The sequence below is a fragment of the Paenibacillus tyrphae genome (assembly GCF_024158745.1).
GTDB lineage: Bacteria > Bacillota > Bacilli > Paenibacillales > NBRC-103111 > Paenibacillus_G > Paenibacillus_G tyrfis_A.
Window position 1 is genome coordinate 1 of the sequence record NZ_JAMZAW010000003.1, and the last position, 57,671, is coordinate 57,671.

At 54.4% G+C, this 57,671-nt stretch carries 51 protein-coding genes and 1 pseudogene (1 of these 52 running past the window's edge); 14 read left to right on the forward strand and 38 right to left on the reverse strand.

Annotated features, from left to right (window positions below):
* Window positions 1-2: 2 nt before the first annotated feature.
* Both NI000_RS05195 and NI000_RS05200 read right to left on the reverse strand, forming a co-directional pair.
* The gene (locus NI000_RS05195) at window positions 3-386 is read right to left on the reverse strand and encodes a winged helix-turn-helix domain-containing protein (RefSeq protein ID WP_309247871.1); all 384 of its coding nucleotides are present in this window, start codon (window positions 384-386) and stop codon (window positions 3-5) included.
* A gap of 145 nt (window positions 387-531) precedes the next feature.
* Window positions 532-750 (reverse strand): Spo0E family sporulation regulatory protein-aspartic acid phosphatase, encoded by a 219-nt coding sequence (locus NI000_RS05200; protein WP_253408409.1) that lies wholly within the window; start codon window positions 748-750, stop codon window positions 532-534.
* Between the two features lie 904 nt (window positions 751-1,654).
* Between NI000_RS05200 and NI000_RS05205 the strand changes: the two genes are divergently transcribed.
* On the forward strand, window positions 1,655-2,806 hold the full coding sequence (locus NI000_RS05205; RefSeq protein ID WP_301292350.1) for a phytase: 1,152 nt from the start codon (window positions 1,655-1,657) through the stop codon (window positions 2,804-2,806).
* Window positions 2,807-3,610: 804 nt separating this feature from the next.
* Here NI000_RS05205 and hfq read toward each other — a convergent pair.
* A complete protein-coding gene (hfq, locus tag NI000_RS05210) occupies window positions 3,611-3,835 on the reverse strand; it encodes an RNA chaperone Hfq (RefSeq protein WP_253408412.1) in 225 nt (74 codons plus the stop codon).
* A 236-nt stretch (window positions 3,836-4,071) separates the two neighbouring features.
* Complete coding sequence (locus tag NI000_RS05215; RefSeq protein ID WP_253408414.1) at window positions 4,072-7,914, reverse strand: CBM96 family carbohydrate-binding protein; 3,843 nt, start codon at window positions 7,912-7,914, stop codon at window positions 4,072-4,074.
* Window positions 7,915-8,281: 367 nt separating this feature from the next.
* Here NI000_RS05215 and NI000_RS05220 point away from each other — a divergent pair.
* Window positions 8,282-8,813: pseudogene (locus NI000_RS05220) on the forward strand (aminotransferase class III-fold pyridoxal phosphate-dependent enzyme); the annotation flags it as partial.
* Window positions 8,814-8,916: 103 nt separating this feature from the next.
* Window positions 8,917-9,828 carry an arginase gene (gene rocF, locus NI000_RS05225; protein ID WP_253408416.1) on the forward strand — a complete coding sequence of 304 codons (912 nt, stop codon included), beginning with the start codon at window positions 8,917-8,919 and terminating at the stop codon, window positions 9,826-9,828.
* 152 nt (window positions 9,829-9,980) lie between these two features.
* Here rocF and NI000_RS05230 read toward each other — a convergent pair whose 3' ends face one another.
* The 7 genes from NI000_RS05230 to NI000_RS05260 form a co-directional block, all read right to left on the reverse strand.
* Window positions 9,981-10,310 (reverse strand): SCP2 sterol-binding domain-containing protein, encoded by a 330-nt coding sequence (locus tag NI000_RS05230; protein WP_253408418.1) that lies wholly within the window; start codon window positions 10,308-10,310, stop codon window positions 9,981-9,983.
* Window positions 10,294-10,431 carry a hypothetical protein gene (locus tag NI000_RS05235; RefSeq protein ID WP_253408420.1) on the reverse strand — a complete coding sequence of 46 codons (138 nt, stop codon included), beginning with the start codon at window positions 10,429-10,431 and terminating at the stop codon, window positions 10,294-10,296. The genes NI000_RS05230 and NI000_RS05235 overlap by 17 nt, the downstream gene beginning before the upstream one ends.
* Window positions 10,428-12,119 (reverse strand): long-chain-fatty-acid--CoA ligase, encoded by a 1,692-nt coding sequence (locus NI000_RS05240; RefSeq protein ID WP_253408421.1) that lies wholly within the window; start codon window positions 12,117-12,119, stop codon window positions 10,428-10,430. Before NI000_RS05240 ends, NI000_RS05235 begins: the two co-directional genes overlap by 4 nt.
* A 403-nt stretch (window positions 12,120-12,522) precedes the next feature.
* A complete protein-coding gene (locus NI000_RS05245; RefSeq protein ID WP_253408423.1) occupies window positions 12,523-13,194 on the reverse strand; it encodes an HAD family hydrolase in 672 nt (223 codons plus the stop codon).
* 277 nt (window positions 13,195-13,471) lie between these two features.
* Window positions 13,472-13,912, reverse strand: a complete 441-nt coding sequence (locus NI000_RS05250; RefSeq protein WP_253408425.1) for a flavodoxin — start codon at window positions 13,910-13,912, stop codon at window positions 13,472-13,474.
* Window positions 13,913-14,129: 217 nt separating this feature from the next.
* Window positions 14,130-14,894 carry a DUF429 domain-containing protein gene (locus tag NI000_RS05255; protein WP_253408427.1) on the reverse strand — a complete coding sequence of 255 codons (765 nt, stop codon included), beginning with the start codon at window positions 14,892-14,894 and terminating at the stop codon, window positions 14,130-14,132.
* Window positions 14,891-15,544, reverse strand: coding sequence for an HAD family hydrolase (locus NI000_RS05260; RefSeq protein WP_446030832.1), 654 nt, complete (start codon window positions 15,542-15,544; stop codon window positions 14,891-14,893). The genes NI000_RS05255 and NI000_RS05260 overlap by 4 nt, the downstream gene beginning before the upstream one ends.
* Before the next feature lie 207 nt (window positions 15,545-15,751).
* On the opposite strand from NI000_RS05260, the gene NI000_RS05265 reads away from it, so the two are divergent.
* The 3 genes from NI000_RS05265 (at window position 15,752) to NI000_RS05275 (ending at window position 18,585) form a co-directional block, all read left to right on the forward strand.
* Entirely contained in the window at window positions 15,752-16,645 is an 894-nt protein-coding gene (locus NI000_RS05265) for a hypothetical protein (protein WP_253408431.1), read from the forward strand.
* 217 nt (window positions 16,646-16,862) lie between these two features.
* A complete protein-coding gene (locus NI000_RS05270; RefSeq protein WP_253408432.1) occupies window positions 16,863-18,050 on the forward strand; it encodes an acyltransferase in 1,188 nt (395 codons plus the stop codon).
* A 160-nt stretch (window positions 18,051-18,210) separates the two neighbouring features.
* Window positions 18,211-18,585, forward strand: a complete 375-nt coding sequence (locus NI000_RS05275) for a hypothetical protein (RefSeq protein WP_253408434.1) — start codon at window positions 18,211-18,213, stop codon at window positions 18,583-18,585.
* Here the strand turns inward: NI000_RS05275 and NI000_RS05280 are convergent.
* Complete coding sequence (locus NI000_RS05280; protein WP_253408436.1) at window positions 18,579-19,028, reverse strand: SRPBCC family protein; 450 nt, start codon at window positions 19,026-19,028, stop codon at window positions 18,579-18,581. The genes NI000_RS05275 and NI000_RS05280 overlap by 7 nt on opposite strands.
* 145 nt (window positions 19,029-19,173) lie before the next feature.
* Between NI000_RS05280 and NI000_RS05285 the strand changes: the two genes are divergently transcribed.
* Entirely contained in the window at window positions 19,174-19,983 is an 810-nt protein-coding gene (locus NI000_RS05285) for a helix-turn-helix domain-containing protein (protein ID WP_253408438.1), read from the forward strand.
* 71 nt (window positions 19,984-20,054) lie between these two features.
* Here NI000_RS05285 and NI000_RS05290 read toward each other — a convergent pair whose 3' ends face one another.
* Window positions 20,055-20,846, reverse strand: coding sequence for a GntR family transcriptional regulator (locus NI000_RS05290; RefSeq protein WP_253408440.1), 792 nt, complete (start codon window positions 20,844-20,846; stop codon window positions 20,055-20,057).
* A gap of 229 nt (window positions 20,847-21,075) precedes the next feature.
* Between NI000_RS05290 and NI000_RS05295 the strand changes: the two genes are divergently transcribed.
* Both NI000_RS05295 and NI000_RS05300 read left to right on the forward strand, forming a co-directional pair.
* A complete protein-coding gene (locus tag NI000_RS05295; protein ID WP_253408442.1) occupies window positions 21,076-22,059 on the forward strand; it encodes an N-acetylglucosamine kinase in 984 nt (327 codons plus the stop codon).
* The gene (locus NI000_RS05300; RefSeq protein WP_253408444.1) at window positions 22,056-23,378 is read left to right on the forward strand and encodes a 6-phospho-beta-glucosidase; all 1,323 of its coding nucleotides are present in this window, start codon (window positions 22,056-22,058) and stop codon (window positions 23,376-23,378) included. Before NI000_RS05295 ends, NI000_RS05300 begins: the two co-directional genes overlap by 4 nt.
* A 76-nt stretch (window positions 23,379-23,454) precedes the next feature.
* On the opposite strand, the gene NI000_RS05305 is transcribed toward NI000_RS05300, so the two are convergent.
* From NI000_RS05305 to NI000_RS05345, 9 genes are all read right to left on the reverse strand, one after another.
* A complete protein-coding gene (locus NI000_RS05305) occupies window positions 23,455-24,363 on the reverse strand; it encodes a polysaccharide deacetylase family protein (RefSeq protein ID WP_253408446.1) in 909 nt (302 codons plus the stop codon).
* Window positions 24,364-24,403: 40 nt separating this feature from the next.
* A complete protein-coding gene (locus NI000_RS05310; protein WP_253408447.1) occupies window positions 24,404-24,910 on the reverse strand; it encodes a GNAT family N-acetyltransferase in 507 nt (168 codons plus the stop codon).
* A 193-nt stretch (window positions 24,911-25,103) separates the two neighbouring features.
* Entirely contained in the window at window positions 25,104-26,948 is a 1,845-nt protein-coding gene (locus NI000_RS05315) for a hypothetical protein (protein WP_253408449.1), read from the reverse strand.
* Window positions 26,945-28,099, reverse strand: a complete 1,155-nt coding sequence (locus tag NI000_RS05320) for an ABC transporter permease (RefSeq protein WP_253408451.1) — start codon at window positions 28,097-28,099, stop codon at window positions 26,945-26,947. The genes NI000_RS05315 and NI000_RS05320 overlap by 4 nt, the downstream gene beginning before the upstream one ends.
* Window positions 28,080-29,285, reverse strand: coding sequence for an HlyD family secretion protein (locus NI000_RS05325; RefSeq protein WP_253408453.1), 1,206 nt, complete (start codon window positions 29,283-29,285; stop codon window positions 28,080-28,082). The genes NI000_RS05320 and NI000_RS05325 overlap by 20 nt, the downstream gene beginning before the upstream one ends.
* A gap of 34 nt (window positions 29,286-29,319) precedes the next feature.
* A complete protein-coding gene (locus NI000_RS05330; protein ID WP_253408455.1) occupies window positions 29,320-29,934 on the reverse strand; it encodes a TetR/AcrR family transcriptional regulator in 615 nt (204 codons plus the stop codon).
* A 317-nt stretch (window positions 29,935-30,251) separates the two neighbouring features.
* Entirely contained in the window at window positions 30,252-31,079 is an 828-nt protein-coding gene (locus tag NI000_RS05335) for a carbohydrate ABC transporter permease (RefSeq protein WP_054976296.1), read from the reverse strand.
* Between the two features lies 1 nt (window position 31,080).
* Window positions 31,081-31,965: a carbohydrate ABC transporter permease gene (locus NI000_RS05340; protein ID WP_216796292.1), complete on the reverse strand. Its 885-nt coding sequence runs from the start codon at window positions 31,963-31,965 to the stop codon at window positions 31,081-31,083.
* A 61-nt stretch (window positions 31,966-32,026) separates the two neighbouring features.
* Entirely contained in the window at window positions 32,027-33,403 is a 1,377-nt protein-coding gene (locus NI000_RS05345; protein WP_253408457.1) for an extracellular solute-binding protein, read from the reverse strand.
* Between the two features lie 266 nt (window positions 33,404-33,669).
* On the opposite strand from NI000_RS05345, the gene NI000_RS05350 reads away from it, so the two are divergent.
* Window positions 33,670-33,921: a YkgJ family cysteine cluster protein gene (locus NI000_RS05350; RefSeq protein ID WP_253408460.1), complete on the forward strand. Its 252-nt coding sequence runs from the start codon at window positions 33,670-33,672 to the stop codon at window positions 33,919-33,921.
* A 924-nt stretch (window positions 33,922-34,845) separates the two neighbouring features.
* Here NI000_RS05350 and lpdA read toward each other — a convergent pair.
* The 4 genes from lpdA to pdhA are packed head-to-tail and all read right to left on the reverse strand — an operon-like array spanning window position 34,846 to window position 39,735.
* Window positions 34,846-36,264: a dihydrolipoyl dehydrogenase gene (lpdA, locus tag NI000_RS05355; RefSeq protein WP_253408462.1), complete on the reverse strand. Its 1,419-nt coding sequence runs from the start codon at window positions 36,262-36,264 to the stop codon at window positions 34,846-34,848.
* A 6-nt stretch (window positions 36,265-36,270) separates the two neighbouring features.
* Window positions 36,271-37,629 (reverse strand): dihydrolipoamide acetyltransferase family protein, encoded by a 1,359-nt coding sequence (locus NI000_RS05360; protein ID WP_253408464.1) that lies wholly within the window; start codon window positions 37,627-37,629, stop codon window positions 36,271-36,273.
* 34 nt (window positions 37,630-37,663) lie between these two features.
* Window positions 37,664-38,644: an alpha-ketoacid dehydrogenase subunit beta gene (locus NI000_RS05365; RefSeq protein WP_253408466.1), complete on the reverse strand. Its 981-nt coding sequence runs from the start codon at window positions 38,642-38,644 to the stop codon at window positions 37,664-37,666.
* Window positions 38,645-38,664: 20 nt separating this feature from the next.
* A complete protein-coding gene (pdhA, locus tag NI000_RS05370) occupies window positions 38,665-39,735 on the reverse strand; it encodes a pyruvate dehydrogenase (acetyl-transferring) E1 component subunit alpha (protein WP_253408468.1) in 1,071 nt (356 codons plus the stop codon).
* 216 nt (window positions 39,736-39,951) lie between these two features.
* Here pdhA and NI000_RS05375 point away from each other — a divergent pair, with 216 nt between their 5' ends.
* Window positions 39,952-40,680 carry an alpha/beta hydrolase gene (locus NI000_RS05375; RefSeq protein ID WP_253408470.1) on the forward strand — a complete coding sequence of 243 codons (729 nt, stop codon included), beginning with the start codon at window positions 39,952-39,954 and terminating at the stop codon, window positions 40,678-40,680.
* 17 nt (window positions 40,681-40,697) lie between these two features.
* Here the strand turns inward: NI000_RS05375 and NI000_RS05380 are convergent, their stop codons facing one another.
* The gene (locus tag NI000_RS05380; RefSeq protein WP_253408472.1) at window positions 40,698-41,570 is read right to left on the reverse strand and encodes a lipoate--protein ligase family protein; all 873 of its coding nucleotides are present in this window, start codon (window positions 41,568-41,570) and stop codon (window positions 40,698-40,700) included.
* A gap of 271 nt (window positions 41,571-41,841) precedes the next feature.
* Here NI000_RS05380 and NI000_RS05385 point away from each other — a divergent pair, with 271 nt between their 5' ends.
* Window positions 41,842-42,726, forward strand: a complete 885-nt coding sequence (locus tag NI000_RS05385) for an RNA polymerase sigma-70 factor (RefSeq protein ID WP_253408474.1) — start codon at window positions 41,842-41,844, stop codon at window positions 42,724-42,726.
* A gap of 90 nt (window positions 42,727-42,816) precedes the next feature.
* On the opposite strand, the gene NI000_RS05390 is transcribed toward NI000_RS05385, so the two are convergent.
* From NI000_RS05390 to NI000_RS05400, 3 genes are all read right to left on the reverse strand, one after another.
* Entirely contained in the window at window positions 42,817-43,356 is a 540-nt protein-coding gene (locus NI000_RS05390) for a GDYXXLXY domain-containing protein (RefSeq protein WP_253408476.1), read from the reverse strand.
* A complete protein-coding gene (locus NI000_RS05395) occupies window positions 43,349-44,578 on the reverse strand; it encodes a DUF2157 domain-containing protein (protein ID WP_253408478.1) in 1,230 nt (409 codons plus the stop codon). Before NI000_RS05395 ends, NI000_RS05390 begins: the two co-directional genes overlap by 8 nt.
* Window positions 44,579-44,800: 222 nt before the next feature.
* Window positions 44,801-46,213 (reverse strand): HEAT repeat domain-containing protein, encoded by a 1,413-nt coding sequence (locus tag NI000_RS05400; RefSeq protein WP_253408480.1) that lies wholly within the window; start codon window positions 46,211-46,213, stop codon window positions 44,801-44,803.
* Between the two features lie 217 nt (window positions 46,214-46,430).
* Between NI000_RS05400 and NI000_RS05405 the strand changes: the two genes are divergently transcribed.
* Window positions 46,431-47,477 (forward strand): metallophosphoesterase family protein, encoded by a 1,047-nt coding sequence (locus NI000_RS05405; protein WP_375540948.1) that lies wholly within the window; start codon window positions 46,431-46,433, stop codon window positions 47,475-47,477.
* A 159-nt stretch (window positions 47,478-47,636) separates the two neighbouring features.
* Window positions 47,637-48,890: an ATP-binding protein gene (locus NI000_RS05410; protein WP_253408484.1), complete on the forward strand. Its 1,254-nt coding sequence runs from the start codon at window positions 47,637-47,639 to the stop codon at window positions 48,888-48,890.
* Between the two features lie 79 nt (window positions 48,891-48,969).
* On the opposite strand, the gene NI000_RS05415 is transcribed toward NI000_RS05410, so the two are convergent.
* The 8 genes from NI000_RS05415 to ruvX all read right to left on the reverse strand — a co-directional run.
* Window positions 48,970-50,781, reverse strand: a complete 1,812-nt coding sequence (locus tag NI000_RS05415) for a peptidoglycan D,D-transpeptidase FtsI family protein (RefSeq protein ID WP_253408485.1) — start codon at window positions 50,779-50,781, stop codon at window positions 48,970-48,972.
* Between the two features lie 118 nt (window positions 50,782-50,899).
* Window positions 50,900-53,077, reverse strand: a complete 2,178-nt coding sequence (locus NI000_RS05420) for a methyl-accepting chemotaxis protein (protein ID WP_253408487.1) — start codon at window positions 53,075-53,077, stop codon at window positions 50,900-50,902.
* Between the two features lie 385 nt (window positions 53,078-53,462).
* The gene (locus NI000_RS05425) at window positions 53,463-54,752 is read right to left on the reverse strand and encodes a peptidase U32 family protein (protein ID WP_253408489.1); all 1,290 of its coding nucleotides are present in this window, start codon (window positions 54,750-54,752) and stop codon (window positions 53,463-53,465) included.
* A 33-nt stretch (window positions 54,753-54,785) separates the two neighbouring features.
* Window positions 54,786-55,727, reverse strand: a complete 942-nt coding sequence (locus tag NI000_RS05430) for a peptidase U32 family protein (protein WP_253408491.1) — start codon at window positions 55,725-55,727, stop codon at window positions 54,786-54,788.
* Between the two features lie 33 nt (window positions 55,728-55,760).
* Window positions 55,761-56,819 (reverse strand): endolytic transglycosylase MltG, encoded by a 1,059-nt coding sequence (gene mltG / locus NI000_RS05435; protein WP_253408493.1) that lies wholly within the window; start codon window positions 56,817-56,819, stop codon window positions 55,761-55,763.
* An 85-nt stretch (window positions 56,820-56,904) separates the two neighbouring features.
* A complete protein-coding gene (locus NI000_RS05440) occupies window positions 56,905-57,201 on the reverse strand; it encodes a DUF1292 domain-containing protein (protein WP_036689997.1) in 297 nt (98 codons plus the stop codon).
* A 69-nt stretch (window positions 57,202-57,270) separates the two neighbouring features.
* On the reverse strand, window positions 57,271-57,597 hold the full coding sequence (locus NI000_RS05445) for a DUF1292 domain-containing protein (protein WP_010497099.1): 327 nt from the start codon (window positions 57,595-57,597) through the stop codon (window positions 57,271-57,273).
* A 6-nt stretch (window positions 57,598-57,603) separates the two neighbouring features.
* Window positions 57,604-57,671 carry the final stretch of a Holliday junction resolvase RuvX gene (gene ruvX, locus NI000_RS05450; protein ID WP_216796255.1) on the reverse strand. It continues 355 nt past the right edge of the window, so the window shows 68 of its 423 coding nt (coding positions 356-423); its start codon lies off the right edge, out of view; it ends in the stop codon at window positions 57,604-57,606.

The window sequence follows — 57,671 nt, forward strand, 5'->3', positions numbered from 1 at the left end:
ATCTACATATTCCTAAGCAACTTACTAACCCACGCCTCTGAAAATCCTAACATTTTAGCTAGCTCTTTTTGTGAGGCTTCAGGGTTTTCCTTAATCGCTTTATGCAGGCGATCCAATGCTTCTTTCCTTCTTGAAGTAGTTTTTTTCTTTTTTGGAAGTGTTCTTTTTACCTCCTCAACTCGTTCACGTTCTACCCGCGCCAAGAAAACTTGAAGCGCCGGAAGGCTTTGGATACAGGACTTACAAATATAAAATTTTTTGAAGTAAATGGTTTTTTCCTTACTTAAGCAAAACAAACATTCTTTGCTATTATATCTATAAACTATAATCGCCTTTCTCTCGTCATCGCAAAAATACTCCGTCTTAACATTGGTATCAAGATTCAATGCACGCCTAACCTCCGTGGGGATCGTAATTCTCCCAAAGTTGTCTACCACTCTAATAATTCCGGTTCTTATGTCTTCGTGCATCAAAACACCTCAAAATAAAAATGTCCATTAATAAAATGAATTAATTGTCATAAAAACGGCTCTAATTTAAACACTTCATCTTCCTTGTTTGAGCGATTAAAATATAATTATCTAACTCTTGACTTAAACGAACGATATGTTCACAAGTCAAACTCTCTCCTTGTTGTACAGCTTCTTCCATTTGTCTAAGAATGGTCATCATTTCTTTTTGCAATTCTTCATCGTTCATATTGAGTATTGAAGAATCCGACACCTCCCTTCTAGTAACTAATAATTTCATGCATTATCCTCCACTCAAGAGCCTCCATTAAACCTTAAGAAAAGTATATTGGTTTTCCCTTTAAAATGGATTTTTTAGAATTTAAAGAAAAAAAAACATAAAACAAATAAAAAAACAGGCGAATATGCCTGTTTCAATAAATTGGTATATGTTTACGTTAAAGATAATATCCAAAAATTTTCGAGAAAAATAATCTTTACAATTCGGAGTCAAGTGTTTTAATAAGTGACATCCTCCAAATGGAAAATTTTTTTTATTTTTTTGATCATAGTTTTGAACGAGTCATCCTTGGTTCCGACTATAGATAATATTGATAATAGAACGTTAATGCATTCATCTCTCTTTTGAAAAGCACCAACTTTCTCAAACGCCTGAAGGCTATTAACAAAACTTTGTAGTTTTTTATTTTCTAAATTTTACCGCTCGCAAGCTTCGATTGAATCTAAGTTTAAACATTTCCCGCTTCGGCCAAATAAAAAAGAGGCTCACTGGCCTCTGAATCATGTTAAGGGTACTTCCGGTTCATCCACAAAGGTTTTTGTGTGGTATGCACCCCTTTTTTCTACACAAAAAAAGAAGCACTTATGTTACATTATTATTCCGATGACATGTCATCCTTCCTTTCCAATAAGGATCCTATAACCAATCAGATTTTTATCGTTATGATCCGGATAACGACATTTGTGGAAGGAAAATTGTTAACTTTCTTTCCAGATTCAAGGTTGGCTAACGATCAGTATTCATCATTTACAACTCTGGTGCCTTAAAGACGATGTTATGTCGCTAAAAAGAGAGTCTAAGAGCCCATTGTCACAAGATCTTCAAATTCACTCAGCCTACCTTTAACCTTTTATTGATATCCTAAATATTGGAAGATAATAAAGAATAGGATGGAGTGAAGTTGATGAGAAAAACAAAGTCCATAGTCGTTGCCGTTCTTGCCCTTGCCCTTCCGGCCGCAGTCCCGACATCATTATACGGAAGCTATGCCTATGCAGCTGGCGAACTCCGGGCCAACGTGCTTGCTGCAGCGGAGACCGATGCCGTAAGCAGCGGCAGCGATGCAGCCGATGACCCTTCGATTTGGGTACACCCCTCCGACCCGTCGAAGAGCGAGATTATCGCAACGAATAAAGACGGCGGAATTCTGGTTTATGACCTTAACGGCAAACAAAAATATTCTTATCCGCTGGGCAAAATGAACAACATCGACGTACGCTACGGTGTGCCTCTGGCTGGGAAAAAGGTAGACATTGCAGCAGTGACGAACCGTACGACGAATACGATCGATATTTTTGCCATTGACTCCTCTAGCGGAGCGCTCAAGCAGATTAACGGTACGCCGATCGAATCCAAGATGAGCGAAGTTTACGGCTTTAGCCTGTATCACAGCCTGAAAACGGGAAAATTCTACGCGCTTGTTCTCGGTAAAGCAGGCGAATTTGAACAGTACGAATTGTATGATAATGGACAAGGCGCCCTAAACGCCAAGAAGGTGAGAGCCTTTCAACTCGCATCCCAATCGGAGGGAATGGTAGCGGACGACGAATACGGCCGATTGTACATCGCGGAAGAAGAGGTGGGCATTTGGAAATATAGCGCTGAACCGTACTGCGATGAGTCCCGTAAGCTGGTCGCAGCGGTTGATAGTAAGCGGCTGACGGCCGACGTTGAAGGACTAACCTTGTATTACGGCAAGGATGGGGATGGATACCTCATCGCCTCGAGTCAGGGCAGCAGCAGCTACGCCGTGTTCGATCGCAAAGACGGGGACTATAGGGGAAGCTTCGTTATTGCAGACGGTCCTAAGATCGACGGTACAAGCGAAACCGACGGCATTGATGTTTTGAGTTTCGGACTCGGCAGCGCTTACCCTAAAGGAATTTTTATTGCTCAGGACGATCAAAATCTGCAGGACGGAGCGGTGATCAATCAGAATTTCAAGATTGTGAAATGGGATGCTATCTCCAAAGCGTTCAAGAAAACATTCGGAGACGATCTTGATATCGATAACGATGTGAATCCAAGGAAACTGAAAGACCGACAGGACGATTAAAGAAAGCCCGGAGCGGATAAAGCGAACAATCAAGCCTAGCTAGTAATAATTATACCATGCGGTCTATTTATGCTTTTGCTATTAGATGCTTTCCCCGGTACCGCAGAAGCCCCCTTGTTTTGCTACAGGGGGAATCATTTATAAGCTCAATCATTGGTACGTACCAACATCTTGCATTGCTTTAATCCACTTTTTTAAAAAATACTCTTAAAGATAAATACAAAGTCGAACTTAGAAGAGTTAACCCAATAACATTCCAAACTAGTTCCATAGAAACACCACCCAATCTTAATTCATGAATCTATAATACTACTATTGGAATTATTTGTCGAATTATATGGGTATTTTAGACCACCTCCAACTGATTCAGGTTAGCGTATACTAAAAAAGGGAATGCAGATGCTGTAACATCTACACTCCCATACACAATAGCCGCTTTTAAGGGCGGTGGCTTTCAAAGGGTATGCCAAAGAATAGACCGTTTACCTTTGTCGAGGGCGGTCTATTTCTTTTTCTGCGAAAGTTCGATGATCTTTATAATCAGCGTCAGTACGTTTTCACATCCACAGGCATTACCTCCCTTCCGAGAGGCAAATTAACATCAACGCTATCCGAGAAATTTGGAAACACATTTAAACTCTGGGTAGACACTGAAACAGGAGTTCTCCTTAAATTACTAACGTTCGATGCGCAGCAAATGAAACAAGTCGACTTGAAGTTCTCACTAATTGAAAAAGCCTAACACATAAATACCGGATGGATGATACAAAAGGATTTACGAACATTAAAGAAAGCGCTATGCTGTCAAATAGCCACTCGCTTGCTTGAAATAATCGTGGATATGGCAGCTTTGTTGATCAGAGTATCGTTTCCATTCACCTCTAGAACAATCGTATATTGATCATGAAACTTGACTACCCCTCTCATTTGAAATCCATTTTTGGTGATTAAGGTAACGGGTATCCTCTCCTCGCTTAAAGTATTCAGGAAATTGCTTTGCACAGCTTCATTTGATTTTGTTTTGTTCATTGGAATATCCCTCTCTATGTTTTAGGATTCCATATTATTTTAACATAGTTGGTTACATTTACCAAATAATACCCTCTGAGCACATTTCGCAAAAAAAGACATTCCCCGCGAAGAGAGAATGCCTCCATGTTGATGTGCCGAGTGAACCTTCGTTGATGACAAAACAGAGGTCGGTGCCGGTATTCGCATGTTCTTTGATCGCAAGTCACGTCAAAGTCAGCACCTTCTCCCGGCCCTTACTTGTTCACATTTTTGCTGTATAAATTGCCGCCTCCGATTCGGACATCGTCGTGCGCTTTCGTGCCCGTAGTGGCGCTCGTGGCATTGACAACGTATCCTGGCGCGCTATCGAGATTCACCTTATTGTTATAAAACGTATTGTCCTTTCCGGTCGGGTACTTGGAGCCGTGTGTGCGTACCTGAAACGCGTCCGCCACCTTCGCATTCCCGTTCCGGTAACCCTCATTGTAACGGATCACGGAATTGACGCCCTTGACGTCGATGAAGCTGTCGGCGCTGTTGTCTCCCGTCATGCCGGTTCCGTTGAAATGGCAGTACTCGACCACGGTGCCGTCGGCGCCCTCTTTGATATCGATGTGCTCTGCCGTAATCCCGCCGTCGAAGACGGTGTGCCGGATCGTATTGCCGATCACGGTATGCTCGTATGGCGAGCTCTCGTCCGAGCCGACATAAGCTCCTTCCCCATACCCCGGCTGGTAGTTGCCCGTATCGTAAATTTTGGAGTATTCCAGCGTATTGTATGAGCTGCCGTCCCGAAAATGGACGCCTTCGTCCCCGATCCGATGCACTTCAACGTTGTTCAGCAGGTTGTTGTTGCCGTTATCGACCACGATTCCTTTTTGGGCGTTCGTAATGATCAGATCGCGAATTTCCCAATAATCCCCCGTCAAATGAATACCATAGGACCCGTCGTTTACCGCTTTTCCCGTTAAAATCGCCCGGTTCCCGGGATCGCAGCTTTTCAGCACAATGTGAGCGGCGGCCGTCCCGTTTTTCGGCGAAAAGAACAGTCCGGGCCCATAAGGATCTTCCGGTGTTCTGGGCGTATCCCCGGACGTCGACACGTCGCCAAGATAAGTCCCCGGAGCAATGCTGATGATATCGCCGGGCTTCGCGTTTTTCATCGCGTTTTGAATCGACGGCGTCGAATTCAACGCGCCCGAGCACCCGGCTCCGACCGCATCCGTCGTCGCGTTGACCGGATTGCTTGCGCCGGAAGCGTTGCCGGCTGCATCCTTCGCTTTGACCGTGAAGGTGTATGTCGTCTTCGGACTTAATCCGCCGACGGTCGCGGTTGTTCCCGTCACCGTAGCAGCCAATGCCGACCCGTTATACACCTCGTAGGCCGTGACACCCGTATTGTCGGTAGAGGCATTCCATGCGAGCGATACGCTGGAGGAGGTTTTGCCTGTAACCGACAGCCCGGCTGGCGCCGAAGGCGGTTGCGTATCGCCGCCGCTTCCCCCTGCATTCACGATAAGAACAGGGCGTATTGCCGCATTAGCATGTTCTTTGGTGGCGTAATCGGCGCCCAAATCCTCGTCCAAGCCGACAAGCCGGAAGCTGACGGTTCCGTCGGTCTGGCTTTTCACAAAAGCGGTCGCATCAAAGCTGACGTACGCGCCTTTTTGGTTGACGGTTGCCGTGCCCATGGAGGTTCCTGCTTCCGTGGGCTGGTTCGCGGCGTTAATCGTCGCTTCGCTCCACGCGTCGTTTTGCAGCCCCCTGGCTTCCAGCTTGTAGGACGTCGTGTTGCTGTGAATATTCGTGACATACAGCTTCAGGATCGCCGAGCTGATGTTTCCGCTGATCGAAGACAGGTTGAATTTCACATAGCCCTTGCGGTCGTAAGAGGCATTGGAGGCTCTCAGCTTGACGCTCATGGTGTCCGAAGAGCCGTAGTTGTCGTTGGCATACGTCCCGCCTCGAACGAAGCTATCTTCGGCTGCCGTCAGCGTTATAGGCACAGGGTTCTGCGTGCCTTCGCTTGTCGTTACTTTAACGGCGTTGCTCGCTGCGGAGACGTTGCCGGCGGCATCCTTCGCCTTGACCGTAAACGTGTACGTCGTATTCGGGCTCAGCCCGCTGACCGTTGCGCCGGTGCCGGTTACTGTGGCGACCAGCGCCGTGCCATTGTAGACGTCATAGCCCGTGACGCCGACGTTGTCCGTGGAAGCATTCCAAGAAAGCGACACCGAGGAGGACGTGACGCCGCTTGCCGTCAAATTGGCCGGTGCCGACGGCGCTTGCGTATCCCCGGGATTGCTGCCTTTGCAGTTCAATACGGCCGTTCCGCCGCCCAATAAAGAGCTTCCCGAAAACGTCAAACAGTCGTAGACCCCTTTGTTCGGAGCGAGCGCGTAGTCCACTTTCTCGTTATCGGTCCAAGTGCTGATGAGCGTCCCGGCCGGCTTCTCCAGGTGCGCCCACTTGCTTCCGTCCCAGCCGATTTGATAGATGCGGTGAGGATCGTTATAAGGCGCATACGTCGTGTAGCTTCCGCCGTCCGTTTCCTGCTTGCTCATCGTGTTGTTGAAAAACACATTCTGCTCGCCGGTCGAGCCCGACCACTTGGACGCGTGAGGCCCCGCTCCGTACCAGATGGGGTACCAAGTTCCGCCTTCCGGCTCCGAGCCGCCTTCTCCCTCGCCCCAGCTGCGATGACGGAATGGAACGGTAATGACGTTGTTCTCGATGAGATTGCGGCGCTCCCAGCCGCCGTGCAGATTCATATCCACCGTCATCGTATTGCCCGAGACGACGTTGCCCGTAGCCGACCATTGCAGCGTCAGATGGCGGACGCGGTCGATCGTATTGTTCATAATTTTGCTGTCGTACAATTTAGAGCCGCGGAAGTAGCCGTGGCCGCCTTTGCCTTTGTTCCACGAACCGAAAATGACATTGTCCCGAAACTCCATATATCTGGCAAATTCGGTGACAATCGGGTGCGAGCCCGTCATGTAGGTGCGGATGCCCTTCACCCAGCCGTTTTGCGCCCATTTAAACACAATCGCGTGGATCGCGTATTCCGGGGCCTCGTTTGTATACTTCAGACCGACGCCGTTCGGATTGGTAACCGGATCGTAATCGTTTACATTTTTATTGCTGTACTGCGTGTAGGAGATGTCTTGCGTAAAATAAAAGTTTTCAAAACCGACGCCTTCCACGAGCTTGATCGGCATGACCTTGCTGTAGTAGGTCGTTCCCAGAATCGTCCCGCCGTTGCTGTACGGAATGTCAAATTCCAGCGGCTTGTCGATCGTCAGCGTATCCCCGCTCAGGTTTGTCACTTTAAACATTTGGCTGCGCATGTGCTGATTGATCCAGTAATTTTGCGGCGCGCCCATCATTTGATAAAAGTCCGCCGTATTGGCCGCTCCGACGTAGACCGTGTCCCCGGCTTTGAATTTTTTGCCGCCTCCGCTGGCCAGCTTGATCTGATTGCCGCCCTTCGTTCCGCCGCCGGCATTGGCAACTTTGACGCCGGATTTCCAGTGAAAGTTGATGCTGCCTTCATAGTCGGGCTCGCCCGGATCTTTGTCCCGGTCCTCCACGCGAAAAGCGCCGTACCCCGGCCACAGCTTGCCGTCGATGACGGGCAGACCATTGTCCGATGTATACGTGCTGGCAGGTCTGAACACAATCTTCGTTCCCGTGGCCGGATCAGTGCCTGCGCCTCGGAAGGTCACCCAGCTGGCATCCGCCCGGATGAATTTGCTCAGATTGATTTCCCCGGCGGGAAATTGCAGAATCGCCCGGTTCGTCTCGCTAACCTTGGCGCCGTTGACGGTTAACGAACCGCTGCGGATCGCGTCGATGACCGCCTGCAGCGCGTCGGAATCGTCCTTGCCCTCGTTGGCCTTTATGCCTTTGGCGGCCAGATCGATGACCGTCCCTCCGGTCGGCAGCGGCGCCCCGCCCTTATAGCCCGCATGGGACCAATCCGGAAGCGACGGGTGCACCCCGGCGGCCTCCGCTTGCGAAGCCGAAAAAAAGCCCCAGGAAGTCATGGCAAGCGCCGCGCTCAGCATCAGTATCAAACCTTTTTTTGCTGCCAATATAAACAGTCCTCCTTCTGGTAAATAGGTTTTACTGCCTCTCTTGGACGGAAAATCAGCTGCATATCGTACCGGCCCATGAATAGTATGAAATCCCCCCTTTTATCGGCGAATGGAAAACCATTTTCTGGGATGTGTGAAAAAATATTACGTTAATTAAGTTGTAATCCCATTCATCCAAATAAGGAAGCGACAAATTCTAGGCGGAGTGTTGTTTTCTTTAGGTGTCCCTCTAGATCTTGTAACAAGGCGATCAAGCCTCTCATATCTCCAAATGTCAAGCAGTAAAGAAGTCGGGCCTTTGGAACGGCAAGCGGATCATTAAATATATTTGAAATGCCGAAGTCCGCGTGGAATATATTTATAGCAGGAAGGCTATTTGCGCAAAGCTTGGCAGCTGTGCAAGGAGCGGAACGTGCTGTTTATCGCCGACGAGATTCAGACCGGCTTCGGGCGGACCGGCCAAAGGTTCGCATGCGACTGGGAACAGGTCGTGCCCGATATGTATATACTGGGAAAAGCGCTCGGGGGCGGCGTACTGCCCGTCTCTGCCGTAGCGGCCGACCTGGAGGTGCTGGAACTGTTCTCCCCCGGCTCGCATGGCTCGACCTTCGGCGGCAATCTGCTCGCCTGCGCCGTCGCGATCGCTGCGATGGAGGTCATCGAGTCCGAAGGACTGGCCGAGCGCTCCCGGGAGCTGGGCGAGTATGCGCTTGAGCGGCTCCGACGGCTCCGCAGCCCGCTTGTTCGTGAGGTTCGCGGGCGCGGGCTGTTTATCGGGATCGAGCTGGAGACGGCGGCAAGACCTTACTGCGAAAAGCTCAAAGAGCGCGGAATTCTGTGCAAGAAAACGCACGAGCATACGGATTCGTCTGACTCCCCCGCTGATTATTGCCTAGGCAGAGCTCGATATGGCGCTGGAGCAGCTCGAAGAAGTATTGCTGCCGCAGCATGAGAGCGCATAGACTCTTAAACTAAGCGCAGAAGAAGGAGCTGGACTTCATGACCCGCACAAACTCAATCACCCTCCTCGGCGTTCCTTTTGACTTGGGGGCCGGACACCGGGGGGCCTGCGGTGGACCGGAGGCTATTATGCAAGCCGGTCTGCCGGAAAAATTACGCCGGCTCGGCATCCAATGGAACGATGCCGGATTGTTGACTTGGCCGGAGCCGCAGCTCGATCAGGATGCGCTTCCTCTTACGGCCCTGAAGCATCTGCACGATGTGCTGGCAGTGACCGAAGCGCTGGCCGCCAGCGTCTCCCGTATCGTGCAGCAGGGGAGCTTCCCGCTCGTTCTCGGGGGCGATCACAGCATCGCGATCGGTACGCTGGCAGGGCTGGCTTCCCACTATAGCCAGCTCGGCGTGATCTGGATCGATGCCCATTCCGATCTGAACACGCCCGATACGACGCCTTCGGGCAACATCCACGGCATGTCGCTCGCCGCAAGTCTCGGGCAAGGCGACGAACGGCTGACCCGAATCGGGGGCATTTGTCCGAAGATCAGGCCGGAGCATACGGTCCTTCTTGGGGTAAGAGATCTCGATCCCGGCGAGAAAGCCTGCATCAAGGCGCAGGGGATTACCTGCTTCACGATGCATGACATCGACCGGCGCGGAATGAGCAGCGTGATGGAAGAAGCCGTTCAGGTGGCCGGCAAAGGCACGGACGGCGTACATCTGAGCTTCGATATCGACAGCCTCGATCCGGTCGAAGCGCCCGGTACGGGAACGCCGGTAAAAGGCGGGCTCAGCTACCGGGAAGCGCACCTGGCTCTTGAGCTGCTGCACGAATCGGGAATCGTGACGTCCGCCGAATTGGTCGAGGTGAATCCGTCGCTCGATACGGGACAGAAGACGGCTCAGCTCGCCGTCGAATTGATCGCCTCCCTGCTTGGGGAACAAATTTTGTGATCGGCTGCCGCACCCCCGATCTGCCGGATGCGTTCGGACGGCAGCCCTGCAAAAGCAAAGCAAAGTGCTTCTGCCGCAGCGTGTACCGCTGTCTGCAGAAGCACTTTATTTCATTTTATTTGCTTACGCATTATGGCGCGGATCAGGCCGCTCTAGAGGTGCGGATAGGCTTTCAACACCTCTTGAAGCCGGAACGCCGCCGTCAGCCTTCCCTCCACTTTCAATTCGCCGGCCATATAAACCTGCATGGCGTTCACCTGCTTCCGCATCAGTCGAAGCAGCGTTGCTTCCGATAAGGTCAGCTTGCAGTCCGCCGCACAGGGCGCCCCGTCCACAAGCTCCGCCCATCCTCCTTGAAACCGCACCTGCAACAGCCGTCCTTCGCCAAAATCGAATTGGTATACCGCATTTAACGTTCGGATCGGCCCCGGATCGGCATTCATCCGCGCGACGAGAAGCTCGATGTCATCCCGTATCGCCACGCTCGCTCACCCCGCTTTTCGCTCCTGAATCGGACGAATCCGTCCATCGGTTCAAGGCCCCGGCGGCACCCTGCCGCCTTCCGCCCGCTTTCTTCAGCCAAACGGCCACACCTGCCGTCAATCGCCGGGCGTTTCGCCTTCCGTTCGTTCCGCCTCTTCTTCCAGCAGCTTTCTACGAAGCACCTTGCCGACCATCGTTTTGGGCAGGTGGTCGCGAAATTCGTAAATATGGGGCACCTTGTAAGCGGCCAGCCGCTCCCGGCACCACCGGTTGAGCTCCTCGGCTCCCGCCTCGCTGCCCTGCTTCATGACCAGATACGCCTTCACCGTTTCCCCCCGGTACGGATCGCACACGCCGGCCACCACAGCCTCCGCCACATCCGGGTGCTCGTACAGCACCTCCTCGATCTCGCGCGGATAAATATTAAAGCCTCCGGCAATGATCAAGTCCTTTTTACGATCCAAAATGTAAAAGAAGCCGTCCTCATCCATCCTTCCCATATCTCCGGTGTACAGCCATCCGTCCTTCAGCACCGCTGCGGTATCCTCCGGCCGGTTCCAATAGCCTTTCATCACTTGTGGCCCGCGGACGGCAAGCTCGCCGACCTCTCCGACCGGCAGCTCCTCCAGTGTCTGCGGGTCGACAACCCGCGCGTCCGTATCGGGGAACGGAATCCCGATGGAGCCGATTTTCCGCCGCTCCCAGATGTTGTTCCCGTGCGTGACGGGCGACGCTTCCGTTAAGCCGTAGCCCTCGACGAGGCGGCCTCCCGAGATGGCCTCAAACCGCTCCTGCACCTCAAGCGGCAGCGGAGCGGCCCCGCTGATGCACAGCTTCAGCGAAGATAGGTTGAACCGCGGCTTGCCAGCTTGCTGAAGAAGTGCAATATACATTGTCGGCGCGCCGGGGAACACGGTCGGCTTCGTCCGGCGGATGGTCTCAAGCAGCAAGCCGGTCTCGAACCGCGGCAGGAGCGCCAGCGTTCCGCCCAAATAAACGGACTGATTCAGTAGCACCGTAAGCCCGAACACATGAAAAAAGGGCAGCGCCGACAAGTACGTTTCCTGTCCGGGCTGCAAACGGTAGGACCACAGCCGGCTTTGAATCGAATTGGCAATCAGGTTATAATGCGTGAGCATCACCCCTTTGGCCCGCCCGGTCGTGCCTCCCGTATATTGGATCAAAGCCAGATCGCGCTCCGCGTCCACCTTCACTTGCCGCAGCTCCGGAGAACCCCGCTCCATAAATTGCCGGAACGGGTAGACGCCGTTGCCGTAAACGACTTTCCGGTCCAGTCCCTGCTTCTTCGCGAACAACGGGTAGAGCCATTTTTGCGGGACAGGCATGTAGTCCTTGATCGACGTGACGATGACATGTCTTAGCTCGGCGGACTCGGCAATTTCTGATACCCTCCGGTATAGCAGATCCAGCGTGACGATCGTCCGGGCCCCCGCATCCTTGAGCTGATACTCCAGCTCGCGCGGGGTGTACATCGGATTGGTCATCACGACGATGCCGCCCATAAGCAGCGTGCCGAAATACGCAATGACCGTTTGCGGGCAGTTCGGCAGCATGAGCGCCACCCGGTCGCCTTGGCGTACGCCATGCTGGACGAGCGCGTCCGCAAAACGGCTCGATTGCTCCAGAAGCGTGCGGTAAGTCATCGTTTTGCCCATAAAATCCAAGGCGGCTCGCTGCGGATACATACGGGCGGACTCCGTCAAAAAACAAGCCAGCGAATGTCGCGGGTAGTCGAACGTCGGCGGCACCTCGGCAGGATAGTGACGCAGCCAAGGCTTGTCGGGCATAAAAACCACCTCCATGCAAGGTTGCCTTGGTCTGGGGGGGCTGCCGCCGACAGTTTCATCAGTTACGCATGACGCCTCGGCGGCAGCCGATTGGGGAAACGGTTAACCGCCCTGATGTCCAAACCACAGGACCGTCCACCTTGACCGTTTGGGGCAAACGATCGGCATGTCCGAAAACGCTACCATTTCCCCTGTACTTGGTAATTTATGCGCTGCACGCTGCGTCTATGCCATAGATGAGCTTCTGGCGAGAAGACAAACGATTGAACAAGGGGGACTGGTTCTGGCGGGATTCTTCTGGGGGAAGTAGAGGAAAACGGAAGCGCACCCGATTCGGGTGCAAATGACGTCTTGCCCGGAAAAGGTGCGCTTCTCTGTGTTAGACCGGCGGCTACACGGCGGCTTAAGCTCCCGCTCCGGCCGATGAGATCAGCCTCTCAAGCTCTTCAAGCCGGATCTGGCGGATCGAGCTGACAATCCAATCGGCTTTCGACAAATCCTGGTCCCCGGAATTTGCATTTTGAAACCCGATGCACGTCATGCCGGCAGCTTTGGCCGCAGCTACGCCATGGCGGGCATCTTCCAGAACGATGCATTGGTCGGGCGAGGCCCCGAGCATTTCAGCGGTTTTCAAATAAATATCCGGTGCCGGCTTACCATGCTCAACCTCTTCGCCGCTGATCACAAAATCGAAATACGAAAGCAGACCGAATTTATTCAGCACTGCCTCAATGAACACCCGTGGCGAGGAGGAAGCCAGACCGATCCGCTTGCTGCCATGCAGCGAATGGAGCAGCTCCGTGATCCCCTCGATCGGCCGGTCGTCCGAAACCTCCAAGTACGCCAGCTTCCGCTTCAGCTGCAATTCGATGATGTCTTCGACGGATGGCGTCAAGCCGTACTTGAGCCGGATTCGAGTCCACATCTCGGGATTGGTCATCCCGACATACGCTTCCAGTTCCTCCTTCGTAATCGGAACGCCAAGCCCTTCCATCACCTCCATATCGACCTTGAAGTGAAGCGGCTCGCTGTCAATGATAACGCCGTCCATATCGAATATAAAGGCCGTAAACATATCGCTTTCCCTCTCTCCCTTCCTGATCTGGCATAGCGTGAAATCTAGCTTCGACAAAGTTCGTCTGAACTGATTTTATCACGCTCCCTTCGGAGCTCCAAGCGTATGCCATCTAGGATCGGGAGGTGAATGCCGATGCTGGGGAAAAGCGCCGATCAACGAGGGTGCCAAGCTGCGTACACCGGTTGGCGACTTGAGATTCGAAGCGTGGATGCCATTGCGGAAAAGGAGCGTTTGACCGAGGAAGATGCCGACAAGCCGGCGCGCCGCAGCCGTATCAGGCCAAAGCGTCCGCCACCTGTTTACCGAGTGCCCGGCAGGCGGCTTTATCCGAATCCGACGGGTTTAACTCTACCTTCATTCCTTCTGCGACAACGTCCGCTCCGAGCTCCTCCAGCTTCTCCTTGAGGAGGTCGACCGCCTTTCCGAACTGCGCGTACGAGGAATCGGCCGAACCGAAGACCGCCGCCTTTTTCCCGCTCAGCTCCAGACCGTCCATCTCTTCGTAGAAATCCAGAAATTCGTCGGGCAGCTCACCGTCGCCCCAAGTATAGGCTCCAAGAATAATGCCGTCGTACTCTCCCAGCTCATGACCGCTGGCATCCATCACGTTTTTGACGACCGGCTCGATCCCCGCTTCGCGTACCCCCTCTGCGACCTCGTCGGCCATCTCCTCCGTATTGCCCGTCATGCTGGCAAACACAATAATCAGTTTCATTTCCAAGCTCCTCCGTTTTCCGTAATGTTCCATGTACTTCCTCAACCATATTAAATGATAATGATTATCATTGTCAATTATGTTTTTTCGAGAAGCTGCCCATTTTCGGTCCGGGAAAAAGTACAAGGCCGGAATCCCTTTGCTTCAAGGAATCCCGACCTATGCAATCGCCGCATATTTATTAAGCAAATCCGAGCCGCTGTGAAGCCCGGTGCTGCTAGACATGCTCTTGCGACCCGGCAGCAAGCATGCGTCCCTCCGGCTTGTAAAATGAAATCGTACGCCGCAGCCCCGTCCGGTCCGCATCGCCTTCGGCAGGCACTTGGCGCAATGCGCCGCCGCTGAGCCGGCCGGCGACCGCGAGCACCAGCGCGTCGAGCATATCGTCGCGGGCCAGCGCCTTGCGCGTATACCGCGCGAGCAGCTCGGCGACGATGGCATCGGCGTGCGCGCAGACCCGCCGCAAATGCGCGAGCCGCTCGGCGAAGCCTTCCGGCGTTTTCTTGCTGTGGCGCATCGGCCCGCCGAAAAGCTGCGCAAAGCACAGCTCCGGATGCGACTCGCGAAAGCGCCCACGCGCCTCTATGTCCTGCTGGAGCAGTTCGTCAAGCCGGCGAATTTTCGGCACGAGGCCCCAGGACTGGCGCGACAAGCCGCGGCCGCTGACCTCCCGCTGCAGGGCATTCGCCTCGGCGTAGCCGGACGCTCCCAGCACCTCGCGTACCGGCGCGGCGAAGATCGAGGAAGCCCGCCCAGGCTTCAGCAGTTCCCGCGCCAGCGCGTCGCAAGCCCGCGGCTCCCGGCCGTCGGCCAAGCCGATCGGCATGTCCACCAGCAGCAGCCTGGACTCCCGGTGGACTTCCCACAGGCGATTGGGGTCTTCATATACGTCTGCCGCCCAGCTCTGTCCGTCCTCCGACAGCGCCACCGCAAGCCAGCCGCCCGGACAGCCGTCGACGCCGACATAGTCCCGGCGGCTCATCCGCGCAGCAGTTCTGCAAGCGAATGTACGGTTGCGGCGGTATATGCGGGCTGCCCTAGCCTAAGCTCCTCGGCTGTGCCATAGCCGTAAGCGACGGCCGCCGAATCCATTCCGTGAACCCTGGCTCCCTCGATATCGTACTTCCTGTCGCCGATCATCAAGCAGGCGGATACGGGCGGGGAGCCCGCCAGCTCCAGCGCATAGGCGATCACGTCGGCTTTGTCCGAGCGCGTCCCGTCAAGCTCGCTGCCCGCCAGATGGGCGAAATGCCGGTCCAGCCCGAAATGCGCCAAAATTTGCTTTGCAAACACGATCGGCTTCGATGTCGCGACGATCAGCTTGCGGCCCTCTGCCCCGAGCTCCGCCAACAGCTGCGGGATGCCGGGGTACACTTCGTTTTGAAACATGCCCCGTTCTGTGAAATATTCCCGGTACCAGCCAATGGCTTCCCGGGCCTGCTCCGGGGTAAACCCATACCACTCCCGCAGCGACACCTGCAGCGGCGGACCGATAAACGGCGTCAGCTTTTCCAAATCCGGCTCTTCGATTCCCATACGCCCCAAAGCATATTGAACCGACCGGGTAATGCCTTCCTTCGGATCGGTCAAGGTCCCGTCCAGGTCGAACAACAAATGTGTATAGCGGGTCATTCCCATAATCGCTCTTTCTCCTCTCGCGCAGCAGCCAGGCTGTTTTCTGTTCCAGCTCCATTATACCGTGTTTCCGGGACCGTGGCCTTTTTTCGTTATAGTTGCCCAGGGACACGTGTACATACCTTGGGACGGCGGATGACATACCCTATAGAGGTGCAAGCAGGACGACAGAAACTTACATCGGAAATACGGGAGAGGATCGAAGTGGCAAGAGGACTATTCGATGTCGTGGTGAACCCGGGGCACAGCGAGGATACGATGACGCTGGTCGCGGATTGTGCGAACGGCTACGAACACGAGCTGCATAAGCTTCGGGATGGAACGATGGTCGTTTTGAAAAACGGCGGCAGTCCGGTAAAACAAATCCGCATCGTGCGGGGACACGACGACGAATGCCCATTTCATTACATCGAAATGGGACCGGCTACGGCCAAAGCTGCTTACCTGCGGGGAGGAGCCCGCTGCCTGTTGGAATATAACGAGCTTGAACATACCGTTACCCTGACCAAAATTACCGTGAACAAAGAGCAGGTCATCCTGCTTACCGGAAAGGGCCGAACGAAACCGAGAGTAAGAATCGGGTATTCGTTACTGAACAAGCTTGGCATGGCCGGCGTACGAAGGAGTCGGACCGTGCGGGCCAGACACGGGGGTGCTTCCGTCAAGCTCCGCCTCTCGGTGCCCGCAAACGAGCTGAGCGAACAATTCGTGCTGTCGGCAGGCGCTGCGGCCAAGCTCCGTCTGGACAACGGGCAACTGTGCCTGCTTGCTTATGATCAAGCGGCCCGGACGCTATCGTTCTCGCCGCTATCGGACATACCGGAATCCATCGACCTTCCGAATGTTTCTACTCCGACCAGTCCTACGCCGGACGATTCGGCTCAGCCTATCAGATCGCCATACCTGCCGAGACCCGCACAACGAACCGTCGCCAAAACCATGCCCGCTAGCCGGAGAGGCAAATCGCGGACCCGCAAAACCGCCCCTTCTCACACGTTCGCTCCGCATCCGCCGAAAGCTCCGAAGCCGGAATCCCCTTCCAAAACCGGGGCATCCGTCGTATGGTTCGGCCCGAAGCTTCATAGAGGACGCCGGTAAATCACTTCATCCGCCGCATCCACGGGCGACGTCCACCTGCATTGACCTGAAGCAGATAAACCGACGCTTGCGAAAAGAAAGTGGATATTTTTCCTAAAATTCCAGAAATCCGAACCCGTCATTTCTTTCATAAACGCTATGTTTTGCACTATAATGATAGAGTTGTTTGAATCATAGCAGCAGGTTTATTGTCATCAGGGGGTCAGAGAAGATAGAAATGAAAAAAAACAACATTGAAGAAATACATGTTTTACGGGCGCTCGCCTTTCTGGCCGTTGTGCTGCAGCACTCGATCGGCCACTATTTGTCCGAGCCGGATACAACGCTTTCGGATGGCGTGATGTTTACACTTTTTCTTCTTATTTCCAAATTTGCTGTTCCGGTGTTCATCTTTATTACAGGTCTCGTGCTGTTTTACAATTATGACGGGCCGCTTCGTTACGGTTCGTTTCTGCAAAAGCGGCTGAAGGACATCGGCATCCCGTATTTATTCTGGTCCCTCATCTATGCTGCTCCTGCATTGCTGCAGAGCACCGGCCTCTTCACAGGCATACAGCAGTTCGCGGGGCTGGCATTCACCGGCAAAGCCTCGTATCACTTGTGGTATATTGTGATGATCATTCCGTTTTACGTGACGTTTCCGCTTTGGCGTTGGGTGATCCGGAATGTGCAAAGTCGTATCTTGACATCTGCGCGCGCGATCGCCGCCATGGTGCTTTTAGCTGCCGTGTATGTGTATGGCATGACTCTAATATGGCCGATTTACCAGGCGGCGGAGCAATGGAATCTGCCGTTGCTGACTCCGATGCTGACCGAATATGCAGACCGCAACTCGCTCTATTTCTTCTACTACTTCGTCCTTGGAGCGGTCTCCGGTTTGGCGCTAACGCACTGGAGGGAATGGCTGAGACGCAACGGGCCGCTGGTGTATGCCGTTTTTTTTAGCTTGTCCGCTTACTTGACGTATCGTGTCGTTGCCGGCTTCGAAAATAACCCCGCATCTCAGAATCACTACGAGGACTTGCTTTTGCTGCGCCCGGTGACGGCGGTTTTCTTGATCGTTTCGATTCTTGTGGCATATAAGTTCGGCATACGGGTCGCCGAATCCGCGAAGGGGATTACGCGCCGTGTGCTCTGGTTTGTCAGCCACTATTCCTATGGCGCTTATTTGATCCATGCGCTGATGCTGACCTGTGCTACCTTGCTCTCTGACGTACTGCTTCCGCAGGTGAACGTCACGCTTCGCACGATCCTTGCCTTTATTCTTTGCTCGGCGATGTCGGTGCTGGCCACATTCGTGCTGTCCAGGATTCCGTTCCTCGGGCAATGGATGACCGGTTTGGGAAAAGCCAAAAAGAAACCGCAGCCAGTCCCCGGCCTATCGGCTGGCAGCATGAAGGGCTAAAATCGCTAAATTCGGGAGCTTCATGTCGCGGAGCAGATGTTCGAGCCTCGCCCGGCACCTGCTTTTGTAATCCAATTGTCAGCGGCGCGTCATTGTCACACCACTTCGTTCCCACTATGCTGAAAGAGATGACATCTTTTAGCAAAAGGAGGGTCGCCGTATGCTTTATGCGACTCTGACGCTGCTTGCCGTTCTGCTGGTCGCAGGCGTGCTCAAGCGGCTGGGCGCGAAGGCCGTCTATTCCACGGCCCTGCTCTTGTCGGTGCTGTTATCGCTTGTCGCCAACTTCGGTCTGGGGCAGAACTACTTTTACAATCTGATTCCCGGCATGCATGACGGAGGCTTATGCATCTCCAATCGGGTGGCTTATTTTATCATCGGCGACGGCCTATTGACGCAAGCGCGCTTTCGCATCGCCTTCGAACGGTCTGTCTGGATTACGCTCCTTCTGATCGTTGCTTATGCCGCCGCAAAAATCGCAGAAAGCAAAACGGAACGAAGCAAGTCTCCGTCCCGTTTGACACGATATCAATAACCGAAATCAAGCGTTTTGCCCGTTTCGGCGTAGGTTTTGATGTTGCTCAAAATCATGGGCCAGCTTTGCCGGGTGTTCTCGTACGACGGGTGGTCGGCCGGCCACTGGTCGTTGACCAGCGTCAGCTTGGTGCAGCTGCCCATAGGCTCCAGCGTGAACGTGATCCGGGTCTCCAGCTCGGCGTGGTTTTCCCGGTAAGACGGTCCGGCATGCTCGGTCACGCTGAACAGACGGTTCGGCTCGATGGTGAGCACCTTGCCGTAGACGTGGACGGTCTCGTCGCCGTCGTTCCCGGGTCCCACATACGCGTAATCGGCACCGACCTCGAAAGTGGAACGGATCGTACAGCCGAACATCGTCTTTTTCACACCTTCGTCCGAAATCAATACCTGCCAAACGTCCTCCGGCGACGCTCCGATATAGTAATGGTACACAAGATCCATCCTTATCCCTCCGCGCATCAATGAATTTGGAATTGCAATCGGACGCCCCGACTGCTACTCTTACTATACATTCGGCTGCGGACAAGCGTATAGGAAAAACGCGACAGAACGATTTTCCCACCACACGGAGCAAGGGAGAGATTTGATGCATAGGACGGCCGACGAGACCCCCAGAGGAATATTGCATCCGAAAACCGGCGAAACAAAGTTTGTGCTGTCCCGTTTCCAGCCTTCGACGGAGATTGGCTTTTTCGTGCAGCATTATTGGATCGTCAAGTGGGACTTGCGCGGAGAAGCGCCGTATCGTCAGACAGTATTGACCCATCCGAACGTCAACCTGGTTTTCGAACCGGAGCTTACGCGCATTTACGGCGTGGCCAGCGCGACCTCCTCGCATTTGCTGCAGGACCGAGGCTGGGTGCTTGGCCTGAAATTCAAGCCCGGAGGCTTCTATCCTTTCCTGAACGAGCCGGTGTCCCGTTTGACGGACAGCTCCGTCAGCTTCCGCGAAGTGTTCGGTATGGACAGTGGGCCGCTAGAGAAAGAAATTTTTGCCCAAGAGGAGATCGAGCCGGCGCTAAGCCGGATGGAAACGTTTCTCGGCGAGCGGCTCCCGGCGCCGGACGACAACGTCAGCTTTGTGAGCGACATCGTCAGCCGCATCCGAAACGACCGGACCATCGTCAAAGTGGATGACGCCGTGCGCCAAACCGGGGTGCACAAGCGGACACTGCAGCGCTTGTTTGACCGCTATGTCGGCGTAAGCCCCAAATGGGTCATTCGGCGCTACCGGCTTCATGAAGCGGCCGAGCAGATGCACCATGGCTACGTTCCCGATTGGTCGCAGCTTTCCTTGACGCTCGGCTACTACGATCAGTCCCATTTCATCCGCGATTTCAGATCGATCGTGGGGCCGTCGCCGGAGCAATACGTAAGAAAGCATCATTCCGGCTAGCCCGAATAAGCAAGACAAGCGTGGAGCAGGTCTAGTTCGTTGGAACCGGGCCGCTTTGTCGTGCTCCGGAGTCATTCGGCGCCGTCCGGCTCGTGCTGCCACGGGTCGGGCAGCAGTCCCGTGTACTTGGCGGAAGGCGACTGGAGATCGCGCTCCAGCACGAACTTCGAACGGTCGCCGCGGAATATTTCCTGCGAATGCTCCAGCGGCGTGCCCGCCGTATCATAGGTAACCGAACGGACCATCAAGGCGGGAGCCCCGACGGCGACCTCCAAATATTCGCTGTATTGATCGTCGGTCAGGATCGGCTCGATCCAGTCGACGCATTTGCTTAATTGATGCCCATACTTGCTGCGGAACACGTCGTACAGCGACCCTTGAATTTCCTCAAAAGCAAGACCCGGCGCGACTTTCCACGGAATATACGTAATGGAATATTTCAACGGTGTCCGGTCTACATAGCGCATGCGGATCAGCTTGAAGAGCGGGTCCGTTTCGGCGACGTGCAGCATCTTGGCCAACTGAGCGGTTGCCGGCACCACGGCGAATTCCAGCACTTTCGTTTCGCCGGATAGGCCCAGGCGCTTCATGTAATCGTCAAAGCTGATGTAGCTGGACAGCGGCTGCTGAATTTTGGAAGAAGCAACAAAGGTGCCCTTGCCTTGCGTTTGCTCGATATGCCCCTCCAGCTTCAAATGATGCAGCGCTTGCCGCACCGTCGTCCGGCTCACCTCGAACTGCTCGCACAGCTCGTATTCGGTCGGCAAGCGGTCCCCTGGCCGGTACCGTCCCGACTCGATCAGCTCCAGAATGCGGTCTTTCAGCTTATGATAGAGCGGAGCATCCGCTTTCGTTTTTGCCACGTTGAAACCTCCGATAGAAACCATAGTCATTGTACCCATACATTCGATACAAATTTAGATACAACTATAGAATACAACGTTGAAGATAGGTATTCAAGGGCCTGTTTTATCCGAAAAATGACCCGTTGACGCCGCTCGGAAGGCGTGTTAAATTTGTAGTGACAAATACAAATTAATAATATTTGTAATAACAAATACTTCTTAGAGAAGGAAAGGAGTCGGCTTCAGCATGCGCTATATCATCGGCGTAGACGGCGGCGGAACCAAGACGTACGCGGTCGTTATCGACGAGCAAGGAAACAAGCGGGGAAGCGGCATTGCCGGATGCGGCAATCACCAGATTGTCGGCATCGATAAAGCGCTGGGGAATATCCGGCAATCGGTGGAGCTGGCGGTCCAAGGGGCCGGCCTGACCTATGCCGATATCGCCTTCGTCCAGTACGGCCTTGCGGGTGCGGACCGGGAGCGCGATTTCTCGATTCTTCGTCCGGCGCTGGCAACGCTGCCTTTCGCGAATTGGGACGTCGTCTGTGATACGATGGAAGGCCTTCGCATCGGCTGTCCGGACAATGCGGGCGTCGTGCTCGTCTGCGGCAGCGGCACGAATGCGGCGGGACGCAACGAGGAAGGCCGCACGATTCAAACCGGAGGCCTCGGAACGCTGTACGGCGACGCCGCTGGCAGCCACTATATGGCGACGCGGACATTCCAAGCGTCGGTTCGCTCCTGGGAATACCGGGAAATTCCGTCCGTTCTGCAGTACAAAGTGCCTCGTTATTTCGGCTTCGACACCGTCGAGCAGATGGTGAACGATTTTCTGGACCGGGACATCTACTCGCTGCGGGAGGGGAATCTCACGATCGTGCTGCACGAGGCGGCTGACGAAGGTGACGCTCTCGCGATCCGCATCCTGCAGGAGACCGGCCGGGAGCTCGGCATTGCGGCGTGCTCGGTCATCCGCCGGCTGGGCGGCTTCCGGAAGGAAACGATTCCGATCGTGCTAGTCGGCAGCGTCGTGCAGAAAGGCCGCAATCCGCATTTGCTAGCCGCTTTGAAGGAGACGGTCCGGCAGGAGCACGGCTCCATCGAACTGATCATTCCGGAGATGGCTCCGGTTTACGGCGCCGTCCTACTTGGCATGGACCATCTGGGTCTGGCGTCAGGCGAATCTATTCATTCCAAATTTGCAGCTTACGGAGGGTATGAAGCATGAAAAAGGAATCGTTAAAAGTAGCCGTTATCGGCGGCGGCTCTTCCTACACGCCGGAATTGATCGAAGGCTTCATCAAACGGTATCCCGAGCTTCCCGTGAAAGATTTGTACCTGGTCGATATCGAAGCAGGCAAGGAAAAGCTCGAAATCGTCGGCAACCTGGCCAAGCGCATGCTGGAAAAAGCGAACGTTCCGATCAATCTCCACTTAACGCTGGACCGCCGGGAGGCGATCCGGGATGCCGACTTCGTCACGACTCAGCTCCGCGTCGGCCTGCTCACCGCCCGTGCCCGGGACGAGCGCATTCCGCTGCGCTATAATCTGATCGGGCAGGAAACGACCGGCGCTGGCGGCTTCGCCAAGGCGCTCCGGACGATTCCGGTCATTCTGGATATCTGCAAGGACATGGAAGAGCTTGCGCCCGATGCTTGGCTGCTCAACTTCACGAATCCGGCGGGAATCGTAACGGAAGCCGTGCTGAAGCATTCCAGTATCCGAACGATGGGGCTCTGCAATTTGCCGATCGGCACCCGGATGCAGATCGCCAAGGCGCTGAACGTCGACGTCTCTCAAGTCGATATTGAGATGATCGGCATCAACCATCTGAACTGGACGACCCGCGTGATCGTGGACGGCGTCGATGTGACGCAGCAGGTACTCTTCCAAGCGGCAAGCGGACAAAGCGGGTTTACGATGAAAAACATCCCGGATTTCGGCTGGGATCTCGAATTTTTGAAATCTCTCGGCTCGCTTCCGTGCGCTTACCACCGTTATTATTATTTGCGCGACGAGATGCTAAAAGAGCAGCTCCATGCAGCAGAAACGACCGGCACACGAGCCGAAGCCGTGAAGAAGGTCGAGGACGAGCTGTTCGAGATGTACAAAGACCCGAACCTGAACGTCAAACCTCCGCAGCTCGAAAAACGCGGTGGAGCCTACTATTCCGAAGCGGCGCTGAATCTGGTCTCTTCCATTTACAACAACAAAAAGGATATCCAAACCGTCAACGTACGCAACAACGGCATCATCGGCTGCCTGCCGGACGACGTCTCGGTGGAAGTGAACTGCGTGATCGACGCGAACGGCGCCCATCCAGTGCAGCTTACGACGCCGATCGACGCGAAAATCCGCGGGCTGCTGCAAGCCGTAAAAGCTTATGAGGAGCTGACGGTCGAAGCTGCCGTCACCGGGGACTACGGCATCGCGCTTCAAGCGCTGACCCTCCATCCGCTCGTCGGCTCCGCTTCGCTGGCCAAGTCGGTGTTGGACGATATTTTGCGGGAAAACCAAGCGGAGCTTCCTGCCCACTGGCAGCGTTAAAGGTTCCCCTATACAAACAAGATCCCGCCGGCTCCTTTCGGAGACTAGGCGGGATCTTTTGATTTTGGAGCTCAAGCTAAGCCTGCTTTCGCATAAGACGCTGCAGATCCGACCAGCGAATCGGACGGATGCCTTCGGAAGCGATCACCTGACGTATGACCGGATCGCGGAATACCTCGAATTCCATTCCCCTTTTTTCCCAGTGAGAATGGATAGCCTTGAGCTCTTCGTTGATTCGCGAAGGATGAATGATGATTTCCGTGATGCCGGGCTTCAGCGAACGAAGCAACGCCGCCATGTCGTCCCGGAACGATTCGTACGTCTCCCCCGCCCCCTGCACAAAGGGTAGGCTACGCAGGTGATCGATGATCGCGACGCCCTTTCGGTCCGCCAGCGCTGCCCGCGCCGCCGCAATCTCGTACGCTTGCGGCGGAATGCCCGGGTCGCCGGGCTCCAAAAACCGGGGCAGGCGGAACGGCAGCCCGTAGGCGGCACAAACGTCCAGGACGATCTCCAGAAAGTCCCGGCCCGTATGCAGCCCGTACAAGCTCCCCATATGATTGTCTGCATGGCTCGGATTCAGGCCCATCCGCAGCGCCAGCTCGATCTGGCTCACGATCTCCCGGCGGATATCGTCCGGGTCCGCTTCGCGTTCGACGGTCGCGCTGTCCGCAGGAAAATAGCCCTCCGCCGTCAGGAGCGAAGCGACCGGGCCTGAGCGGGTAACCGGCCCCCATTTGTACGTCGGCCATTCGCTGGTGAAGGTCAGATGCACGCCGACGTCGCAAGCCGGATGCTGTGCCGCCCAACTCACCGCTTCCTTGGCCCATGGACAGGGCATCATGACCGTGGCTGACGAAACGGCGCCTTCCAATAGCAGCTGCTGCACCGCTTCGTTCGTGGCATGGCACATTCCGAAATCGTCGGCGTTGACGATTAGCAGTCTGTCGCTCTTGCGGTATCCCAATGCTTCGGCAGTATTCATGCCAATCTCTCCTTATTCGGATCATTTGAACCGCACGTCATTACTCCAAGGAAAGGCTTAAGATGTGCTGCATTCCGATCGGCCCCTGCCGCTTCCTTCCCGTATCCCGAAACCCGGATGCTTCATACAGCCGCTTGGCAACAAGGTTTCGTTCGTTAACCGCCAAAACGATCTCTTCCACTCCAGGGAGATGCTTCGCTACAAAAGCGGCCGCGTTCTGCATGCCCCGTTTGGCATAACCGCGTCCTTGATGAGCCCGATCGACGGAAAATGCCCGGAGAAGAATCGCATTCGGATTATCGGAAAACGGGACAGTCACTTCACCACGATGCAAGACAAAAAAGCCGACCGGCATATCCCCGGCCAATATAACGACCGGATACTGGTTCTCGTCATTTAACGAAGCCTCGAGCACCTCGCCAGGGAGCGCCGTAAACTGGGCCTGTTCTTCCGGAAGTTCAAACGCCCGGAGTGCCACATCGTGCTCGCGCCGGTAAAAACGAAGCTGAACTTCCTGTTCCTTTGTCTCATTTGTATCGCAGCGCATCGAATATGTCTCCATCTTTTGTTCGGAATAGAACTCCACATGCTGTTATTTTATCATACGCTTACCAGCTTCTGAATCGCCAGCCTAAAATAAGAAAAGCTTCTTATCGAAGCCTTTCTATCATTATAAAAAAGCAGGCCCTCGCTGAGAGAACCTGCTTCTTTGGGTATGCCGTAATCCGTTAAAAAACGCCTTATTGCTTCAAAACGCCGACAAGCCGCTTCGCTTCGCCCGTCGGGGTCGTGATCACTTCGTAAATATTGATATCCAGCGGATACTCGTGCTCTTCGGTACGCAGGGTATCGAACTGAATAAACTGTACGCCGCTGATCAACCGGTTGACGCCGCTGAACGGCAGCGACTTGGTCGACAATATTCTGCCCGTCTTATCTACCAGCTCAAACATCATTTTGGACGAGTTCGGATCGACCACGACATGCTCGTTGCGGGTAATGTCCATATCGAGCTTCATACGGTACGTATAAGTGATTGGATTGCCCGGCGTTGTGCTCGTCCGCGCGTTCAGCGTCCAGTAGTTGATCTTGACATTGAACGGATAGAACGACATATTTTCCTCATTCAGCTTCGTTTCCTGCATGGCCACACGGTACGCTCCGATCGCCGTCGAGGCTGGCGCTGCCGTCTTCGCATCCGTGAACTTCAGAACGTATTGCTCGTCCTGGTTCTCTGTCGGCATGTTGAACGCATAGCTTACGGCATAGCTCGTTTGCGGCATAATTTCCGCAATGGCCCCCGCTTGACGGTTGCCGGAATACGTCATGCCCTGCGCCGTAATCAGTTTCGTCTGGAACGTTGGCACCGGAACCGGCAGATCGCTATTATTCGTGAGCAGCAGCTTCGCAATCACGGTCTGATAGCCTTCGCCGTCATTCTGATGACGATGGAACTCAACCATCGATACCGACAGGTGCGGATCGATCGTATCGGACAAGCTGTCGAATACGAACGGTTGGCCTAACTCGTAAGGCTTGGCTGCATTGTACTCCGTCGTGCGGCTCGTGACCGGCAGCGCCACTTGATAGCGTCCCACGTTGTAGGGAACTTCGACTGGAGGAGTCTTTGGATCAACCTGGCGGAACGTTTCCCGAGTCAGCACATTGAAGCTCGTGAGCACGGTATCTTTATCGGTCGGGATGGCGAAATGGATATACCGCTGCTCCTTCGGTTCGAGCACCAGCGGCGATGCCTCAACCCGTTTCCCTGGGAAGACGGTTTTATCGGTGCTTCCGTTCCCGTTCGATCTGCCGTCTATGCTAAAATCGGGAACAGCCTCTTTGGTCGCGGATGGATTCTCCACGCGCATCTTCACCGTCGTTACCGGGCCTTGCTGCGTATTGTCGCGGTTCACTGAAACCGGCGTGTAGACGAGCGGCGATTCTAGCGCCGGACTTAACGTAAAGGAGCGCTCCCACGGGAGCACCGATGAAGCGGAGTTCGTGAAGCTCGACAGCGGTCCGGTCCATTCCTGCCCTTTCACGGGCACTGTGAGCTGCACGGTTTCCTTCTTTGGATACGAGTACCAATCGACGGCATACCAGACGAGTTCAGTCAACTCCGACGGGTCCCGACGGTCCACCTTGACGAGGAAGTTCAATTCCTCGGTCGTGCCCGGACGAATGGCATGGGCGTTAAACACGCTCGCTTGCATCGGATACTCATACCCGCCGGCGGTTTTGACCCGCAGCTCCAGGTCAGGAATTTTCGCCACCTTGGCGTCCGAGCTCCGAACCCGCACGACCGCAGCGATACGCGTGCCTTCGCTGGTCGTTTCGTTCAGCAAGCTCTTGATTTCGACCTGCAGCTTATCCGTGAGCGCATAGCTTTGCAGCTGCGGCGTTCCGGCGATCGTGCCGGATGCTTGGCCGCCCAAAGCTGCCTTCGACGCGTCCGCCGTTACCGCAGCTTCCGGCGCGGCCGAAGCCGCCATGGCAGGCGGAATGGACGCCGTGCCAAGCAGGGAAGCCGTCAAAACGACGGATAGTGCCGTTTTTTTCCATTGATGGTTCGAATTCGTCATGCTGCAACCTCTCCCACTGTTGAATTTACCTTAACCCGGCGCGTCTCCCACATCGTCAGCAAACCGACGGCAAGCGACATCACGCCGATCATCACTATAAATACACCGAGTTCCCTTGCGAAATATTCAAGCGCGCCGCCGCGGTAACCGATGCCCCGAATGAATTTGAACAGCCAGGTCAGCGGCAGCATGTTGCTGACCGCTTGAATCGGCCCGGGGAATATAATCGTGGCCACCTGCACACCGGACAGCATGAAGGACGGGTATACAATCGCATAGGTGCGAAGCGCCACCTTCGACGGGTCCGCCGCCGTCCAACCGACGACCATACCCATCAGCGTAACTGTCAGCGTGTAGAGCAGCAGCGGAACCAGAAATTCCAGCGGATTTCCGACAAATCTCAACCCGCCAAGCTGCTTCAGAAGTCCGAAGGCCAGCATCAAGCTTACGCAGGAGATCACCGCATATGGCAGTACGCGCGACCAGAGCCCGATCGGCGAACGAAGCGCCTCCTCCAGCCGGCCCTCCACCCGCAGACGAGGGACGATGGATGCCCCGGCGATGGCGGTAATTCCCAGAGCCACCACATTAACGAAGCCGATGACCATAAAGCCTATAAAATCGGAAGTCGGGTTAAACAGCAGCCGCTGCTGCAGCGAAAGCGGGGAGGCGATCCCCATCGCCGCATCGTCGCCGAGGCCCATGACCTTCAGCTTCCCTACGGACAGCGTCGTGTTCTCGATCGTAATCAGCTCCTGCATACCGGAACGTATGTTCCCGATAGCCGACGGCATCGAGTTGTCGATGAGCAGACCTATATTAATTTGCTTCCCTTGGAAACGGTACTGCTCCATCCCCCGCGGCAGATACATAATGACCATATATTTTTCATTGGCCATCAGCTTTTCCGGCGGGATCGCCTCGTGGAACACGTCCACGACGTTCACATATTGGGACGCGTTCACCTTGTCGATAAACTGCTGGCTGTACAAGCTGTTGTCTTCATCGACGACCGCCATCGGCGCTTCGTTGATTTGACCGTTCTTGAACATGTAGCCGAATAGCGCCGCTACGATGAGCGGAGCGATCAGAATCGCCAGGACGAATTTGCCGGATAGCGCGTATTTCGTTTCATCGAGCAGGGATTTCATCGACTTGTACCTCCGCTGTCATGCCCGGCAGCAGCTTGTCGGTCCGCTCTACGTAAACACGCACTTGGAACGAGTTCAAATCTGCGGTACCTTTCTCCCGGCTCATGCGAAGCGCGGCGAATTGCGGCGCGGCTGTGACGAACTGCACTTTGCCCTCTACTTTGTCCGGCAGTGCGGCAAAATGCGTCGGAACAACGGAACCGGCCTGGAATTTGCCAACTTGTCGCTCATCGACATACAAGTCGTAATAGAGCTTGCCTGTTTCCAATAAGACGACCGGCATCCCGGAGCCGACATTCTCGCCCGTCTTCGGCATGATTTTGACCACTTTGCCATCAGCCGGAGCACGCAGCGTAAAGCGGTCTTTCTGCACCTTCAGCGATTCCATCAAAATGTTCAATTGCTCCAGTTGCTTGTTCAGCGCCTCAATGCCGATTCGCTGGTTCGCGATATCGCCTTCGGCGAGCTGCTGCTGCTCGACGACCGCCTTAGCGCGGTCCGCTTGCAGCGCCGCCAGCTTGCGTTCTTTATCCGTAGCGCCGGCGAGCATTTTATCCAAAACGGCTTTCTGCTGGTTTCTCGCATTCTCCAGCGTCGTTACCTGGCTGCGCGCATTCTCGACCGCGTCGCGGTGATCCTTGTACGAATACGGATTATTATCGTACGTCTCTTCTGTATTGAGCAGCTGGTTATACAGCTTGAGCGCATGCGTGTAGGCTTCCTCCGAGGCCGCGACGGCAAGCTTCTGCCGTTCGATGTCCTCGCTTCTCGCTCCGTCCGCTACCTGCGCCTCCTGCGTCTCCGCCTGCGACAAGCCGAGCTGCGCCTGCTTCACCGCATTGCCCAGCTTGCTTTGGGCGACTTGGATGCCGTCTTCCGCCTGCTTGATCTTTAAGGTCGTAACCTCCACATCGGCCTGCGCTTTGCGGAGCTGCAGGTCGATATCCGTCGGATCAAGCGTCATCAGCACGTCGCCCTTGCGCACCGTCTGCTCCTCTTTGATCGGCAGATCGATGATTTTGCCGCCAACGCCTTGAAACGAAGCATTCACCTGCTCTGCCGTCAGAATGCTTCCTTTATTGGAAGAAGCCAGCGTTACCGCATCCTTGCCCTGTGCCGCCAGCATCCAACCTCCTCCACTGAGCGCTAATGCCAATACGACGATCGCCGCCACTTGTTTCTTCATTTCCTCCGTTCCCCTCTCCCGATGCTTCTCTTCTTTATATCTTGCTTTTGATTCCGTTAAGAATGAATTTGGTTGTCAGTTCCACAACCATTTTTTCGGTCTCTGCCGCCGTAGTCTGGTTCGATTCATTCTCGTCCTGAAATACGGGGTCCAGAAACGGGCTGCTGCGCGAAAACACAAGCGTACCTACGATAAAATGCACCGTATGGCGGGTCGAATCGAACTCGAACTGCCCCTTGGTTTTGCCCGCTTCAAGAATGAGACGCAGCTGCCGCCATAGCACATGAATGATCGTCTGCAGCTTCTCCAGCCGCGGGCTCTCCATCATGACCTCCTGCTGTAGGATGTTGATCAGCTCCGGCTCCGCCAAGCGGAAGAGCGCAAACTCCCGGACGAACGCTTGCAAATCCTGCACAGGATCTTCGAGGTCGTACTCCGCTGCCAGGAACGCCGGGGCAAACGTTTCGAACAGTGCGTAGAACACATTCTCCTTGCCGCCGAAATGATAAGACACCAAAGCGAGCGCCACTCCCGCTTCATCGCAAATTTGCCGCACAGTCGTGCCTTCGAAGCCCTTTTTTGCGAACAGCTTCTTGGCGGCGTTCAATATTTTCAGCTTGACGTCTTTTCCCTGCGCTTCTGGTTTCATGAAGACCTCCCTTTCGATTTGAACACGAATTTGAACGTTTGTTTTGAACATTTGTTCAAGCGATCTCTGATTGGTATTTTATACTGGATAATCTAACCTGTCAATAGAAAACTAACCATTTTTTTTGGCAGCTTCAGGTATCCGCTATCCCGCTTCCTACAGTGCCGGACGCTTGTCCATTCGTGCGCCAGCCCGGCCGGCTTGTCCGACTCGCCGCTTGCCTAAGCGGGAGAATTTCGGACGAACGCAAAGAAGCCCGTGCCGAATGCGGCCGGAGCTTCGAAGCTTGACGCAGCGAAGGCGGGCAGAAGGGGCGATTACCCCTTTACGCTACCCGCCGTGACGCCCTCAATAATTTGTTTTTGCAAAAAGGTGAAGATGATAATGATCGGGATGACGCTGATACTGATCGAAGCGCACAGGGCGCCATAGTTCATGTTGAATTTGTCCGCAAACCCGACGACCGCCACTGGCAGCGTCCGGAGCGTCTGTGTAGACAGGAATAGGTTCGCCATGACGTATTCGTTCCAATGGCCGAGGAAGTTAATGATAAACACTGTAACGAGCGTCGGCAGCGACAGCGGGAACACAACTCGGAACAGCAAACCGTAAGCGGACAGCCCGTCCATGATGCCGGCCTCTTCAAGCTCGGTAGGAATAGCTTTCATGAAAGCCGCTACGACAAAGACGGTTAACGGGATCCCAAACGCCATATACGGAATAATGAGCGCCAAAGGGGTGTTGTACAGCCCCATGTCCTTCACCATAATATACAGCGGAATCAGCAGCGAAGCGGGAGGAATGAGCAGCGAGAGCAGCAGCAGCCCGTACACCAGCTTGCTGATCGACGGAAACCGCATTCTCGTGACCGCGAAGGCGATCCCCATGGCAAGCAGCAAGGACCCGACCGTAGCGATGGTAGCGATATAAAGGCTGTTAATAAAATACGTGCCCAAATGCGAATTCGTCAGCGCGCTCTCATAGTGCGAAAAGGAAAACTCCGAAGGCAAGCCCCATGGATTCGTGATGATCTCGTTATTTTTCTTTAAAGACGAGATCACAATGAAGTAAATCGGGTAAACGACGATAAGCACATACGGAATCAGGACGAGATGAGGAATACTTTTGGCCAACGCTTTCTTCATGTCAGTATTTAACCTCCTCTACCCTGCGTGAGAACAGATGGAAAATGAGCGTGACAACAGACGTAAACACAAAAATGATAATCGCAATGGCATTGGCGTAACCGTATTCGCCGGCCGAGTACGCCTGCTTGTACATATACGTGGCCATGACTTCCGAACTGCCGAAAGGTCCGCCGCTGGTCATAATCAATACGATATCCAGCGCCTTCATCGCGCCCGTGATCGACAGCAGCATGACGACGACAATGACCGATCGAATGAGCGGCACGGTGATGTGCCACGCCTTTTTGAAGCCGACGGCGCCGTCGATTTCCGCCGCCTCTAGCACTTCCGAAGGAATCGCGAAGATGGCCGCGAGCACCAGAACAATATAAAATCCGGTCCACTGCCAAGCGTTCGCTACGAGCACCGCAGTCATAGCTGTATCCGGGTTTCCTAACCACGGCTTGGCCACATCGGCGAACCCGGTAGCGCGGAGAAGCTGATTGAGCAGCCCGGCATCCGGTTGGTATATGAATTGCCATATAATCCCAACGGCGGCCGTCGACAGCACGCTCGGCAAAAATACCGATACTTTATAAAGTCCCAACATCTTTTTCGCCCTGCTGATGATAATGCCGACCGCGATAATAATCGGAACCTGAATAATAAGCGAAAATCCGACAAAATAGACGTTATTTTTAAATCCGATCCAAAACTTTTCGTCTTGGAGCGCTTTAAGGAAGTTATCGATTCCGTTGAACACCGGTTCGTTAATCCCGTTCCAGCTTGTGACGGAATATCTTAAAGACGAGAACAGCGGGACGATATAGAACGTCACATACAAAACCAGGGCCGGGACGACAAAAATCAAGTAGGCCACCGGATTCCTCAGCACCTTATTCATGGATCACCCTCCGATAGCAAAATGCGGGCGCCGCGCGATGGCGGCACCCTCGTTTAGCTGTTTATTTTTTTTCGCCGTCGGCTTTATTCGCTTCTTCCTGCGTTTTTTGCATGCGTTCGGCTACTTTCTCCGGTGCGATTTGTCCGCCTAGCAGCTCTTGCATCGAAGTTTCAAGCGTTACCTTCACTTTCGGCTGAACCAAAGCGTCGAACGCCGGGAATGCGCCTTTGGACGACCCTTGAGCGTCGCTGATTTCTTTAACCAGCGGATGCGCGTCATTCGAGCCTTTAACGTTTTTCATGGCCGGAATCCGGTTCGCTTTGTTGAGCTGATCGGCTTGATTTTCAACCGTGTAGAAGTTTTTGATGAACGTTTTCACGGCTTTCAGTTCATTGTCGTTCAGGTGAGCGGAGAAGCCGTAGCCGTTACTCCAGCCGCCGTTGATGTAGCCGTCGCCTTTGCCGCCCACATCCGGGAGACGGAAGAAGCCGACATTGTCTTTCACGGTCGATTTTTCTTTGTCAAGCACTGCGGAAGTCGCCCATGTGCCGTCAAACAGCATAGCGGCCTGGCCTGTGTAAAACTTCGCCTGACCTTCGGCATATTTCAGCCCCAACACGTTAGGATCGATGTAGCCTTTTTCCTTCAATTCCTTCATCCGCTTGAACGCTTCTACAACCGGAGCGTCAGTCCACTTGGTTTTGCCCGGTTTGAAGCCTTCCTGCAGCTCGGTACCGCCTAAGCCGACAAACAAGCTGTTACCGAGCATATTGATGGCCCAAGCGCTCTCAGGTCCGCCGCCCAACGCGATCGGCGTAATTTTTTTCGCTTTCAAAGCTTCGCAGACTTTGAGGAACTCTTCCCAGTTTTTCGGAACCTGTACGCCGGCGTCCTGGAACATTTTCTTGTTGTAGTAGAACCCTTCCACATAACCCGATTCCGGCAGACCGTAGATTTTGCCGTCTACCGTAAATTCACTGAGGTTGTAGAATTGGTCCGACAAACCAAGCTCTTTAAGAATATCGTTCAACGGGAGCAAATGGCCTGCTTTGGCATAGTTCTGGGTATCCGCACCGCCGAATAAGTTGAAAATATGCGGCGGCTTGCCGGAGGACATTTCCGCTTTCAGCTTCACATCGCGGTTGACGGTATCTTCGACGCCGTCGAGGTTCAGCTTGAGTCCCGGAACTTCCTGCTCCGTTTTCGCCGTCACCTTCTGCAGCAGTTCGAGCGTCGATTTCGCCGTGTCCCGGACGTTGATGTGGCGCACCGTCATTTGGAACGAGCCGGCTTTCGCCTCCGTACCGGCTGTCGACTTGCCGGCCTCCGCGCCTTTGTCTTTGTCGTTATTCGCAGCCGGCGCAGAGCTGCCGCAGCCAGCCAGTACGGTGGTCAGCAAGAGCGCTGCGCTTGCGGAACAAAGTACACTTTTCTTCATCTGGGAATCCCCCTAAGTCCATATTTGTATCGGTGACCTTCACCTTGCTTTTATTATAAAATCGCGCCATGACGCGTCACAGGTATACATTTCAACTTTGGTGGGATAAAATTATCTACTTATTATTTATTTCCATTTTTAATAGCGTATTTCTAATAAATAAGGGAAAGCCCGCAGGCTTCCCCGATCTTCTTAACGAATATGGTATAATAAGAAAATGAGTCGTAGAGCGTGGTTGAAGCGCGAAAGAATAGGAGGTAAGAACTATGGAGTGCCGGGTCGGATGCGCCGCTTGCTGCATCGTCATCTCGATTTCCTCGCCGATTCCGGGCATGCCGGAAGGCAAGCCTGCCGGGGTTCGCTGCGTCCAGCTCACGGCGGATAACCGCTGCGGATTGTTCGGGAGCCCGGAACGCCCGGCCGTATGCGGCAGCCTACAAGCCTCGGAAGAGATGTGCGGCCATTCGAACGAAGAGGCCTATGCGTATTTGAAAGCACTGGAGCGGGCGACAAGCTAAGGCTGGGACGGCCTGCTCTCTTGAAGTTCATCAGCCTTATGGAAATGGTTAGAACGTTGCATCGGCTATGAAAGCATCCCCCTATTCTTACCGATGCGAAGAAATTGAGCTGCAACCCCGAATGGATACATTTTGTATCACAAGCAACAGAGCAAACCGCTTAGCAAGGCCGCATCATGTTATTTCGATGTGCGTAAGTAACCTGAGCCGTCACAATTGCCTCCATAATAACATTGTATCGTAAGATAATAATAGTCCGATCTCGGCGCAATCAGATCTCCTCCGGCTTCGCCCCCTACAGGGATATTCACAGAAGCAACTTGTCGTTGTTGACCCCGGTCGTCATATGAAACTAAAATTTCCGTGTATGAACTATCATACATATTTTTCGTTCTGAGATCCTTGTAATGGTATGATATGACCTTCCCTTCGGGAATATAGATTCTAACAGTGTGCGCTAGCTGTGCAAGTTCAGGCACCAGATCGGCCGCTTGACAGTCATAAAGGTTATCGCTGCAATCCCAATACGTCTGATAGGGCGAGGCCAAAGCTTCCCTCGTACCCAAGCCCGTGAAACAAGCTGCACTCAAAAGTATTGCGATTAATTTTTTTAACCCTTGTCCTTGAAAGCTAAAACTCACCTCAAACACTCTCCCGCATAATTAGATTTGAAATCGTTTAAGCTGCATATGTTGTATCGGAAACGGACGGCGCCTTGTCCGAGTTCCTTCGTTCCGCTAATGTAAAATGAAAATTATGGATTTACAGTTCAATATTACCTTTAAATCTTTATAAGTAAATATGCCTCTGGGAGTAGGCTTATAGTTTCAAATCAATCGTCTGAAAAAATTTTGAAATAAAATAAAAAAACCAAGGCGACGCAGCTCTAAAGCCGGTATCGCCTCGGTTTTTGGATATACGGATTTATTTTTTTGCCAGCTGGTGAATCGGATGACCGAGCGCGCCTTCGGCAGCGTCCATCGTGATTTCGCCAAGCGTCGGATGTGCGTGAATCGTCATTGCAATGTCTTCCAGCGTAGCGCCCATCTCGATGCCGAGCGTCATCTCAGCGATCAGGTTGGAAGCTTCCGCGCCAACCACCTGTGCCCCGATCAAAAGGCCGGTGTCTTTGTCGCCGACAAGCTTCACAAAGCCGTCCGTCACGTTCATCGATTGCGCGCGGCCGTTCGCCCCATAAGGGAATTTGCCGGTAAATACGTTGATGCCTTTGGCTTTCGCCTCGGTCTCGCTGAGGCCTACGCCGGCGATTTCCGGATCGGAGAAGACGACGGCCGGAATAACTTTGTAGTCTACAACGCTCGGCAGTCCGGCAATGGATTCTGCCGCCACTTTCGCCTCATACGAAGCTTTGTGAGCCAGCGCCATGCCCGGAACAATATCGCCGATCGCGTAGATATGCGGAACGTTCGTTTGGCATTTTTCGTTCACTTGGATCAAGCCGCGTTCGCCGACCTGTACCCCTGCAAGTTCCAGCGACAAGTCGCCATCGGTATTCGGACGACGGCCGACGGTAACCAGCACGTAGTCCGCGGTGATTTTATGCTCTTCGCCTTTGACGGTGTAGGTTACCGTCACGTCCTTATCCGTTTGCTCGCAGCCTTGAGCCATCGCTTCAGTGACGACCTCGACGCCGAGCTTTTTCAGGTTGCGGGCCACCGGCTGCGACAGTTCTTTTTCGAAGCCCGGCAGGATGGAGTCGGAGCCTTCCAGCACCGTCACTTTCGCGCCGAACTTGGCATACGTTTGCCCCAGCTCGATACCGATATAACCGCCGCCGATGACGACGAGGCTCTTCGGCAGCTCGCTAAGCGACAGCGCTTCGGTCGAGGACAGAATGCGTCCGCCGTACGGGAATGCCTTCAGCTCGATCGGACGGGAGCCTGTCGCAATAATGCAGTAGTTGAAACGGTAACGTGCCGTTTCGTTATCGTTGAAGACGCGCGCTTCATGCTCGTTGATGAACAGCGCCTCGCCGTTAAAGATTTGCAGCTTGTTCCCTTTCAGCAGCATCCCTACGCCGCCGCTTTGCTTCTTGACGATGCCGTCTTTCCACTCTTGGATCTTCGGCCAATCGACGGTCACATTCTCCGCCGAAATCCCGATCGACGTGGCATGCTTCATCACTTCGAAATGATGCGCCGCGGAAATCAGCGCCTTGGACGGAATGCAGCCGCGGTTCAGACACACGCCACCAAGTTCGGATTTGTCCACGATCAGCACGCTTTTGCCAAGCTGAGCTGCGCGGATACCGGCTACATAGCCACCGGGGCCGGCCCCGATGACCAGAACGTCAATTTCAACCGATGCGTCTCCTACTACCATCTCGGATTACACCTCCATGACAAGCAGTTCCGGATCTGCCAGCAGCTGCTTGATATAGTTCATAAAGTTTTGAGCCGTAGCCCCGTCGATAATGCGGTGGTCGAAGCTGAGCGACAGGGCCATGACCGGAGCGATGACGATTTCGCCGTTTTTGACGACCGGCTTCTCGCTGATGCGGCCCGTTCCGAGAATCGCCACTTCTGGGAAGTTGATGATCGGCGTAAAGAACATGCCGCCGGCGGAGCCGATATTCGTAATTGTAATCGTGGAGCCTTTGAGCTCGCTTGGACCGAGCTTGCCTTCGCGGCCGCGTACTGCAAGATCCTTGATCGCGGCGGCAATGGTCCAAATATTTTTGCGGTCCGCGTCCTGGATGACCGGTACGATCAAACCGTTGTCCGTATCCGTCGCGATGCCGACATGGTAGTACTTTTTGTAGACGATTTCCTGCTTCTCTTCGTCGATCATGGCGTTCATCGCCGGGAATTGACGGGATGCCGCCACCAATGCCTTCACGATGAATGGCAGGTAGGTCAGCTTGACGCCTTTCTTCTCGGCAACCGGCTTCGCTTTTTCGCGCAGTGCAACGAGACGGGTCACGTCGACTTCGTCCATCAGGGTCACGTGCGGAGCGGTATAAGCGCTCTTGACCATCGCATTCGCGATCGCCTTGCGGATACCTTTCAGCGGTACGCGCTCTTCCTCGCGGTCGCCGCTGACCGACGCTGCTGCCGAAGGCGCAGCCGCGTTTGCTGCCGGAGCCGTTGCCGCCGGTGCATCAGCCGCTTTCGGCGCACCGCCGCCGGAAACGAAGCCGAGCACGTCTTCGCGCGTCACGCGTCCGTTCTTGCCTGTCGCGGTAACCTCCGCGATGTTGACGCCCTTGGCGCGCGCCAGCTTGCGTACGCTTGGCGTCGCAAGCACTTCGCCAGCGCTGCCAGCCGCTTGGGCTCCGCCGGCCATCGGCGTATCCAGCTTCGAGGCGTTCACGTTCGCCGCTACGGCGCCGCCAACCGCGCATTCTGCGCCGCCTTGCGCAGCCGAAGCTTCCGCTGCCGCCGGAGTCGCCGCTTGTGCAGCGCTCGGCGCTTCACTGTGGCCATGGGCCTGCTGCGGCACCTCGCCGGTCACTTCGATGACGGCGATCACGTCGCCGATCGTACATACCGTACCTTCGGAGACCTTGAGCTCGATGATTTTCCCTTCTACCGGAGAAGGTACTTCCACCGTCGATTTATCGTTCTGAACGTCCATCAGGATCGTTTCGTCATTTACCGTATCGCCGGGTTTTACGTGCCATTTCACGATCTCGCCTTCGTGAATGCCCTCGCCCAGCTCGGGAAAGCGGTATTCAAAGTTTGCCATCGGTTACTCACCGTCCTCGCGTCTTAGTAAAATATTAGAAATCCAGTACTTGATTCAGGCCTTTGACGATACGGGCCGGATTCGGAAGCCATTGATCCTCGACTTGCGCAAAAGGATACACCGTATCCGGAGGCGTTACACGCAGCACCGGCGCTTCGAGATGCAGAATCGCCTTCTCGTTGATTTGCGCGATAACTTCCGCCGCAATACCTGCCGTTTTTTGCGCTTCCTGCACGACGATCGCACGGTTCGTTTTCTTGATCGACTCGACGATGGTGTCGATGTCCAGCGGCATCAGCGTACGCAGGTCAATAACTTCGACTTTCGCGCCGCGCGTCTTCTCGATCTCCTCGGCCGCTTTGAGCGAAGTGTGTACCATGGCGCCATAAGTAATGATCGTGACATCGGAGCCTTCGCGAACGACGTTCGCCTTGCCAATCGGCACCGTATATTCGCCTTCCGGCACTTCCGCGCGGAACGAGCGGTACAAGTTCAGATGCTCCATGAAGAACACGGGATCGTTGTCGCGAATCGCCGAAATAAGCAGCCCTTTCGCATCGTAAGGGTTAGAAGGCACGACAACTTTAATACCCGGCGTTTGCACCATCAGCCCTTCCAGCGGGTCGGTGTGCAGCTCTGCCGCTTTAACGCCGCCGCCGAAAGGCGTACGGATCGTAATCGGCGCGTTGTAACGGCCGCCGGAACGATAGCGCATGCGCGCCGCTTGTACGGCGATTTGGTCGAACGCTTCAAAAATAAAGCCGACAAACTGGATTTCCATGATCGGACGGAAGCCTTGAGTGGACATCCCGACCGCCATCCCGCCGATCGCGGATTCCGCAAGCGGCGTATCGAATACGCGGTTCTCCCCGAATTCGGCCTGCAAGCCTTCCGTTGCGCGGAATACGCCGCCGACCTTACCTACGTCTTCCCCGAATATGACCACGTTAGGATCGCGCTGGAGCTCGACTCGCATCGCGTCCTTGATCGCTTGAATCATTGTCATTTGAGCCATGGCTGAAAGTTCCTCCCCTTTTACGCTAAGTAATCCGCTTTTTGCTCTTCCAAATGCTGCGGCGTCGTTTCGAACATGCTGTCGATCAAGCCCGGAACCGTCATTTTTTCCGTTTCTTCGGCCTTCTTGATCTGCTCAGCGACGGTGTTTTTCGCATCCTCGACGACTTTGGCTTCTTCCTCTTCAGACCACAAGCCTTTGGAAACGAGATACGCGCGGAAGCGGTTCAGCGGATCCTTAAGCTCCCATTCAGCCGTTTCTTCTTTTGTGCGGTATTTGGACGGGTCGTCACCGGACATGGAGTGCGGCAGGAACCGGTAAGTAATCGCCTCGATCAACGTCGCGCCTTCGCCCTTGCGGCCGCGCTCCGCTGCGTCTTGAACGGCTTTGACTACCGCGAGCACGTCCATCCCGTCGACTTGTACGCCTTCGATTCCCGCAGCAACCGCCTTGTGCGCTACGGAAAGCGCAGCCGTTTGCTTGGAGAACGGCGTCGTAATGGCGTAGCCGTTATTTTGCACCATGAAAATCGCCGGCAGCTTGAACGCCCCCGCGAAGTTCATAGCTTCGTAGAAATCGCCCTCGGACGAACCGCCGTCACCGGTGTACGTAATGGAAACGCGCTGCTCTCCGCGCTGTTTGAATGCCATCGCCACGCCCATCGCATGCAAATATTGCGCGCCGATGATGATTTGCGGCATGAGAACATGAACGTCTTGCGGAATTTGTCCGCCGTGCTGATGTCCGCGCGAATAAAGGAACGCTTGGTACATCGGCAGACCGTGCCATACGAGTTGCGGCATGTCGCGGTAGCCCGGGCAGATGAAATCGTCTTTGTTCAGCGCGAATTCGCTGCCGATCATCGTTGCTTCCTGGCCGGAAACCGGCGCATAAAATCCGAGGCGTCCTTGACGCGTTAAATTGACAGCGCGTTGGTCCCACGTACGCGTGAACACCATGCGGCGCATTATTTCTTTCAATTGGTCATCCGTCAGATTCGGCATAGCTTCGGGATTCGTAACGGTACCGTCGGTGCCCAGAACGGACAACGGCTGTACTTCCTGTACGCCCACAACATAAGGCTTGCTCATTTCCATATTCACCTCAGCGATAGATTTTGAAGGGATGTCGAAATTGGGGTGTTTCTGTTATAGTATTATTATAAACCTGTTTTAGTGATTTGCACAAGAACATACTTGTAAAATATGATTTCTTTTCGATTAGACGTATATAACAGTTTCTAAAAAATAATAATACAGATTAATAAAATCCATAAAACTATTATAATACACTGGGAGGTTTGTCACATGGACGACAGCTTGTACTACAAGCGTACCATCGTAAAAGAAACCGTATTTTCCCGCGCTCTCGGGCAGGAAAGATCGCTGCGCATTTACCTTCCGCCGGGCTACAACGAGCTATTGTCATATCCTGTCATCTATTGCCAGGACGGCGAAGATTTTTTTAATTTCGGGCGCATCGCCACGACGATGAACCGGCTTATCTTCGATGATAATGTGGAGCCCGCCATCATCGTCGGCGTAGACGTAGACAAAACGGTCCGCACTTCCGAGTACGCGCCCGAGGGAGAGCGTTTCGCCGCTTACTGCGCGTTTTTTGCCGAAGAGCTGATCCCGTTTATAGAAGATCATTACCCGGTCCGCGCCGATTTGAACGAGCGGATCTTGGCCGGCGATTCGCTCGGAGGCACCGTATCGCTGCATCTTGCCTTAGATTATCGTAGCCTTTTTTGCCAAGTTATATCCTTGTCCGGCGCATTTTTACAATCGACGCAGGAGCGGATCGAAGCCGAGGACGACTTGTCGTGGCTGAAGCTGTCCATGGTCATCGGGCTCGACGAGACGGAAGTGACGACGGAGCGCGGGACATTCGATTTCGTAGAAGCGAACCGCAAAACAAAACAGCTCCTCGTCACGAGAAGCTGTTCGCTGCATTATGAAGAAAAGCCGGGAAAACACATTTGGGGCTTCTGGCAAAATGAACTGCCGGGCATGCTGAAGCGATTTTTGACCTGAATCCGTTACAAAGCCTCTTATTCCCCGGACTCCTTCCCGCGAATGCCGTAACGCTCGCGGAGCATAGCTGCCATTTCCCGCACCCGGGAGGCTTCCGGGACCCACAGTCCCGCAGCCGCCCGCTCCATCCCTTCGGGGGTTTGACGCTCGCGCACGACCCGCTTCACCGCCTCGATGAACTTGAGCGCCGCGCCGCCACCCAGATCGGTCAGCTCTTCCAAGCTGGCCATGCTGTCGGCCGTCACCTGCGGAAAATCGATATCCTGCGCGCCGGCGGAAGCCCGCTCGTAAAATTCGCGCGCTTGCTGCGCCTTCTCCGCCCCGGCCCCCTCGGCAATAACGAACGCCTGCACGACGTACGCATGAGCTTGTCGCCGCTGGGCGATGCCGCAAAATTTGCGGCCGCCGATACTCAGATCGTAATCTCCGGGACAGTAGGCCCCTTCAATCTCCCCTTTGCGCACTTCGCATCCGGTCGCTTGAAGCGCCAGCCGGATCAGCTCGAACATCCGTTCGAAGTCGTCGCGAAAGTCGATTTCCCCGGCCCGGCGCTTCGGCATGATCAGCGACACGTTGACGACGCCCAAATCAAGCGGCACCGCCGCGCCGCCCGAATTGCGGACGACGACATTGTAGCCTTGCGCCTCCAGATGCCGGGCCGCTTCTGCCGCACCGGGCAGCCGGCTGTCGCGCAGACCCATGACGAACGCGCGCGGGTGACGCCACAGATGGCACAGCGGCGCCCCGCCTTCCCCCACGTGCTTGCACAACAGCTCCTCCAGCGCAAACGGGTACAGCACGTCCTGCTCCGTTACGTCTTGCGAACGGTCCAGCAGCAGCAGATCCGAAAGCCCGTTCTTCTGCGGCTGCGTCATCTCTTGCTTGTCCATAGCGGCTAACCCGCTCCTTTCCTGATTCCGCTTCGCGGGCTCGTCTAAGCTACCCCCATTCTAAAAGGGTCCGGCGGCCGTTGCAAGTACCCGGTTTCACCCCTCCCTGTGTGCTCACGGCAAAGGCCCGGTTTTTCTGCCGCCGGAAAGCGATCCGTGCTACAATGGAAAGGACTTGTCACAAACCTGCCCGCCGTCTCGTCTTATCTTCTTATGAGCGAACCGCGCTGAAGCCGGCAGTTCGATTTTTACCGCAAAGGAGAACCCGCCCATGACGCAGCTTCCGTTGGAAGACTGGTATACCGAGTATAAACCGCTGTTGTTTTCCATCGCCTACCGGATGCTGGGGTCGGTGTCCGAAGCGGAGGATATCATCCACGATCTGTTTCTGGCCGTATCCCGCACGGACCCGGGCGCGATTCAGAACCCAAAGGCGTATTTGTGCAAATCCGTTACCCGCCGCTGCATCGATCAGCTCAAATCCGCCCGCTCCCGCAGGGAAGTATATGTCGGGCCGTGGCTTCCCGAGCCGCTGCAAACTTCGGACAAGGATGATCCGCTGCTGCAGGCAGCCCGGAACGACGACATTTCCTTTGCTTTTCTGCTGCTGCTGGAGCAGCTGAACCCGGTTGAACGGGCGATTTTCGTTCTGCGCGAAGCGTTCGATTACGATTATAAAGAAATCGCCGACATGCTGGATAAAAGCGAAGCCGCCTGCCGTAAAACATACAGCCGCTTGAAGCAAAAACTGCATGCTGCAGAGGCCCGCCCCCCTCAGCCCTGCCTCCCGGAATCGGAATCGCTCGTCCGCAGCTTTTTGAAGGCGGTCAGCACGGGAGACGTGCTTCAGTTCATCCATCTGCTGACGGAGGATGCCGTCCTGTATTCCGATGGCGGCGGCAAGGTGCGCGCGGCGCTCCGGCCGATACTCGGCGCAGACCGAATCGCTGCCTTTCTGCTCGGCATAGCGTCCAAAGGCACCGTCCTGACGCGGAGCGCTCCCGTTGCGCTCAACGGCGGAGCCGGGCTGCTGGTTGAAGGCTCCCGCTCCCGCATCGCCATCTTGTTCGAATTCGAAGATACGCGGATCCGGACGATGTATTTTGTGAACAATCCGGATAAGTTGAACCATCTGCCGGAACCCTCGGAGCTTTAGACAGCTGCAGCTGCAGCAAAAGCAAAAAACTCGAATTTCCCCTGAACTGCGGGAAGCCGAGTTTTTTCATATCTTATCATCGCCGCGGCGCTACGAACGCTCTTCGAGTCCTTCGATTTTTGCTTGGCCCCACGGGGCAACTTTCATGTGCACGATTAACCGGCTTGCCTTATCCTCAAGCGATTTGCCGGTCCCTTCGGGCACGTAATATTTTTCCACTCCGTATTTGACGAAAATCTCTTCGCTCCAACGATTGTCGATCCGGCCTTTCATCACAACCTCGCCTTCCTGCACCGCGGGCTTCGAGCCATATGCGGCCACCGGCTGGGCAATGCCGTCCGCTCCCGGTTTCAAAACCACGTAGACGGGTTGGCCTTTTTCCGGCTTCCGTGCCGTTTCTTTCCACAGCGACGGGTCAAGACGGCTGATGTCATAGCCGAGGGTCACGTAATCGCCGTACAGCAAATCGCGCGGATCCACCGGTACCGTTCGGACGCGGATGTCCTTTCCGAACCAGCCAATCGCGTAGAAGGAAAGGGCGATTCCAATCAGCACAAGCGCCTGCAGCAGAACGATGCCGGCCGTAAGCAGCGAACGTCGTTTGCCACCGGTAACAGCATTGTCAGACATGTCCGTTCCCCTCCTTCGAATCGTCGAAAAACCGTTTTTTCCGCCGGTTCAGGAACCAGCTCAAGCCGATGAGTATACAGCCTCCGAGAATGAAAAACAGCGATTTATCCATAAAGTCCCAGGTTAGTTTGCCGTATGCCACCATCGTGCTGCAGATGAACAGAACCGTTCCGAAGTTGATCTTGAACCGCCATTCCTCGGCATAGCCGCGCCACAGCACGTACAGCGAGAAGAAAAACAGCGCAAGCAGGTACAGAACGTCGACGCCGGAAGGCAAGTAAACGAACGGTGCGAGCAAAATCCATTCGAAGGCGCTGGACGCCCGGCCGTTTCGCAGCTTGCCGGCCATCGAGACGGCAAAGAGAAGGACAAGCGCCCCGAAGTAATAGAGCGGTTTAGCCAGCAGCCAACCGTCATCGACAGCCCATCTTTCATGTCCGATCATCACCATGACGATCGCGAAAATAAATGCTGCGGCAAGCGGAGCCGTCTGCAGCGCATAGCCTCCATGGCGTTCGTCCTTCAGCCAATCACCGAGGACATAAAGCGCCATGGCCGGAATAAACATCCAGAGGAACGGCACGTCCGCCGCGATCGCCCACATCAGCGCCTGCACCGTGACGCTTAAGCTGAAGCACCAGATCAGCAGCGGATGACGCCGTTTCCAGCCGTAAAACCCGAGACCTGCCACCAGAAGCGCGAACGCGGTATAACTGAAGTAATCGAACTCTGCAACGCTATACAATTGGGCAATATCAAAAAGAAGCAGACTTAGCAAATACAAGTAACGGCTGCGGTATATAAAGGTCGCGGCCATTCCCGCACATGCCCATAAAATAAACGTTCCCGCGTTGTAAGCGACCAAGTGAAACATCTGGCCGATCAGCACGATGCCTCCACCAAAGCTGACGACCCCGAGGCTGATCAGCGCGATGCCCAGCTTATCGTGACCGCGCCGCAGCGCCAGCTCGCCTCCGGCGTAAAAGCCCATCATCAGTAGTACGATCATGGCAAGGCGGACAAGCTGCGGGATATCCTGCCAGTTCGCTGCTATAAAACTGAGAATGCCCAGCCCGACCAAAATACTTCCGAGGATCGGCAGCAAGCCGACGGCATGATTTTTCGTTTCGTACATGCTTAGAAGCTGATCTGCCTGCTCGCGGGTAACGATGCCCCGCTCCACCCAAATCGGGGTTTCTTTCTCCAACCATTTTCGGCTCATCGGAATGCACCCCTTGTTTGCGTAATATCTTGTGCGAGTGTTGATACCTCAAGTATATCCCGTCCGAGAGGAAAAGGAAGTACTAACTTCCGCTAGTACTATGAACGTTAGTTCCCCTCGAAACATGCACAAAATTCAATCGCATCGTACGCTTCTTTACCCGACCGGCCGATCCAACCTCATCCTGCATTCGCAGGATGAGGTTGGATCGAACAAAAACCATCAAGGATAAAAGGTGCTCTGCGGCGTCGTTGTCGGACACCAGCGGGAGTTGAGCAGGAAACGGATCAGCGCGTCCTTGGCCGAGTCGGTGCCGATGTAATGCAGTGCTTCGGCTGCGTGCGCCCGAACGTATCGATTGTCATCCTCCAGCGCCTTCTCAAGCTGCGGCACCGCTGCTTCCCCTGCCGCCCCGACGCGGCACAATGCCAAGCCGGCCATGAAGCGGACTTGAACATCCTCATCTTGAAGGCAGCGAATCAAGGCGGAGACAACGTGGTCCGCGGGTGTGCCGATCATCCCGAGCGTCTCGGTGACCGTCTGCCGGACCGGTGGGGACGGATGATCGAGCAGCTTGACCAGCGACGGTACGGCTTGCTCCGCCAAGTGCCTCAATTCGCCGAGCGCATAGGCCGCGTGGACGACCGTCTCGTCCCGGTCGCTGCCCAGCGCTTGTTCGAGCGGCGCGACCGCTTCGGCCCCGGCAACCGCCAAGCCGTAAGCCACCGTACGGGAAACCTTCACATCATCGTGATGCAGACCGCGTATCAACACTTTTACCCCTTCGGAGCCCATGCCTGCAAGCTCGTATGCGGCGTTCAAAGCATTTGGCTCGTACGGATCTTCCAGTTTTGTCGCTGTCTCTTGAACCGCTCCCGCTCCTGAATCGAGAGCTCCCGCCAAGCTCCCCAGCCGGCCAGATAACCAATTCCACGTCTCCTGCCACATGGCTTCATGCTCCACAATCGGCGTGCTGAACGAGGCCGGTCGCTTCCATTCAGGTTCCCGGCAATTCCAGCTCGGAGCTTGCGGCGCTTCCGTCCGCATAAACTCGAACTTGAGCATGTACCTGTGCCGTCCGAGAAGATTCGGGGTCGACCGGTGCCAGATGTCATAATGGATCAGCGCAAAAGTCCCCGCTTTGCCGCTCGCTACCGCCTCGCCCTCCGGATTGTCCGCTTCGAAGGTCCGGCTCTCGTAATTTTGCGTGCCAGGCATGATCCCCGTCGGTCCGAGTTCCACGGGCGTGTCTTGAGGAAAATACATAATCATTGCCCACCACGGATGATGATTGCGCATTTTTTTGTAGCCCCAATAGCTGTCTTTATGCCAGCCTCCGGCCACGGGAGAAGCATTATAATGTCCGTGACGGTGCGCGTGCAGCATATAATTCGGCCCCAGAACGCTGGTGAGCGCTCCCGTAACGACCGGATGATCGAATACTTTCTGCAGTTCGCGAATGCGCGGCAGCAGATTATTCCCCGGGTTCCCTTCATGCTCGTACACGTGATTCAACTGATCCGTTAATGCAAGGTGAAACGATTCGGGGAAATCCGTTTGCAGAATCAGGAAACCTTCGGTTATAAACGTTCTCATTTGCTCATCGGTCAACAAAACAGGAGTTGGACGGCTCATTCCTTTTTCCTCCCAGGAAGTGAAGTATGACGATGCCCTCATTATAGGGAAGAATCCGAGCCCCGCACATGCAGGAAGGTAATTTGGATTTGCACAAAAATAAGGATTTTTTCGACGCTAATTCCATTCCTTGCGCATATTTTATTTTTACAAATGGTCCGATATAATGGTAGAATAGCTATTTTGAACCACACACCGGAGGGAAATTCCCCATATGATGTCCAGACGACAATTTGTCAAGCGCATGCTCGCTTTCCTTGCCGTCCTGTCCGGGGGCGGATACGCCGCATCCCGCATGCTGGAAAAAGAGACGCCGAACGCGGCAACCTTGCCTACGGCCAACGCCGCCGAGAGCGGCCAAGACGCAGATCCCACGCTGCTGCTCTCCTTTTTCCTGCTTAGCGATTTGCATATCTCGGTAGCCGACGATGCGATGGAAAAAAAGCTGCATCTGGCGCTGAAGGACATTAGCTCGTTCGAATCCGATGTGGATGCGATCGTGCTCGGCGGCGATTTGACCGATTTCGGCCGAACGATCGAATACAAACGGTTGAAGGCGGTCATGGACGCTTACAAGCTGCCTCCGGTTTACGCCAATATGGGGAATCACGATTATTATGATATTTGGCTGACATCCGAAGGCGCCTTTTCTACGGAAACGATGCCGAACGGCAAGACCGATGCCATGTCCAGAGAGCGGTTCCTGAAGTTTTTTGGCTACGAGAAGCCTTATTTCGATGTGTGGGTTAACGACGTTCATTTGATTTTACTTTCGCAGGAAGTCTATGTGCAGGAAAAGCCGGAAGTCGGCGAAGGCGCATGGTATTCCGACGAACAGCTCGCTTGGCTTGCGGAGACGATGAAAATCCATAATGACGGACGTCCGGCTTTCGTTTTCATTCACCAGCCCTTGCCCGATCCCGGCACCGACGGGGGCTCGCACCGGTTGATCCGCGCCAAGCGGTTCCGTGCCATTCTTGAGCCGTACCGCAACGTGTTCGTGCTGTCCGGGCATTCTCACCGCAATTTCGAAGGCGAGGATCATTATAACCGGCAGAACACATTCCACTGGTTCAACAACGCCTCGGTGGGCAAAACGCGCCCGAAAGCCGACGGGAAAGCCAAATCGCCGTCACAGGGCATGTATGTGCAGGTTTACCGGAACAAGGTTGTGGTCAAAGGACGGGAATTCTCCGACCGTTCATGGATTGACGCTGCCGTCTGGACGGTACCGCTGAAAGGCACAGCTCCAGTCAAAGCCTAGCTTACGCTATATTTGCAAGATCGTTCTTTATGAAGAACGTCTCCGACGATAAACGCAGCTCTGTATAACCAATCACTTGACTCAAGGCCGGAGAGACTTCTCAAAACACGCTGCCAAAAGGTGATGACATTGAACTTGCTCCACCAATTGCTGTTAAACATGCTTATCATAATTACGCCGGTCATGCTGTATCATGTTTTTTGGATTGACCGTCTGCAGCATGTGAACGTGCGTACGAACCAGATCATCGTTACCGTCATCTGCACGGTCGCCTCTTTGGTCAGCATGATGCACCCGTTCGAGCTCTCCTCCGGATATTTGTTCGATTTCCGCTTGATTCCGCTCGCCTTGTGCTTTTTTTATGCCGGACCCTTGCCGGCTCTAGGCGTAGCCGCCATTATTATGGCCTACCACTGGAAGTCGGAACGGTACGGACTTCATACGCTGCCGATTTCCCTCGGCTTCAATCTCATTCTACTGTGGTACTGCAAACGCCGGATCGCCGATGCGGCCCGGCTGCTCAATACCGCGACAGCGGCCGGACTGGGATTCGTTTTGTCATTGATTACGGCATTTGTCGCCTTGTTCTCGCTATGGGTGGAGCACATTCCAGTTACCGGATATTTTTTCCTGTTTTTTGCTTTGTTCAGCCTCATCCATTCGTTTACCGCCGGACTTGTTGTCTATATCATCAGGCAGATCAAGCGAAATATCGAATTGCGCAAGCAACTGCAGCATAACGATAAAATGAATATGCTGAGCGAGCTGGCGGCCTCCTTCGCTCACGAAATCCGCAATCCGATGACGGTCGCCCGCGGGTTCGTGCAAATGATGCGTCAAAACGACTTGGCGGAAGACAAACGGCAAATTTACAGCCAGATGGTCTTGGAAGAAGTCGATAAAGCACAGGCGATCATTAACGATTACTTATCCTTCGCCAAGCCCCAGCTGGAAGAGATCCAGCTCGTGGACGCCAAGCCGCTTATTTTACAGACGGTCCAAACGCTGCAGTCGTACGCCGATCTTCGGGGCGTATTGGTGGAAACGCAGTTGCAGGACAAGCTGATGATCAGCGCCAATCCGGATAAGTTCGCACAGTGCATCATGCATTTGTGCAAAAACGGCATTGAAGCGATGCCCGGTGGAGGAAAGCTGCAAATCGTCGGCGTGCTGCAAAATCAAACAGTGTGCATCGACATTATCGATCAAGGAATCGGCATGACGCAGGATGAAGTCGGACGGCTCGGCACGCCGTTCTATTCCACCCGCGGCAAAGGGACCGGCCTCGGCATGATGGTCACCTACCGGGCCATTCAAAACATTCACGGCCGGATCGACGTGACGAGCGAAGTGGGCAAAGGCACCTGTTTCTCGATTTTGATTCCGTCGCTGCACTCCTCTACCTATCATTAACCCCAATGAAAAAAGGCTGAGTCTTCGCCGTACATCTCGCGAAAACGCAGCCTCTTGCAATACCCCTTCATGATCACTCCTACTTTTCAGAACTATCAGCCAAAATATCCATCACTTCCTTAAAAAGCGGAATCGCCCTATGGCTGCCCCCTTCCGGGACGTTCTGGACGAGCACCGCTGCGGCATAGCGAGGCTTTTCCGCAGGACCGTAGCCGATAAACCAATGATTCTCGCCGGGGCGTCCATTTTTTAACTTGACCTGCGCCGTCCCCGATTTCCCAGCTAAGCTCCATTTCGCCGAACGCAGCGCCTTCCCGGTGCCATGCTCCACCGTCGCGGCCATCCAACCCAGCAGCCGCTTCGCCGTCGCCGGCTTGATAGGTTTAGCAGCCTGCTCAAGCTCATGAGACGGGAACGACTGGTATAACCGATCGTTCCGGAACCGGATTTCCCGCACGATTCGCGGCGACGCTACTTTCCCTTGATTATACAGCGTCACGACCAAGTTAGCCGCTTGCAGCGGCGTCATTAGCACGTCCCGCTGTCCGATGGCCGTCTGCACCAGCGCTCCTTCGTCCGACTTGTCCGATGCAGCGGCATAGATTTGCCCCTGCTCCTCGGCATCCCATTGCCGAAAAGCCTTCCGGTGCGGCACGTCTCCGCTCCAGCCGACGTGCATTTCCAGCCCGAGCCTGTGCGCGTAAGCCTCCAGCTTGTTTCCCCCAAGCCGCTGCGCCACCTTCGCAAACACGATGTTGCACGACTGGGTGAAGCCTTCTTCCAACGTAAGCTTACCGTGCCCTTCCTTCTTCCAGCAGGTGAAGCCGTATTTGCCAAGTGCGCCTGTGCACTCGAACGTTTCGTCCGCCTTAACCGCCTTCTCTTCCAAGGCAGCGGCGGCAGTCACGGTTTTAAAAATCGATCCGGGGGCGACCGCTTTTAGTGCCTTGTTGCTCCAATTTCCTCGGGCCAGATCGACATGCTCCGGTTGGAATGCGGGCGTGCCGGCCATCGCGATCGTATCCCCATTTCGAATATCCAATACGACAACGGCGCCTTCCGTCACGTGCAAGCGCTCCAAGCTCCGTTCGACTCGCCGCTGTATCCCGGAGTCGAGGGTAGTGACGACTTTAAGCGGATAATACGGATTGCTCGGAGCGATTTGGCGCGTATCGAGTCCGGGCAGCGGACGTTTCAAGCCGTCGGTAAAAAGCGAAACGTAGGACGGCCCGATGCCCTGTAGCCAAGATTCAAACGTTTTTTCCAGCCCGGAATTGCCGATTTTGCTCGTGAGCTGCAGCTCTCCCTTATGGAATTGGTCGGTGAACTGCCGCGTAATCCGCTCGGGATTTTGCCCGATGAAGCCGAGCACCTGGCTTGCCTGCTGCCGCTCGGCATAGCGCTGCTTGAAGGTCATCGCCCGAACGGATTTCAGACCTAAAGCCTCGATCTTGACCGCCTGAGCGGCCGTTAAAGGGACCGGGCGGCCGGACACGGACCAAATGGCCGGACCTTTCAACTGGCGGACAAAAGACTGCCAAGCGGAAAGCGGAGCGTTTACGATAGTTGCCACCCGGTCCATCGCAGCAGCCGTATCGTTCCCCGCAGACGCTTCTTCGCGGATGGGGAAAACGACCAACACCTTCTGCTCCGTTCCCGTCAAAGGAACGCCGTTTCGGTCCGTAAAATCGCCCCGTCCGCTATCGAGCACAAGACCTTGGGCCCGCTGAATGACCGAATTTTCCACCAAGTCGATCTTTCGTTCCGTCAAGCTGCGGGAAGCCGCCACTTGAATCCAGAACAACCGTAAATTCCAAGCGGCCAAAACCCCGATGATGAGGAGCAATACGATAAAAATCCGGTTCTTTTGCAGCTTTGTTCCGTTGTCCATCCCGAGCACCCGCCAGTACCTTGTATGATGATACAAGTATGGTCAGGAAGCTCCCCCTGCAAACGATCCAAACAAAAGGCGCCTTCCCCGAATGGAGAAGACGCCGTATAAACCAACTTTAAACCTGGAATTTCGACAACTGTTCCTTCAACGAATTCGACAGCCCCTCGAGACTGTCGGACAGCTTCACAAGACCGGAGCTGATGCTCATTTGCTCCGAACTCAAGGATGCCACCTCTTGCGAAGTCGCGGACGATTCTTCGGCCACAGCGCTGACGTTAGACATCGCATCGCTCAGCACCATCTGCGACGCTTCAAGCTCGCTGATCGATTCCGTTACTTCGGACAACCGTTCAATGAATTCGCCCATCTGCGAATCGACTTGCTTAAAGATCGAATCGGCTTCTTTCACGGATTCGATTTGCTCCTGGAAAATCGGGTAAGCCTGCGAAAGCACGTTAACCGTCTCGTCAATTTCTTTCTGAATCGTTTCGGTAATTTGGCCAACGATCGCGATCGATTGTCTGGATTGGTCGGCCAGCTTGCGGATTTCGTCCGCGACGACCATGAAGCCTTTCCCCGCCGCACCGGCCCGGGCCGCTTCAATCGTAGCATTCAACGACAAGATGTTCGTTTGCTTCGTCATGTTGCTGAGCACGTCCAAAATTTTGCGAATGGAGCGCGTGCTTTCCTTCAGGTTATCGACCTTCTCCACCATCGAGCGGGTCATCGCTTCCGTTGCGTTTGTTTTGCCGATCAGCTCGGACATATATTCGATCCCTTGCTTACTCGACGCTTGAACTTCCGAAGCCGCGGAACCCATGACAATGTTGGCGTCAACCACGCTTTTCATCTGCATGCCGATATTGTGAGTCAGCTCGTTGCCGCGCTCGGATTCCACAGCCAGGCTGGATGCGCCGCTGGCGATCTCTTCCGTAGCGACGGCGATTTCTTTCGCCGACGTAGCCGTTTTCTTCGAAGCGTCCGACAAGCTCCCCGCCGTTTGCAGTACCTCTTGAGCGGAATGATTCGTTTGCTGCACCAGCGTCGTAATTTTTTCCATCATCTGGTTGAAGCTTTGACCAAGCTGCCCGATCTCGTCCTGGCTCGTGACGGTCATCCGCACCTTCAGATTGCCCTGCTCTCCTTCTTTCATCAGGTTGCGAAGCTGAACGACGGGCCGACCGATCATTCGTACGATAAAGTATCCGATCACAACCGCGATAATCATCGCCACAAAAGCCATCAACCAAGTCATGCCGAAGATGACTCCCGCATCCTTCACGAGCTCCGCCACCGGCATCGCGCCGACCAACAGCCAGTTCGTTTTGGCCGATTTGAAATAAACGAGCTGCATATCCTGCTTGTTGTTTTGCAGCTTTCCTTTGTCTTCGGCAAAAGCTTCCTTCGTTACCCCAAAATCGCTCGGCTTGCCGATTTCCGCAGCGTCATGGCTATAGATGTAATTCATCTCAGGCGTGACGATGACCGTCTTTCCGCCTTCGCCCATCGAGATTTGGCCGAGCTCCTTACCGACCGCCTCCAGATTGATCTCCAGCAGAAGCACGGACTGCACGGCATTGGTCGTCGTGTTCTTCAGCACGCGGCCCAAACCGAACGAAGCTGTTCCCGCATTGCCCAGCGAATCCGAGTAGCCCTTCGCTCTGGATTCCAGCCAGGTCGCTTTGCCGTTGCCATCGACGATCTTTTTGAACCAATCTTCCTGCGCCAGACTTTCTTTACTCATTTGCGAGCCGGCCGAAGCCACAGGTTCTCCGCTTGCTTTAAACAGATAGATTGATTTAAGCGTTTTATTCGAGTACGAATAAACGTTCAGCTTGTCGCCGAGCTTCTGCCGGAGCTGGAGAAAATCGTAGCTGTTTTTGTTCACGGTATCCATATCCGCAAGCAGCTTTTTCAAATCTTCGTCCAGCAAAATTTGCATTGACAAGTCTTCATACGTGGCGTAGAGTAGATCGAGCTTTTGCCCGGCTTGCGTAATGGTTCCTTCCGACGCATCGGCCACCTTTTTCTGAATAACGCCTTTGGAGATGTTATAAGAAGTCAGACCTACGGTCAACACGAAAAACAAGATGCTGATAAAAAAGATAAGGAACAGCTTGCCCCCTACCGACCTCAACAAGTTCATTAGACCTACTTCCTTCAGCGAATCCACGACTTTAGAAGCACGCGAACCTTCGGAACGATTCGGGTCGGACGAATTGGAGCGCCCATTTTTCAACGATTTGCCGGCTTTTTGCAGGCTGGCTTTAAGTGAAGACCATTGATCCTTCACAGGAAACACCACCTAGATATGTATTAGTTTGATAAGTATGCAAGCATTTAACCGGTTAATCTTGGTATTCGACATGAAATGTCAAAATCCCTTTACTTCATTGGGTTGCGATCGAAAAAAAATGTTAGTTCCACCGCCTCAATTCAAAATCACCTTACGAAATATATAAATTTTTAATTAATAAAAAAAGAGTATCTTTATCTATATCGGGACCAAGTAGGTAAAATGTTATAGATATTTAAACAAAAAATGCGACTACATGACCGAAGGCGCATACTTAGGCCATTGGGCCGACTCCGCACACCGGGATAAATCTCTGCAAATGCAAAAAAGCCCCGTCCCTAAAGGACGGAGCCGTCGTCAAGCAGCGGTTATGCCGCGGCCATTACGATTTTCTCATCTTTTTGCGCATCATATCAAACGGACGGACCGGCTGCTCCACCTTCATCCGGATGAGCTGCAGCGGATGCCGCGCAGCGTCGAGCGCTTTGCCCTCTTCATCCTGCAGCTCGCCCACCGCCTGCTTGAAGAACGTGCCCTTCGGACCGAAGAACTCCACTTCCTGCCCCGGCTTAAAATGATTCCGCTGCTGGATGAGCGCGGTCTGCGTCGCTTCGTCGTACTCCATCACAACGCCGACAAAATCGTACGGAGCCGCTTTGTCCTCGGGCTCGAAGATGTGGTCCTCATGCCCCGGACGGTCGTAGAAAAACCCGGTATTGAGCGGACGGTTAGCCGCCTTCTGAATCTCATACAGCCATTCCGGCTTCATTTCGTAATGCTCCGGATCGGCAAAATACGCATCGATCGCCTGACGGTACGCATTGACGACCGTGGCCACATAGTGAACGCTCTTCATGCGGCCTTCGATTTTGAAGCTGTCGACGCCGGCGCGAATCAGCTCCGGAACGTACTCGATCATGCACAGATCCTTCGAGCTCATCGAGAACGGATTGTCGCCCGTTTGGAACAGCGGAATTTCCTTGATGCCGATCTGCGGTCCGCTCAGCTCTTCCTCGGTAGTAAACAGATCGTATTTCCAGCGGCAGGACTGCGAACAGCCGCCGCGGTTCGAGTCGCGGTCCGTAAAATGGTTCGACAGTACGCACCGTCCCGAATAGGAGCTGCACATCGCCCCATGGACGAAAACTTCGATCTCCATACCGACGTGCGTCTTGATCTCGACGATTTCTTCCATGGTTGCCTCGCGGGCAAGCACGACCCGGTCGATGCCCTCTTCTTTCCAGAACTGTACGGCCTGCCGGTTCATTGTAGACTGCTGGGTGCTCAGGTGAATTTCCAGCTTCGGAGCCGCGCGCTTGCACGTCTCGATAATAATCGGGTCCGCCACGATAATCGCATGTACGCCCGCATCTTGAATGCCGCGAAGATAATCTTCCAGGCCCGACAAATCTTCGTTGTGGGCATAAATATTCGTCGCGACGAATACTTTGGCGCCGTATTTCTCCGCAAACTCGACGCCTTCCCGCATTTCCTCGAAGGTGAAGTTGTCCGCGTTCGACCTGAGCCCGTATTGCTGCCCGCCGATATAAACCGCATCCGCCCCGTAATGAACGGCGAACTTCAGCTTTTCCAGGCTTCCGGCCGGCGCGAGCAGCTCGGGCTTCTCGAACCGCACTCGCTTGCCGAGCAGCTCTTGCTTCAACAATGTCATTTTATTCCACCTCGCTTATATCTTCAGATCGTATTAATAAACCTGCTCTTTGAAAAAGAATCCGTACGTCAGCTCGCGCCGTTCGTCTTGCAGCGCGCGGATGGCATCCAGCCACTCCTCTTGAAACTCGTAGCCGTCCGGATTCGCCGTATACGCATCTATCGCTTGCCGGTAACCTCGAACAACCGCTTCATTGTACTCCGGCGACTTTAGCAGCGCCTCCAGCTTGAAGCTGTCGATGCCGCCTTCCATCAGCTCGTGCAGGCTATCCAACATACAGATGTCGTCCGAGCTCATAATATGCGTGCCGTTCGCATCCTCGTAGATCGGATATCGTTCGTTCGGTCGCTCCTGCTCGATCAGGAACAATCCTTCCTCTTTATCGAGCTCTAGCTTTTCAAGCTCTTGCGGACGCCCCTGATGCTCCTTGTAATTGGTCAGCAGGCTCCGCTTCGAATGATATATATTCGTAATGCCGTGCACCTGCACTTCGACTTCCATCGAACCGTCAAGCTGGCGCGCAATTTCCAGCGTCTCCTCCAGGTTCAGCTCGCGGGCCAGCACCATGCGGGCCGCCCCTTTGCTTGACCAATAGCTCGCCGTCGCGTAGTTGGTGGAGGTCATCTCCGCATTCCAATGCAAACGCATGCCGGGTGCGAAGCCGCGAACCGCCATCAGCACGGCCGGATCGCCGAAGACGATGCCGTCGACGCCCGCTTGCTGTAGCTGGCCTACATACTTTTCCAGCTCAGGCAGCAAGTCGTTGTCCATAATATTGTTGACGGCTGAGTATACTTTCGCTCCGTGTTCATGCGCCCATGAAACGAGCGAGGCCAGCTCTTCCGCCGTTACTTCCCCCGGCAGCCGCAAGCCGAACCGGTGCTCGCCTACGAGGACGGCGTCCGCCCCAGCCTCGATATACCGCTTCGCTTCTGCGGATGATCCCGCCGAAATCAACAGTTCCGGTTTTTTCATGTGCCCTGCTCACCTTCTCCTCACATTGTAAAGCTATGGCTTGGCGCTCTTGGCGCTCTCCGCGATATTCTTCTTATGCTGTTCGAACGTTTCCGCAAACAAATGCGCCTTGCTTCCGTCCTTTTTGGTTACATAAAACAAATATTTGGTATCTGCCGGATAAATCGCCGCTTTGATCGAGGCGAGGCTCGGACTTGCAATCGGTCCGGGCGGCAGCCCTTTATTCAAATACGTATTATAAGGACTTTGGATCTGCAAATCCTTCTCAAACAGCCGTTCCTTCGGCTTGTCGAATAAATATTGCACGGTCGCATCGATTTGCAGCGGCATGCCTTGCTTTAAGCGGTTATGAATAACGCCGCTGACGAGCGCACGCTCGTCTTCGACAACTACCTCGCGCTCGATGAGCGAGGCCAGCGTCAGCATCTGATGCACGCTCAAGCCGCGCTGGGCCAATGTCTGCTTCCAATCCTGCGGCAGCTGCCCAAGCTTCTTGTCGAGCTCCTGCGTCATCGTCTCGATCATCTCTTGCGGACTCGTCCCCTTCTTCCATTCGTACGTTTCCGGGAACAAATATCCTTCGAGACGGGACCGCAAGGACGCGTCGGCCGGAATTTGCGCGGCTGCAGAGCCTTCCGGCCCCTTGTAGCTTTGGACAAGACTCGTGAACTGCTGCAAGTCAACGCCTTCCTGCTGCTGCAGCTTTTCCGCGATCTGACGCACGGTAAAGCCCTCAGGCACCGTCAGGCGGATGCCGACTTCCTTAACCGTATCTCCCCGGTTCAAGCGGTCGATAATCTCATCCGGCGACAGCCCGGGTGTCATGGCATACTCGCCTGCTTGGAAGCGGCCGCCTTCCTGCTTGTATTTCAAGTACCACGTAAAGACGCGGGCGCTGCGAATAATGCCCTTGCTCTCAAGCTCGGCTGCGAGCTGCCCCGTTCCGGCGCCCGGCGGCAGCGAGATGCGCTGCTCCGTCTCCGCAACCGGCATTGGCTGAAGCGAGCGGGTGACATACCATCCAAACCCTGTTCCAGCTCCGGCCAACATTGCTACAATTCCTATTGTTCCCCAAATCCATACCCGTTTCACGGCGCCGCTCCTTTTACATCTCCGCAAACAAACGAAAAAGAGCGGATCATCTCCGCTCAGGCTTCCTTAAGAAAAAAGTTGTAAATTACAACTGTTCGTCAGCCGGAAAAGTCAACTCGTCGAAAAGCTCGGAGACGTTTTCCCATTCATCGTCGTCTTCGATCGTTTCAAGCTCAAGCTCCCCATCATCTTTCCGTGTCACACGGTAAATTTCCGGTTCGTCTTCCTTGCCCGGCTTTGCTTTTTCCAGCATCGCGTACCCTTGATCGCCCAGGATCAATTCGGAGACGATACGATAGACGACGGATTCCTGCTCTTCGTCATACAAAATAATATCATCTCCGAACGTTTCCCGCAACTGACGGGTCGGCGTCGCTTCCATATTCGGATTCAACGTTCCAGCCTCCTTATACAAACGGCCCGCCTCCCGGACGGGAGGCCGGGCGCCGTCTTACTTGGACGATTCTTCTTCCTCGTCGTCGTATTCGTCCATCAGCGTGTTGAACGTTTCTTCCACGATATTCCACTCTTCTTCGTCTTCAATCGTGTACAACTGCAGGTCGTCGCCGTCCTCTTCATAGCGGAACGCGTACACTTCGTCGGATTCCTCGTCGGCATCGACAGGAACAACCATCATATACTTTTTATCCGAGCCGTCCACTTCGAATTTCATGATGACTTCGAATTCTTCTTCGTTGCCTTCTTCGTCGGGAATGTAAATAATTTCGGGCTCTTCCTGCAGTTGCTCCTGGTTGGTATTTTGATCTTTATCTGTCACCGTTCTTCACCTCTTCGAGTTGGATTGGGCATCCATATATCCTTGCAAAATGAGCGCAGCCGCCATCTTGTCGA

What these genes read in the sequence shown, in the direction of transcription:
- NI000_RS05200 (WP_253408409.1), bottom strand. Translation starts at nt 750, where the DNA reads ATGAAATTATTAGTTACTAGAAGGGAGGTGTCGGATTCTTCAATACTC.
- NI000_RS05205 (WP_301292350.1), top strand. Translation starts at nt 1,655, where the DNA reads ATGAGAAAAACAAAGTCCATAGTCGTTGCCGTTCTTGCCCTTGCCCTT.
- hfq (WP_253408412.1), bottom strand. Translation starts at nt 3,835, where the DNA reads ATGAACAAAACAAAATCAAATGAAGCTGTGCAAAGCAATTTCCTGAAT.
- rocF (WP_253408416.1), top strand. Translation starts at nt 8,917, where the DNA reads ATGACCCGCACAAACTCAATCACCCTCCTCGGCGTTCCTTTTGACTTG.
- NI000_RS05240 (WP_253408421.1), bottom strand. Translation starts at nt 12,119, where the DNA reads ATGCCCGACAAGCCTTGGCTGCGTCACTATCCTGCCGAGGTGCCGCCG.
- NI000_RS05245 (WP_253408423.1), bottom strand. Translation starts at nt 13,194, where the DNA reads ATGTTTACGGCCTTTATATTCGATATGGACGGCGTTATCATTGACAGC.
- NI000_RS05250 (WP_253408425.1), bottom strand. Translation starts at nt 13,912, where the DNA reads ATGAAACTGATTATTGTGTTTGCCAGCATGACGGGCAATACGGAGGAG.
- NI000_RS05255 (WP_253408427.1), bottom strand. Translation starts at nt 14,894, where the DNA reads ATGAGCCGCCGGGACTATGTCGGCGTCGACGGCTGTCCGGGCGGCTGG.
- NI000_RS05260 (WP_446030832.1), bottom strand. Translation starts at nt 15,544, where the DNA reads ATGACCCGCTATACACATTTGTTGTTCGACCTGGACGGGACCTTGACC.
- NI000_RS05270 (WP_253408432.1), top strand. Translation starts at nt 16,863, where the DNA reads ATGAAAAAAAACAACATTGAAGAAATACATGTTTTACGGGCGCTCGCC.
- NI000_RS05275 (WP_253408434.1), top strand. Translation starts at nt 18,211, where the DNA reads ATGCTTTATGCGACTCTGACGCTGCTTGCCGTTCTGCTGGTCGCAGGC.
- NI000_RS05280 (WP_253408436.1), bottom strand. Translation starts at nt 19,028, where the DNA reads ATGGATCTTGTGTACCATTACTATATCGGAGCGTCGCCGGAGGACGTT.
- NI000_RS05285 (WP_253408438.1), top strand. Translation starts at nt 19,174, where the DNA reads ATGCATAGGACGGCCGACGAGACCCCCAGAGGAATATTGCATCCGAAA.
- NI000_RS05295 (WP_253408442.1), top strand. Translation starts at nt 21,076, where the DNA reads ATGCGCTATATCATCGGCGTAGACGGCGGCGGAACCAAGACGTACGCG.
- NI000_RS05300 (WP_253408444.1), top strand. Translation starts at nt 22,056, where the DNA reads ATGAAAAAGGAATCGTTAAAAGTAGCCGTTATCGGCGGCGGCTCTTCC.
- NI000_RS05305 (WP_253408446.1), bottom strand. Translation starts at nt 24,363, where the DNA reads ATGAATACTGCCGAAGCATTGGGATACCGCAAGAGCGACAGACTGCTA.
- NI000_RS05310 (WP_253408447.1), bottom strand. Translation starts at nt 24,910, where the DNA reads ATGCGCTGCGATACAAATGAGACAAAGGAACAGGAAGTTCAGCTTCGT.
- NI000_RS05315 (WP_253408449.1), bottom strand. Translation starts at nt 26,948, where the DNA reads ATGACGAATTCGAACCATCAATGGAAAAAAACGGCACTATCCGTCGTT.
- NI000_RS05320 (WP_253408451.1), bottom strand. Translation starts at nt 28,099, where the DNA reads ATGAAATCCCTGCTCGATGAAACGAAATACGCGCTATCCGGCAAATTC.
- NI000_RS05325 (WP_253408453.1), bottom strand. Translation starts at nt 29,285, where the DNA reads ATGAAGAAACAAGTGGCGGCGATCGTCGTATTGGCATTAGCGCTCAGT.
- NI000_RS05330 (WP_253408455.1), bottom strand. Translation starts at nt 29,934, where the DNA reads ATGAAACCAGAAGCGCAGGGAAAAGACGTCAAGCTGAAAATATTGAAC.
- NI000_RS05335 (WP_054976296.1), bottom strand. Translation starts at nt 31,079, where the DNA reads ATGAAGAAAGCGTTGGCCAAAAGTATTCCTCATCTCGTCCTGATTCCG.
- NI000_RS05340 (WP_216796292.1), bottom strand. Translation starts at nt 31,965, where the DNA reads ATGAATAAGGTGCTGAGGAATCCGGTGGCCTACTTGATTTTTGTCGTC.
- NI000_RS05345 (WP_253408457.1), bottom strand. Translation starts at nt 33,403, where the DNA reads ATGAAGAAAAGTGTACTTTGTTCCGCAAGCGCAGCGCTCTTGCTGACC.
- NI000_RS05350 (WP_253408460.1), top strand. Translation starts at nt 33,670, where the DNA reads ATGGAGTGCCGGGTCGGATGCGCCGCTTGCTGCATCGTCATCTCGATT.
- lpdA (WP_253408462.1), bottom strand. Translation starts at nt 36,264, where the DNA reads ATGGTAGTAGGAGACGCATCGGTTGAAATTGACGTTCTGGTCATCGGG.
- NI000_RS05360 (WP_253408464.1), bottom strand. Translation starts at nt 37,629, where the DNA reads ATGGCAAACTTTGAATACCGCTTTCCCGAGCTGGGCGAGGGCATTCAC.
- NI000_RS05365 (WP_253408466.1), bottom strand. Translation starts at nt 38,644, where the DNA reads ATGGCTCAAATGACAATGATTCAAGCGATCAAGGACGCGATGCGAGTC.
- pdhA (WP_253408468.1), bottom strand. Translation starts at nt 39,735, where the DNA reads ATGAGCAAGCCTTATGTTGTGGGCGTACAGGAAGTACAGCCGTTGTCC.
- NI000_RS05375 (WP_253408470.1), top strand. Translation starts at nt 39,952, where the DNA reads ATGGACGACAGCTTGTACTACAAGCGTACCATCGTAAAAGAAACCGTA.
- NI000_RS05380 (WP_253408472.1), bottom strand. Translation starts at nt 41,570, where the DNA reads ATGGACAAGCAAGAGATGACGCAGCCGCAGAAGAACGGGCTTTCGGAT.
- NI000_RS05385 (WP_253408474.1), top strand. Translation starts at nt 41,842, where the DNA reads ATGACGCAGCTTCCGTTGGAAGACTGGTATACCGAGTATAAACCGCTG.
- NI000_RS05390 (WP_253408476.1), bottom strand. Translation starts at nt 43,356, where the DNA reads ATGTCTGACAATGCTGTTACCGGTGGCAAACGACGTTCGCTGCTTACG.
- NI000_RS05395 (WP_253408478.1), bottom strand. Translation starts at nt 44,578, where the DNA reads ATGAGCCGAAAATGGTTGGAGAAAGAAACCCCGATTTGGGTGGAGCGG.
- NI000_RS05400 (WP_253408480.1), bottom strand. Translation starts at nt 46,213, where the DNA reads ATGAGCCGTCCAACTCCTGTTTTGTTGACCGATGAGCAAATGAGAACG.
- NI000_RS05405 (WP_375540948.1), top strand. Translation starts at nt 46,431, where the DNA reads ATGTCCAGACGACAATTTGTCAAGCGCATGCTCGCTTTCCTTGCCGTC.
- NI000_RS05410 (WP_253408484.1), top strand. Translation starts at nt 47,637, where the DNA reads ATGCTTATCATAATTACGCCGGTCATGCTGTATCATGTTTTTTGGATT.
- NI000_RS05415 (WP_253408485.1), bottom strand. Translation starts at nt 50,781, where the DNA reads ATGGACAACGGAACAAAGCTGCAAAAGAACCGGATTTTTATCGTATTG.
- NI000_RS05425 (WP_253408489.1), bottom strand. Translation starts at nt 54,752, where the DNA reads ATGACATTGTTGAAGCAAGAGCTGCTCGGCAAGCGAGTGCGGTTCGAG.
- NI000_RS05430 (WP_253408491.1), bottom strand. Translation starts at nt 55,727, where the DNA reads ATGAAAAAACCGGAACTGTTGATTTCGGCGGGATCATCCGCAGAAGCG.
- NI000_RS05440 (WP_036689997.1), bottom strand. Translation starts at nt 57,201, where the DNA reads ATGGAAGCGACGCCGACCCGTCAGTTGCGGGAAACGTTCGGAGATGAT.